General features: G+C 55.1%; 51 protein-coding genes and 2 tRNA genes. 22 read left to right on the top strand and 31 right to left on the bottom strand.

The genetic code is table 11. The features are described from left to right. Nucleotides 1–205: 205 nt before the first annotated feature. The 5 genes from DFP90_RS19290 (at nucleotide 206) to DFP90_RS19305 (ending at nucleotide 7,204) form a co-directional block, all read left to right on the top strand. Complete coding sequence (locus DFP90_RS19290; RefSeq protein ID WP_181905462.1) at nucleotides 206–1,888, top strand: DEAD/DEAH box helicase family protein; 1,683 nt, start codon at nucleotides 206–208, stop codon at nucleotides 1,886–1,888. A gap of 575 nt (nucleotides 1,889–2,463) precedes the next feature. Continuing rightward, the gene (locus DFP90_RS22970; protein WP_181905463.1) at nucleotides 2,464–2,637 is read left to right on the top strand and encodes a hypothetical protein; all 174 of its coding nucleotides are present in this window, start codon (nucleotides 2,464–2,466) and stop codon (nucleotides 2,635–2,637) included. Between the two features lie 159 nt (nucleotides 2,638–2,796). Beyond that, nucleotides 2,797–4,434, top strand: coding sequence for a DEAD/DEAH box helicase (locus DFP90_RS19295; protein ID WP_218044746.1), 1,638 nt, complete (start codon nucleotides 2,797–2,799; stop codon nucleotides 4,432–4,434). Beyond that, nucleotides 4,421–6,250: an ATP-binding protein gene (locus tag DFP90_RS19300; protein WP_115938498.1), complete on the top strand. Its 1,830-nt coding sequence runs from the start codon at nucleotides 4,421–4,423 to the stop codon at nucleotides 6,248–6,250. The genes DFP90_RS19295 and DFP90_RS19300 overlap by 14 nt, the downstream gene beginning before the upstream one ends. A 3-nt stretch (nucleotides 6,251–6,253) precedes the next feature. Then, entirely contained in the window at nucleotides 6,254–7,204 is a 951-nt protein-coding gene (locus DFP90_RS19305) for a phospholipase D family protein (protein WP_115938500.1), read from the top strand. Nucleotides 7,205–7,328: 124 nt separating this feature from the next. Here the strand turns inward: DFP90_RS19305 and DFP90_RS19310 are convergent, their stop codons facing one another. The 3 genes from DFP90_RS19310 to DFP90_RS19320 are packed head-to-tail and all read right to left on the bottom strand — an operon-like array spanning nucleotide 7,329 to nucleotide 12,513. Next, nucleotides 7,329–8,168, bottom strand: a complete 840-nt coding sequence (locus DFP90_RS19310) for a phosphoadenosine phosphosulfate reductase family protein (RefSeq protein WP_218044747.1) — start codon at nucleotides 8,166–8,168, stop codon at nucleotides 7,329–7,331. Further along, nucleotides 8,165–11,554: a P-loop NTPase family protein gene (locus DFP90_RS19315; protein WP_115938502.1), complete on the bottom strand. Its 3,390-nt coding sequence runs from the start codon at nucleotides 11,552–11,554 to the stop codon at nucleotides 8,165–8,167. Before DFP90_RS19315 ends, DFP90_RS19310 begins: the two co-directional genes overlap by 4 nt. Next, complete coding sequence (locus tag DFP90_RS19320; RefSeq protein ID WP_115938504.1) at nucleotides 11,554–12,513, bottom strand: DUF4007 family protein; 960 nt, start codon at nucleotides 12,511–12,513, stop codon at nucleotides 11,554–11,556. The genes DFP90_RS19315 and DFP90_RS19320 overlap by 1 nt, the downstream gene beginning before the upstream one ends. Before the next feature lie 154 nt (nucleotides 12,514–12,667). Here DFP90_RS19320 and DFP90_RS19325 point away from each other — a divergent pair, with 154 nt between their 5' ends. Next, nucleotides 12,668–13,858, top strand: coding sequence for a cysteine desulfurase family protein (locus tag DFP90_RS19325; protein WP_115938506.1), 1,191 nt, complete (start codon nucleotides 12,668–12,670; stop codon nucleotides 13,856–13,858). 127 nt (nucleotides 13,859–13,985) lie between these two features. Here the strand turns inward: DFP90_RS19325 and DFP90_RS19330 are convergent, their stop codons facing one another. From DFP90_RS19330 to DFP90_RS19345, 4 genes are read right to left on the bottom strand one after another with little or no spacing between them, the layout of a single operon-like run. Next, entirely contained in the window at nucleotides 13,986–14,864 is an 879-nt protein-coding gene (locus DFP90_RS19330; RefSeq protein ID WP_115938508.1) for a TniB family NTP-binding protein, read from the bottom strand. Beyond that, on the bottom strand, nucleotides 14,864–16,777 hold the full coding sequence (locus DFP90_RS19335) for a Mu transposase C-terminal domain-containing protein (RefSeq protein WP_115938510.1): 1,914 nt from the start codon (nucleotides 16,775–16,777) through the stop codon (nucleotides 14,864–14,866). Before DFP90_RS19335 ends, DFP90_RS19330 begins: the two co-directional genes overlap by 1 nt. Further along, nucleotides 16,771–17,451 (bottom strand): TnsA endonuclease N-terminal domain-containing protein, encoded by a 681-nt coding sequence (locus tag DFP90_RS19340; RefSeq protein WP_115938512.1) that lies wholly within the window; start codon nucleotides 17,449–17,451, stop codon nucleotides 16,771–16,773. Before DFP90_RS19340 ends, DFP90_RS19335 begins: the two co-directional genes overlap by 7 nt. 32 nt (nucleotides 17,452–17,483) lie before the next feature. Further along, on the bottom strand, nucleotides 17,484–18,743 hold the full coding sequence (locus DFP90_RS19345; RefSeq protein WP_115938514.1) for a TniQ family protein: 1,260 nt from the start codon (nucleotides 18,741–18,743) through the stop codon (nucleotides 17,484–17,486). Between the two features lie 255 nt (nucleotides 18,744–18,998). Between DFP90_RS19345 and DFP90_RS19350 the strand changes: the two genes are divergently transcribed. Then, nucleotides 18,999–19,754 (top strand): metallophosphoesterase, encoded by a 756-nt coding sequence (locus DFP90_RS19350; protein ID WP_115938516.1) that lies wholly within the window; start codon nucleotides 18,999–19,001, stop codon nucleotides 19,752–19,754. A gap of 211 nt (nucleotides 19,755–19,965) precedes the next feature. Here DFP90_RS19350 and DFP90_RS19355 read toward each other — a convergent pair whose 3' ends face one another. Together DFP90_RS19355 and DFP90_RS19360 are read right to left on the bottom strand one after the other, a co-directional pair. Then, nucleotides 19,966–20,379, bottom strand: coding sequence for a hypothetical protein (locus DFP90_RS19355; RefSeq protein ID WP_115938518.1), 414 nt, complete (start codon nucleotides 20,377–20,379; stop codon nucleotides 19,966–19,968). Between the two features lie 243 nt (nucleotides 20,380–20,622). Next, nucleotides 20,623–20,710 (bottom strand) — tRNA-Ser (locus DFP90_RS19360). Between the two features lie 189 nt (nucleotides 20,711–20,899). On the opposite strand from DFP90_RS19360, the gene DFP90_RS19365 reads away from it, so the two are divergent. Then, complete coding sequence (locus tag DFP90_RS19365; RefSeq protein WP_115938520.1) at nucleotides 20,900–21,241, top strand: hypothetical protein; 342 nt, start codon at nucleotides 20,900–20,902, stop codon at nucleotides 21,239–21,241. 74 nt (nucleotides 21,242–21,315) lie between these two features. Here DFP90_RS19365 and lepA read toward each other — a convergent pair whose 3' ends face one another. Then, on the bottom strand, nucleotides 21,316–23,118 hold the full coding sequence (gene lepA, locus DFP90_RS19370) for a translation elongation factor 4 (RefSeq protein WP_115938522.1): 1,803 nt from the start codon (nucleotides 23,116–23,118) through the stop codon (nucleotides 21,316–21,318). Nucleotides 23,119–23,214: 96 nt separating this feature from the next. Continuing rightward, nucleotides 23,215–23,913, bottom strand: coding sequence for a pyrimidine 5'-nucleotidase (locus DFP90_RS19375; protein WP_245957124.1), 699 nt, complete (start codon nucleotides 23,911–23,913; stop codon nucleotides 23,215–23,217). 185 nt (nucleotides 23,914–24,098) lie between these two features. Here DFP90_RS19375 and DFP90_RS19380 point away from each other — a divergent pair, with 185 nt between their 5' ends. Next, the gene (locus DFP90_RS19380) at nucleotides 24,099–25,451 is read left to right on the top strand and encodes a DUF2336 domain-containing protein (protein WP_181905464.1); all 1,353 of its coding nucleotides are present in this window, start codon (nucleotides 24,099–24,101) and stop codon (nucleotides 25,449–25,451) included. Nucleotides 25,452–25,475: 24 nt separating this feature from the next. Here DFP90_RS19380 and argB read toward each other — a convergent pair whose 3' ends face one another. The 5 genes from argB to rpmH form a co-directional block, all read right to left on the bottom strand. Further along, nucleotides 25,476–26,384: an acetylglutamate kinase gene (gene argB / locus DFP90_RS19385; protein WP_115938527.1), complete on the bottom strand. Its 909-nt coding sequence runs from the start codon at nucleotides 26,382–26,384 to the stop codon at nucleotides 25,476–25,478. A gap of 90 nt (nucleotides 26,385–26,474) precedes the next feature. Beyond that, entirely contained in the window at nucleotides 26,475–27,125 is a 651-nt protein-coding gene (gene yihA / locus DFP90_RS19390) for a ribosome biogenesis GTP-binding protein YihA/YsxC (RefSeq protein WP_115938529.1), read from the bottom strand. A 67-nt stretch (nucleotides 27,126–27,192) separates the two neighbouring features. Next, nucleotides 27,193–28,929, bottom strand: a complete 1,737-nt coding sequence (yidC, locus tag DFP90_RS19395) for a membrane protein insertase YidC (RefSeq protein ID WP_115938531.1) — start codon at nucleotides 28,927–28,929, stop codon at nucleotides 27,193–27,195. A 91-nt stretch (nucleotides 28,930–29,020) separates the two neighbouring features. Then, nucleotides 29,021–29,401 (bottom strand): ribonuclease P protein component, encoded by a 381-nt coding sequence (gene rnpA, locus DFP90_RS19400; RefSeq protein WP_115938533.1) that lies wholly within the window; start codon nucleotides 29,399–29,401, stop codon nucleotides 29,021–29,023. 6 nt (nucleotides 29,402–29,407) lie between these two features. Next, nucleotides 29,408–29,542, bottom strand: coding sequence for a 50S ribosomal protein L34 (gene rpmH, locus DFP90_RS19405; protein ID WP_115938535.1), 135 nt, complete (start codon nucleotides 29,540–29,542; stop codon nucleotides 29,408–29,410). A 275-nt stretch (nucleotides 29,543–29,817) separates the two neighbouring features. On the opposite strand from rpmH, the gene DFP90_RS19410 reads away from it, so the two are divergent. The 6 genes from DFP90_RS19410 (at nucleotide 29,818) to DFP90_RS19435 (ending at nucleotide 35,520) form a co-directional block, all read left to right on the top strand. After that, the gene (locus DFP90_RS19410) at nucleotides 29,818–30,555 is read left to right on the top strand and encodes a TVP38/TMEM64 family protein (RefSeq protein WP_218044748.1); all 738 of its coding nucleotides are present in this window, start codon (nucleotides 29,818–29,820) and stop codon (nucleotides 30,553–30,555) included. A 71-nt stretch (nucleotides 30,556–30,626) separates the two neighbouring features. Beyond that, nucleotides 30,627–32,042, top strand: a complete 1,416-nt coding sequence (locus DFP90_RS19415; protein ID WP_115938537.1) for a sensor histidine kinase — start codon at nucleotides 30,627–30,629, stop codon at nucleotides 32,040–32,042. A 279-nt stretch (nucleotides 32,043–32,321) separates the two neighbouring features. Further along, nucleotides 32,322–33,083 (top strand): Crp/Fnr family transcriptional regulator, encoded by a 762-nt coding sequence (locus tag DFP90_RS19420; protein ID WP_245957125.1) that lies wholly within the window; start codon nucleotides 32,322–32,324, stop codon nucleotides 33,081–33,083. A gap of 25 nt (nucleotides 33,084–33,108) precedes the next feature. Then, nucleotides 33,109–33,591: a GNAT family N-acetyltransferase gene (locus DFP90_RS19425; RefSeq protein ID WP_115938539.1), complete on the top strand. Its 483-nt coding sequence runs from the start codon at nucleotides 33,109–33,111 to the stop codon at nucleotides 33,589–33,591. Nucleotides 33,592–33,662: 71 nt separating this feature from the next. After that, nucleotides 33,663–34,667, top strand: a complete 1,005-nt coding sequence (locus tag DFP90_RS19430; RefSeq protein ID WP_115938541.1) for a P1 family peptidase — start codon at nucleotides 33,663–33,665, stop codon at nucleotides 34,665–34,667. 58 nt (nucleotides 34,668–34,725) lie between these two features. Next, nucleotides 34,726–35,520, top strand: a complete 795-nt coding sequence (locus DFP90_RS19435; RefSeq protein WP_115938543.1) for a substrate-binding periplasmic protein — start codon at nucleotides 34,726–34,728, stop codon at nucleotides 35,518–35,520. Nucleotides 35,521–35,526: 6 nt separating this feature from the next. On the opposite strand, the gene DFP90_RS19440 is transcribed toward DFP90_RS19435, so the two are convergent. From DFP90_RS19440 to DFP90_RS19450, 3 genes are all read right to left on the bottom strand, one after another. Then, the gene (locus tag DFP90_RS19440; RefSeq protein ID WP_115938545.1) at nucleotides 35,527–36,450 is read right to left on the bottom strand and encodes a LysR family transcriptional regulator; all 924 of its coding nucleotides are present in this window, start codon (nucleotides 36,448–36,450) and stop codon (nucleotides 35,527–35,529) included. Between the two features lie 48 nt (nucleotides 36,451–36,498). After that, on the bottom strand, nucleotides 36,499–36,960 hold the full coding sequence (gpt, locus tag DFP90_RS19445) for a xanthine phosphoribosyltransferase (protein ID WP_115938547.1): 462 nt from the start codon (nucleotides 36,958–36,960) through the stop codon (nucleotides 36,499–36,501). A gap of 163 nt (nucleotides 36,961–37,123) precedes the next feature. Next, nucleotides 37,124–38,272, bottom strand: coding sequence for a hypothetical protein (locus DFP90_RS19450; RefSeq protein WP_115938549.1), 1,149 nt, complete (start codon nucleotides 38,270–38,272; stop codon nucleotides 37,124–37,126). Between the two features lie 418 nt (nucleotides 38,273–38,690). Between DFP90_RS19450 and DFP90_RS19455 the strand changes: the two genes are divergently transcribed. Beyond that, a tRNA-Arg gene (locus tag DFP90_RS19455) sits at nucleotides 38,691–38,767 on the top strand. A gap of 67 nt (nucleotides 38,768–38,834) precedes the next feature. Here the strand turns inward: DFP90_RS19455 and DFP90_RS19460 are convergent. Beyond that, nucleotides 38,835–39,281 carry a hypothetical protein gene (locus tag DFP90_RS19460; protein WP_115938551.1) on the bottom strand — a complete coding sequence of 149 codons (447 nt, stop codon included), beginning with the start codon at nucleotides 39,279–39,281 and terminating at the stop codon, nucleotides 38,835–38,837. A gap of 152 nt (nucleotides 39,282–39,433) precedes the next feature. Between DFP90_RS19460 and DFP90_RS19465 the strand changes: the two genes are divergently transcribed. Then, nucleotides 39,434–39,961 carry a PAS domain-containing protein gene (locus DFP90_RS19465; protein ID WP_181905465.1) on the top strand — a complete coding sequence of 176 codons (528 nt, stop codon included), beginning with the start codon at nucleotides 39,434–39,436 and terminating at the stop codon, nucleotides 39,959–39,961. Between the two features lie 30 nt (nucleotides 39,962–39,991). On the opposite strand, the gene DFP90_RS19470 is transcribed toward DFP90_RS19465, so the two are convergent. Then, nucleotides 39,992–41,332 carry a DUF3422 family protein gene (locus DFP90_RS19470; protein WP_115938555.1) on the bottom strand — a complete coding sequence of 447 codons (1,341 nt, stop codon included), beginning with the start codon at nucleotides 41,330–41,332 and terminating at the stop codon, nucleotides 39,992–39,994. A 209-nt stretch (nucleotides 41,333–41,541) separates the two neighbouring features. On the opposite strand from DFP90_RS19470, the gene tldD reads away from it, so the two are divergent. From tldD to DFP90_RS19485, 3 genes are all read left to right on the top strand, one after another. Further along, on the top strand, nucleotides 41,542–42,975 hold the full coding sequence (gene tldD / locus DFP90_RS19475) for a metalloprotease TldD (RefSeq protein WP_115938557.1): 1,434 nt from the start codon (nucleotides 41,542–41,544) through the stop codon (nucleotides 42,973–42,975). Continuing rightward, a complete protein-coding gene (locus DFP90_RS19480; protein WP_115938559.1) occupies nucleotides 42,972–43,358 on the top strand; it encodes a hypothetical protein in 387 nt (128 codons plus the stop codon). The genes tldD and DFP90_RS19480 overlap by 4 nt, the downstream gene beginning before the upstream one ends. A 124-nt stretch (nucleotides 43,359–43,482) precedes the next feature. Continuing rightward, a complete protein-coding gene (locus tag DFP90_RS19485; RefSeq protein ID WP_115938561.1) occupies nucleotides 43,483–43,923 on the top strand; it encodes a GNAT family N-acetyltransferase in 441 nt (146 codons plus the stop codon). Here DFP90_RS19485 and DFP90_RS19490 read toward each other — a convergent pair whose 3' ends face one another. Further along, nucleotides 43,924–44,427, bottom strand: coding sequence for a GNAT family N-acetyltransferase (locus DFP90_RS19490; protein ID WP_115938563.1), 504 nt, complete (start codon nucleotides 44,425–44,427; stop codon nucleotides 43,924–43,926). It lies immediately after the preceding gene. A 26-nt stretch (nucleotides 44,428–44,453) separates the two neighbouring features. After that, nucleotides 44,454–44,762 carry a chorismate mutase gene (locus DFP90_RS19495; RefSeq protein WP_218044750.1) on the bottom strand — a complete coding sequence of 103 codons (309 nt, stop codon included), beginning with the start codon at nucleotides 44,760–44,762 and terminating at the stop codon, nucleotides 44,454–44,456. Between the two features lie 174 nt (nucleotides 44,763–44,936). On the opposite strand from DFP90_RS19495, the gene DFP90_RS19500 reads away from it, so the two are divergent. Further along, nucleotides 44,937–45,398 carry a hypothetical protein gene (locus DFP90_RS19500; protein WP_115938567.1) on the top strand — a complete coding sequence of 154 codons (462 nt, stop codon included), beginning with the start codon at nucleotides 44,937–44,939 and terminating at the stop codon, nucleotides 45,396–45,398. Between the two features lie 50 nt (nucleotides 45,399–45,448). Here the strand turns inward: DFP90_RS19500 and DFP90_RS19505 are convergent, their stop codons facing one another. The 6 genes from DFP90_RS19505 to ftsE all read right to left on the bottom strand — a co-directional run bounded on the left by DFP90_RS19505 (nucleotide 45,449) and on the right by ftsE (nucleotide 52,536). After that, nucleotides 45,449–46,666: an aminopeptidase P family protein gene (locus DFP90_RS19505; protein ID WP_245957126.1), complete on the bottom strand. Its 1,218-nt coding sequence runs from the start codon at nucleotides 46,664–46,666 to the stop codon at nucleotides 45,449–45,451. A 182-nt stretch (nucleotides 46,667–46,848) separates the two neighbouring features. Continuing rightward, nucleotides 46,849–49,155, bottom strand: coding sequence for an adenosylcobalamin-dependent ribonucleoside-diphosphate reductase (locus tag DFP90_RS19510; RefSeq protein WP_115938571.1), 2,307 nt, complete (start codon nucleotides 49,153–49,155; stop codon nucleotides 46,849–46,851). Between the two features lie 274 nt (nucleotides 49,156–49,429). Continuing rightward, nucleotides 49,430–50,197, bottom strand: a complete 768-nt coding sequence (locus tag DFP90_RS19515; protein WP_115938573.1) for a lysophospholipid acyltransferase family protein — start codon at nucleotides 50,195–50,197, stop codon at nucleotides 49,430–49,432. 104 nt (nucleotides 50,198–50,301) lie between these two features. Continuing rightward, on the bottom strand, nucleotides 50,302–50,910 hold the full coding sequence (locus DFP90_RS19520) for a YdcF family protein (RefSeq protein ID WP_115938575.1): 609 nt from the start codon (nucleotides 50,908–50,910) through the stop codon (nucleotides 50,302–50,304). A 4-nt stretch (nucleotides 50,911–50,914) separates the two neighbouring features. Then, nucleotides 50,915–51,805 carry a cell division protein FtsX gene (locus DFP90_RS19525; RefSeq protein WP_115938577.1) on the bottom strand — a complete coding sequence of 297 codons (891 nt, stop codon included), beginning with the start codon at nucleotides 51,803–51,805 and terminating at the stop codon, nucleotides 50,915–50,917. Next, nucleotides 51,802–52,536, bottom strand: coding sequence for a cell division ATP-binding protein FtsE (gene ftsE, locus DFP90_RS19530; protein WP_115938579.1), 735 nt, complete (start codon nucleotides 52,534–52,536; stop codon nucleotides 51,802–51,804). The genes DFP90_RS19525 and ftsE overlap by 4 nt, the downstream gene beginning before the upstream one ends. Nucleotides 52,537–52,815: 279 nt before the next feature. Here ftsE and DFP90_RS19535 point away from each other — a divergent pair, with 279 nt between their 5' ends. Continuing rightward, nucleotides 52,816–53,784 carry an MJ0042-type zinc finger domain-containing protein gene (locus DFP90_RS19535; protein ID WP_181905466.1) on the top strand — a complete coding sequence of 323 codons (969 nt, stop codon included), beginning with the start codon at nucleotides 52,816–52,818 and terminating at the stop codon, nucleotides 53,782–53,784. 62 nt (nucleotides 53,785–53,846) lie between these two features. Here DFP90_RS19535 and DFP90_RS19540 read toward each other — a convergent pair whose 3' ends face one another. Further along, nucleotides 53,847–56,339, bottom strand: coding sequence for a TIGR02302 family protein (locus DFP90_RS19540; RefSeq protein WP_115938583.1), 2,493 nt, complete (start codon nucleotides 56,337–56,339; stop codon nucleotides 53,847–53,849). Nucleotides 56,340–56,387: 48 nt separating this feature from the next. Further along, a complete protein-coding gene (gene lysA / locus DFP90_RS19545; protein ID WP_115938585.1) occupies nucleotides 56,388–57,662 on the bottom strand; it encodes a diaminopimelate decarboxylase in 1,275 nt (424 codons plus the stop codon). Nucleotides 57,663–57,671 lie beyond the last annotated feature (9 nt).

Consider the following 57,671-nt stretch of genomic DNA (forward strand, 5'->3'; position numbering starts at 1 on the left):
CCGCGATACCGCCATTCTGGAAAGGAGAAAACAGATCAAACTGACCACCATGAAAAACCGGCGCTTGAATCACTTCAAGCAAGCTGCTTAAACATCAACAAATGATGAGCCAGATCCTCCACTAAATCAGACGCTCAACTGACCCATTTGTTTTGACGACGGACACCACAGACCATCTGAACATATGTGGTCGGCACTGGAAGATGTGGCTGACATCTTGGAACAGATGGCAGAGGGAACCTGTCTTCCCCGATATTATCTGGCCAGCCTTGATCCCGGTGTGGGCAAGACCAAGACCATGATCCACTTCATCCGGACGCTCCTGGCTTCTGAAGACCATGAAAGGGTGTCAGTTCTGATCTGCGTCTCCAGGCTGGATGAGATCCGGAATCTGGTGGAGGAAATGGGTCTGTCCCGTTCGCAATTCTCGGTCCTGACCAGTGACACCGACCTGAATGGATTGGGGTCTGATGATCGGGACCAAGCCCGCATCCTGTTCACAACCCAACAGATGATAGAAAGCCGCTGCCAAGGAGAGCAGTTCAAGCATGTTTCGGCCTTCCATTATCAGGGACAGGCCAGGGATGTCAGAATCTGGGATGAAGCGATCCTTCCGGGACAGCCTTTGACATTGAAGCGGGATGACCTTGGTCACCTGTTCGGGCCGATCCGCCTCCGTCATCCCGCCCTGGCCAAGGATATCGAAGACCTGTTCATCCAGATCAAGGAGGCGTCATGCGGTTCTCGTGTTGAGATACCGGACTACTCGGAAAAGCATGGCGTGGATCTGAATACAGTGATCGGATGCCTGTCTGAGTCACCCAAGCAGCATATCGACGCAGTCACCACTCTCTGGCTCCTGTCCGGGAAGCTGGTCACGGTGAAGCAGGACGGGGCTTCCGGTAACACCCTGCTGGACTATCGGGACACCCTGCCGGATGACTTCGCACCGCTCCTGATCCTGGATGCTTCCGGGCGTGTCAGGGCGACCTATGACCAATGGGAACGCAAGCGAGGCAACCTGATCCGCCTAAGCAAAGCCGAGAAGTCCTATCGGAACCTGACCGTCAACGTCTGGCAAACGGGAGGCGGCAAACATGCCTTTAGAACCAACGGCGAGCAACTGATTGACGGCATCGTCTCCACCATCAACAACAAGCCTAAAGAGGAATGGCTGGTGGTTCATCATAAAACCAAAGGAGGCATAGATGTGCCGAGCGGTGTCAAAGCCCTCATGGATGGTAATCCGGGTCGGGTTCACTTCACCCACTGGGGTGACCATCACGGAACTAACGCCTATGCTCATGTTTCCAATGTCATCCTGGCTGGGACATTGTTCCTACCCGCTTCTCAATATGAGGCACTGGGGCGTCTCGGGGCGGGACTGTCTTCCGCTCAAAGCCTTGATCCCCAAGACTTCCAGCAGATCAGGATCGGGGAATACCGCCACCTGATTCTCCAAGCCCTGTGTCGCGGGTCGGTGCGGCGTTGTGACGGTGCCGTCTGCGCCCCCTGCGACGCTTACATCATTGCCTCAGCTCAAAGCGGCATTGCGGAAACCCTGCCCGAGATCTTCCCTGACTGCCGTGTCAAGCGCTGGCAACCGGTGAAGAAGGTCCTGAAGGGCAAGATTGCCGAAGCGCTCAAGGTCATCCAGGATTACTTCAGTTCCCACCCCAGGGAGCTACTGCCTTTCCGGGAGGTGGCAGATGCGGTCCAAATGACGGACTTGAAGAATTTCAGGCGGAGCATCCGCAAACATCCTGACTTTGTTGAGGCCCTGGCAGAAGCTGGTGTCATGGAATTTGGACCGGGCAGGAACCCGACCGGCTTTCGCATGGCTGTTTCGGTCTTCGGCTTTGATGGGATCGATGACGGAGACTTCTAAGGCCCGGATTATTTCGGTCCAAATTTGTGAGAGCCTATTAACGTAAGTGAGATGCGAGACTTCCCCCCATAGCCCCCTAGCCGTCAGCGGTGGTTGCGGAGGGCGGTCTCGTATTCTTGCGCGTCTGCCTCTGCCTATCTGTTTTTGCGCTATGAGGGATTCACAGATGCTACACAAGTTGCTACACTCCGAACCTGCTACGGGTGGATCTTCGACGGTCTGACTGTGCGTGAGCGGAACAGAGGAACCCAGGGTTTCCATATGTCAGATCCCACACCAGATTTGGCAGGTCAAAATTAGAGTGGTGATTTTCCGGCTATTTCCCCCTAAAAATACCCACTCTATTTTTGAAAAAGTTGCAAAATCACTAAACTAGATTTGTCTAGATTCTTGAGGAAAAGGCTGCGTACCACCCTTTTTCAGATTTCTGGTATCTCTTCGTAAACAGGTTCATCCCCTTTTGAGTATATTTTCATTAACTTAAACCAAAATATGTGGGTTGCTAATTTTGAAGCGCTCTGCAATTCTTCAACTCGCTAAACTAGAAATTTTGTGGGGAAGGGGGCTGCTGGTTGGTGAGTGAAGAAGAAATTCAAAATTTCAAGGATGGTCCAATTGTTCGTGAAATAATTGAATTAGAAAGAAGTTATTTCTTCGAAAAGCGTAATGTGAAGACCGAACGCCAGAGAAAGCTACGCGATCTTATTGAGCGTCACACCAGGCCCGGAGATCATTCAAATGATTCTTGATGAGATCAGGCTTACCGACTTTCGGTGTTTTTACGGAAAAACACGTATTCGCTTCTCCGAAGATCCCGACAAAAATGTCACTCTCATTTATGCGGAAAGTGGTTTCGATGATCGCTCATTGATCATTTCGCCGCTATTTTTCTCTGTAACGGAGAACAAATGACGTCTCCTGGCATATCGATCGAACATGTCATCAATGGCATGAAACGCGCAAGTCTTTGCCGACTTCTCGGCGACGAGCTCGTCGAGACGTTGCGGCAGCTCTTAGCTTCAACGCCTACAGATGACGCTCTTCGGAATGTCGCAAATGTCCTTTACGCCGACAATAACCCGACAAGCATCCAAGACGCCGCGGTGCGGAATATCATCATCGATAGCTTGAGCTTGGAAAAGGCGCGGGAACTAGCCGACAAACTAAGATTGAAGACGAAGGGTAATTTCTACACCTCCCTAAAGGCATTCGATCCAGCGAAAAATCCGGACCACACAGGCGCTCTCTTTTCCTTCTTCGGCATCACGGAAGACCCGAGCGCACAAATGGTGCGCAAGCCGGCAATAAACGAAGTCACCCCAGAATACGGCCTATTCCCCCATCAGCGAGACGTAGCACGGCGCGCTCAAATGGCGCTTGAAGTGCACCCCAATAAGGTTGTCGTGCATATGCCAACCGGCGCAGGTAAGACGCGCACCGCGATGCACATCATTGCACGGCATCTAATTGATCACGGACCGACTGTCGTCTGCTGGCTGGCGAACAGCGGCGAATTATTGGAACAGGCAGCAGAAGATTTTGAAAAATGCTGGCGCGTGTTGGGGGATCAACCCGTGATGGTCTATCGATTTTGGGGAGATCGAAACATAGACCTAAGTGAGGTACGAAACGGGATTCTCGTAGCTGGATTCGCGAAGATGCACGCGGCCTATTCACGTAATCAGAACGCCCTGATAGCACTCGGGGACAGAGCCAGCCTTACAGTTGTAGATGAAGCTCATCAAGCGATTGCCCGGACCTATAGATCTGTGATTGAGGCTCTTTATACCAAGCAGCCCGAGAATCAGTTGCTCGGCCTGACAGCAACACCGGGCCGCACATGGAACGACGCAGGAGCTGACGCCGAACTGTCAGAATTCTTTGCCAATAGTAAGGTTACGCTAGACGTGCCCGGCTACAGCGATCCGGTCGATTTTCTGATATCAGAGGGCTATCTGGCGAAACCAACATTTACCTCTGTTCGGTTCGACGGCGACCTTGGCTTATCCGATAAAGAAGTCAAAGCGGCCGAAGCTGGCGTGGATATTTCCGACGAGTCTCTACGGACAATTTCGGATAGTGGCGCGCGCAATTTCATAATCATTCGAGCAATCGAGGACCTTTTACAAAGGCACAACCGAATCATCGTTTTCGGGGCTTCTGTGCGGCACGCCCACTTAATTACAGGACTGCTTGTCGCGCGTGGACACGACGGAAAGCTTGTTACCGGCGAAACACCTATCGCCCGACGAGAGCGCATTATTCGGCAGTTCAAGAGTGACGCCCCTCGGGCAATGGTTTTGTGCAATTTTGGAGTTCTAACGACGGGCTTCGATGCACCGCGGACGAGCGCCGCTGTTATAGCACGCCCTACAAAGTCGCTGGTCTTGTACAGCCAAATGGTCGGACGCGCGACGAGAGGTCCGCGTGCTGGAGGCAACGAAACATCAGAAATTGTGACAGTCGTCGATACGAACTTACCCGGTTTCGGCAGCGTCGCAGAGGCATTTACGAATTGGGAGGACGTATGGCATGAGCACGAGTAATGCGGAAGATATCATTGAAAATGCATTTGATGGTGAAGTAATCCCCCCATCGCTGGCGCTCAAGGCCATGCGCGACAGCGGGTATAAAAACACAGCCTACGCCCTCGCTGAACTCATCGACAATTCGGTCCAAGCCAATGCGAGCTTCGTCGAAATCTTTTGCATCGAAAAGCGCGTCCTGGTTAAGGAACGAGAACGCCGCCGAATTGCTGAGATAGCCGTACTAGATAATGGGTCCGGAATGGACATGACGGTACTTCGTCTTGCGTTACAATTCGGCAACGGCACGCATTTGAATGACCGAAGTGGCATAGGAAGGTTCGGCATGGGCCTTCCGAATGCCTCAATATCTCAATGCCGACGGCTGGATGTGTGGACGTGGCAAGCTGGGCCTGACAACGCCCTACATTCGTACCTCGACCTAGACGACGTAGAATCTGGGAAAACCCGTCATGTCCCAGTTCCCGAAGCAAAAAATGTACCGAATGAATGGCTTAGCAGGTCAGAGGGAATTGGTACGACCGGGACGCTTATCGTGTGGAGCAACTTCGAGGACCACCGTCTTACATGGAGAAGCGGTCGTGCAACGTTGGAAAACACGGAGGCCCTCGTCGGCAGGATGTATCGAAAGTTTATCCATGAGGGGAAAACAGATATTCGGCTTGCCGCATTGGAGGACGACACATCCACTTTTGATATGCGGGCACGAGCAAACGATCCAATGTATCTCACGGTGCCCTCTTCGACGCCTGCGCCGTTCGATAAACGGCCAATGTTTAAAGTCTGGGGAGAACAACACCGCGAGTTTCCTGTCGAATATGAGGGGGAAACACACAGCGTTCATGTTCGTATGTCATGGGCAAGTTCGGAAACGATCCCTGACGATGGCACGGACCGAGGCCGAACGCCCTACGGCAAGCATGCGGCTAAGAACATTGGAGTCTCAATCGTCAGGGCTGGCCGAGAGCTCGAACTAGACAGCACTTGGGCCCTTGGCTACGACCCAAGAGAGCGTTGGTGGGGGGTAGAAGTGGAATTTCCTCCCGCGTTGGATGAAGTCTTTGGCGTCACAAATAACAAGCAAGCTGCCACAGTCTTTTCGCATATGTCCCAGTTTGAGTGGGAAAACGAAGCTGAGCCAGGTGAGAAGTATATGGACTTCAAGTCTCGGCTCGAAGAGGAAGGCGATACTCGCCATCTCGTCATTGATATTGTGGTCTACGTCCGCGAGCAGCTTGCTCAAATCCGCAACCGCATTCAAGATCAAACGAAAGGCATTCGAGGTGGCGGAAAGCGTCACGATGACGTGTCAATTGAAGACAAGGCTACGACAAAGTGGAAAGATCGCGCAAACAAAGGCTACAAAACCGACATCGATGATGAAGATTATGACGATAAAGCTCGGGATGATCTAACAAACGATCTTATCAAGAACAAAAATTATAGCGAAGAGGTCGCCAAAGAAATTGCTCAAGCGGTAAAGACAAGAGGTAGAAAACTAATTTTCGTTACCGCTGAAACTGATTCACAAGCATTTTTCAACGTAGATATTCGCCCCGGCGGCATAACAGAAATCGTCTTCAATACGCGCCATCCTGTATACGAAAAGCTTGTGCGCGCACTAGATACAGATGTTACGGAAACATCTTCCAGCGAACTTGTTACTCGAATCGAAAATGCCTCGGATACCTTAAAGTTACTCCTTGCAGCTTGGGCTCGTTACGAAGAGGAAGATTACCCTGCACGGGATAGAATTCGTGATATCCGCCACGAGTGGGGTAAAATGGCCAAAAACTTCATCGGCGATGAGGATTGATCTATGCTCTTGCCAGGACCGGAGCTCATTGATCTTTGCCGAAACGGCAAGAAGGAAGTAATCCTCATCGCGCCATTCATGAAGTGTGATGCGGTGCAGATGGCGTTTGATGCGATTCCTCGAAGCGTGACTTCGGTAAAGTGCGTAACACGTTGGAAAGCTGAAGAGGTACTGGCTGGCGTCAGCGATCTCGAAGTTTTCGATCTGATCAAAGAACGAAACGGCGCATCACTTCATGTGCAGCCTGTTCTTCACGCGAAATATTATCGTGCGGATGATGCATGCCTCATCGGCTCCGCCAATCTGACTAAGAGGGGCATGGGATGGGCAATGCCCTCAAATTTAGAACTCTTAGTGCATCTGGAGGCCAAATTAGACCGCCTGAGAGCTTTCGAAGCGCTCGTATTTTCCACTGCCATAGAGGCTACGGACGAGCTGCGAAGTGAAGTCGCGCATACAGTTCAAGAATTGGAAGACGAAGGAAATGTCTACATAGCCGAGGAAACGCCAACGGACGACAGTACGTCATCGATCCCGCCGGAGTATTGGCTGCCATTATGCCTTCGTCCGGAGCTTCTCTTTCCGATTTTCACTGAGACTCAAACTGATCGCATAGTCGGATGGACCCTCGAAGCGGGAAGACGCGATATCGGGGCGCTACGCATACCAAAGCACCTCTCGGCAGTTTATTTTCGAAAATACGTCGCTGCTCTTTTGAGGCAATCACCTGTAGTGCAAGCTCTAAACAAGATTGCCCATAAACCGATTACCCCTGCCGAAGGACGAGAATTTATTGCTGAGCACGTTCCCGAAGATTACCGCGCCTATGGCAATGACCAGCACTGGGAAACAATGCGAAACTGGCTTCTGCACTTTCTCTCAAACGAATACCGCCAACCCACCGGCTCTTTCGACCTCCAGAGAGGAACAGAAATCGCGCGTTATTCTCGCTAACCAGAAACTTTTGGAATTGTAATAGTAGTGAACTGCGAACATCGGCGCAGGCCCAGATTTTCCGCGATGAACAAGGAGATGCAGCCTCCTGGGCGGTGCATTTGATCTGATAAGTCTGCACTTGCTATTTGTGACAAGCGAGACAGGCTTTGGCCTGGCCATAGAGTTCGTCAATATCGAAAGTCTCGTCATCATCCCGTAGTGGATTCTGCCGGCGCTTTGCCTTCATCCGTTCGAGCCGCTTCTCGTAGTCCTTCTTGATCTGCCTGACCCGCTCCGGCTGGATCATCTCATCTAGGGATTCTCCTTGAGACCAGGTAAAGGGCGAGCCATGGGCAACGGCGTCTTTCTCGTAGGATTTGGCCTCTTCAAAGGCTTCGGGGTGTTGCTCTTTGAGACGTACCCATTCAATTTTCTGCTGATAGAAGCAGAAAGTACAGCCGCTGCGGGAACGCCAATCATAGTAGCGTGGCAAGCCAAGTCCGGACGCGTCGAGAATGTCGTGTACTCCGGGCTTGTCGATTCCGGCCTCTTTGAACGGCAAAACAATTTTCAGCCTGTCATGCTTGGAACTGTAACCCTCCCGGTACTCTTCGTCCGCGCGTATCGCAACGTAACTATAGACCGTGCTACCCTCTTCTAAGATGGGACGAAGCCATTGTTCAAATGGCCGAAGCTTGAGCTGCCTCGTGCACCACCGTGTTTGCGGCGAAGGCAAGAAGCTATTGTATTGCTTGAGCCAAAAATCAAAGTCACGGTCTGGATTGAGCCGCAGGATAGCCTTTCCGAGAAACCCCTCAAGACGGCCCAAAAATTCATAAACTTCAGGAAGCTCTTTTCCCGTGTCGGTAAAGAAATACTCGATATCGAGTTCAGGATGGTGCTGCCGCATGTAGACCGCAAGGGCGGCACTGTCTTTACCACCGGAGAGGCCCAACACATGCTTTTCCGACACGACGCTCACGATGCGACCTTCTCAGTTTCATTGTCACCGTTCTCCTCCGACTGCGTCATGTAGCGTGAACTCAGTTCAGCAAGGGCGGCCAGCACGAGCCGCCGCTGTGTTTTATCTGCAGCATCTATGACGCTTTCGAGGCGCGCAATGATCTCGTCGATTCCGGAACGCTCATTATCGGTGACTTCAAACTCCGCATGTAGAGGTGACGGACGGCCATTTACGCCAACGACAACAGCCATAGCATGACGTTTATCGACCCGCCCTTTCACACGCGCGAAGTTTTCGGCCCGGATGAACTTCTGGGCCAGGTCCGTCATCTCTACCGCTGCTCTATCAAGATCGGGATCGGTCCAGTCTCTCGGCGGTTTGTTAGCGGCTAGACTGGCGATACCCTCAATGTCCTGTTCGGTACCCTCAATTTTAGCAAGCCGTCCGATAAAAGCATCAAGCCGGAAGTCCCCCCCGATCTTCTTAATATTCTCGGCGCGCGCCCGAAGCTCAGCAAGCGCCTGCGAAGAATTGTTCGGAACTTGCAGTTCGGCGAGCATAAGATCGTTTAGACGTCGTAGCATAGAGGGGTATGATTCAACGAGTTCTTCGAGACCGTCCCGCACATCGTCAACGATACCTTTCAGCGCGGCATCATCATTGAGCGCACCGCGCCCGCCGAACGCCCCTGGGATGTCATCGAACAGAAACTTGTTTGGATCGTTCGCATGCTTAAAGATGTCGCGGACGCGAATGGCATTGGCCGAAAGCTGGGTCGTGCGCTTTGTCCAAGATTGCAGACGGTCAAAGATCGCAATCAGGCCGCGCGCCACATCAATCGGCGCCAAATGTGTAAGCCGGTTGCCAGCATCCAGATCGTGCACAACTTCCACCATGCTTGATAGTAGACGCCGTGACAATGCTGACAAATCCATCCAGCGTAACTGAATCTCGCTGGCATTCTTCGCCAATATTTCAACATCAATGTCTTTGAAACGCGCTTGGAAAACTCCTTCCCTGTATAGCGCAACTTTCTCACGGCGCGAAAGAATGAAAGCAACAGCCAGCACGGGCATCACCCCGTCCTTCAAGCCAAACGGCGGTTCTGACCAAAGACGATAGATTTCAGCGACACTAACGGTTCGATCTTCGGCCTTTTTTAAAAGCTCGGCTGTGGCCTCCCAAAGTGGTGATAGATTAAATGGATCGCCATCCTCTGCCGGTGTGCAGAAACACCAACCATGGTCGGTTTGGGCATAAAGGCCGGTTGCCTCCAATAGCGAGTCAAACAAACCGCCTTCGGCCGGATAGCCGTTGATCCCAAGACGTGGCTCCCCCTCATTCGACACCATAGCCCGTAAAAGCGCGTTTTGAGCCGCAACCGCGTTGCTCGACGGCTTTATCCTGTTGAGCAGTTCGTTATTGAGTCGCGGCGAGAGCGGATAGCGTCGCGCCGCGAGTTCCGAAGCGACGTTATTAAGCTCGGCCTGAAACCATTGCTGGGGCTTGTGGCTCTTGAGATACCAGGTCGCATTGTCGAAGGCGCGGCGGATTTCCTCTTCGAGTTGTCCTTGCAGAACTGTATGCCTCGCCTGCACTTCCCGCTGTGCCACAGGGTCTCCGGCAAGGTCAGGATGTTCGTCCTGCACTTCGGTCAACGCAATTAGCTCACGGGCAAGGTCAGTGATCACCCAAGCCCGTTGAGACAAACCAGCGACAACATCCCAATCCCTAGACTCACGCGTGGCCTCCCGGCAAATCCTCTGCGCTTGCTCAGCCGTCTCCCCGTCTGTCGGAACCGCAAGCAGAAACTCTCCAATCGTACCCACATGAGGCTTATATGCCTGCGCACGATCTATAAGAGTACTCAGCGGAGCAACCTCTACATCAAACCATCGGAGAGCGCCGGTCTCATGGTAATGCCGCTTCGCCAGTATGGGCTGCAAACCAGCAAGCTGCTGTAGTAGAGTAAAATCGACTTCCCGTACATGCTGCAACGTTTCCTGCACGGCTCGATCGATGTCGAAGTCACTTCCTGCATAAATCGCATAGGCATCAGCGAACTTACGGTAGATGACAAGTGACCACTTTTTGAGTTGTTGAAGAGCGACTTCAGTTTCCTCCTTGGAAGCTGCACCGGCGCATGCCCCCAAAAGTTCGTCCGTCGGTATTAGTCCGGAACGTTCCTTGAACAGATCAATCAGCGCAATCGCTTTCAAAAGCCGGGTATGAAGCGCATCACCGCCAAGCGATTCACAACGTTCAATTGCCTCAGCCGCCGTCGCCCAACGGTGCCCGTCCGGTGATGCGAGGATGGAGGGTTCAAGGTTAACTCGCAAATAGTTCCAAAGCCGATCCGGCTCATAGAAAATCTCTTCGGTCTGGTGGCGAATGAAATCCTGAAATCCGTACGGTTCTGCAGAATTCAGGAAGCCAAAGATACTACGCTGGTTCTGCCCGAAGCGCCGCCGCGAAATAGGACCCAGCAAACAGGCAACGACGGGATGGAGCGGCCAGCATCCTTCTAGAGTCTCCGGTAAATAGCGCGAAGCGGCCGGGCGCTGGCGTTTAATTTCGGATGCAATCAGAGATGCAAGTTTCCCCGGCTTAACAGCCGACCGGCCATTCTCGATAGCGCGGGAGATCAATTCGATCTGCTCCTCACCCGCCGCGTTCACGGAGAGATCGATATACCGGCCCTGGATTTTCGACCATTCATCGCGCATCTCCCGCGACAACCGGTTCGCATATTCCTCAAAGGCCTGATGAAGAATGCCTATAATTATCAAGCGACCACCACTGCGCGATGCTGCTTCCGCAAGAAGCTGAAACAGATAGACATCAGCACCTTCTTGCGCAGCAGCTTCAAGGAATTTACCCATCTCATCAATGAATAGGACCAGGCCGCCTTCGCTGCGTGGGTGCCTATTGGAAAGTTCAACGAGCGCGTCCACAACGGCAGCGTCAGTCCAACCTTTCTTCTGTGTGGCACTAACGAGTCCTCGCCCAACAAGAGCCTCACCAATGACAAGCGCCGCATTGTCCCGACGCCCTACGACAGGCAGCGCAAGCCAGCCTTTCGATTTTGGCGGTAGATCGTTAAGCACGCCCTTAGCTGTGCCCCTTCCGATGGCAGATACTGCTTTATCCCTGAGCGCTGCGTTACCACTAAGCAAAGCACTCAGTGCGACGACAAGGCTCGATTTGCCGCTGCCGTAAGGCCCGGTCCAGGTGAAGGCACCATGACCGGTTTCCGCCACATGATGACCGACCGCTGCGAGAACGTCTGCTGAAGATTTTGGGCAGATGAAACCCTCAAGGGCCTGAGCATCATTGTGATCCGTGTCGATTCTAATCGAACGCTGAAATCGCCTTGCAATATAGACGTTATCGGCGAGCACCATTACGCCGCCTCCTTATTCTTTATTCGCTCATAGTCACGGGCGACATATTCAAGTGCAGCATCCAGATCGAGCGCCGCATCGCGCAAAACCTGTTTCAATCCCGCAGTCTCCGACCAGCGGAATGCGCCGTCTGTGAATTCTTCAAGGCCGAGCAAGCGGTCTGCGACATCGTTTTCGTCCAGCAAAAATACACGCCCCGGAGAGCCCGGCTCATGCGCAATCGCCTCAAAAGACAAGGTTTGCGCCGATGTGTAATCCTTCCAAAAATCAATCAGCGCATATAAAAAGATGCCACTGCGCAAGGTCGATTTCGGGCCGCGCACAAACCGGAATCCATCGCGCTTACCAACTGCTTTTATCAAACCAAGTTCAGCAAGCGGCGATTCAAGTGTATCTTCCGGCGACGCACTCGCCGACGACTGCCGCGCAACATATGTGCGGAGAAAACACTCAACATCACGCCGGATCGTTGTCGCCGATACGCGCGGCCAAGCACAGTCCTTCGCAACCTTTTCAAGCCCCTTCACAAGCCGTTCACGTTCGAATGTCGCGCCGGGGAAGTTATTGAAACTCCAATACCATGTTGTTTTATCCGGTCGTCCCGCAAGCTTCCAATGAATCATCCAAAGGCTCGCCGGATGCTCCATATACGGATCGAACCCCTCCGCCCCAAAGAGCCTGTCGCCAAGCGCTGTCGTTACAAGCGCATTCGCGGCTTCCCCATCCATAATAATATCGGATGCTGTCGCCCAATGCCGCATTGACGAAACCATGTTCTTTCCCACGCCGAAGCGGGCGATAGCATCATCCCGCGTAAAAACCGTCTTGCTATCGGAGACGCCCTTCCGCTCATTCACGGCATCGTATGCCTTCTTGAGCCACCCGTAGCGTAACGGAAACGTCTCGTGCCCAGAGAATTGTGGCTTGTAGCTGTCTAGGTAGATAGGTCCTCGTGGCATTATTTGTCTTCCTGGAGGTTTGATCCAGCTCGACACTAAACTATAAGACGTGGTAGGGTCAAACTCATTCCTGGAGATATCATCCAGAAAGGAAGCTAGGCTTTTGGTTGGAAAATTTGCAGCGCAGAATCCTTAATAACTCATTGGAGATAAAATGAAAACTGGGAAAGCGCTATATTTTGATTATCAGGCGACCACCCCCCTCGATCCACAGGTTTTTGAGGTGATGCGCCCATTTTTCGCTGAATCTTTTGGTAATCCTCATGCATCGGATCACGTGGTTGGATGGGATGCGGCCGAAGCCATTGATCATGCGGCTACAAATGTGGCCGCAATTGTCGGTGGCGATGCAGATGAGATTATTTTTACCTCAGGGGCCACTGAGGCAAATAACTTGGCTTTGCTGGGTGTCGGGAGGCGAGCTGCTGGAGGCAACAGGAGACGAATTCTTCTTGGTGCTACTGAGCATAAGTGCGTCCTTGAAAGCGGCAGAGTACTCAGCAATGAACATGGATATGAGGTCACACACATACCTGTTGATGCTGATGGCCGGCTAGATTTGGACGTTTTGGAGGCGGAATTAGATTGTGATGTCTTGCTCGTCTCGGTGATGGCTGCGAATAACGAAATTGGAACACTGCAAGACATCCCAAAAATATCGCAGCTTGTCTCTCAATATGGTTGCCTGCTTCATTGCGATTGCGCTCAAGCTCCCTGTGCCATGGATATATCTTCCTTTTCCCAATATGTAGACCTTATTAGTTTATCTGGGCACAAAATGTATGGCCCTGTGGGGATCGGTGCGCTTTATGCTCGAAGAGATATACAAGGAAATGTCGAACCGATTATTCATGGAGGAGGGCAGCAAAATGGATTGCGATCCGGTACATTGCCGACTGCTTTATGTGTCGGGTTTGGAGAGGCTGCTCGAATAATCGTTGGCGATAAGTACGCTGAGGAACGTGCAACTCTCGCTAAACGTCGCGACAAATTTGTGGAATATTTGGATAAGTTACCCTGCAGAACTTGGGTAAATGGTCCGACGGATTCATTCCTGCGCCACCCAGGGAATATTAACATAGGCTTCGAAGGAATCGCGGCTGCTGATTTGATTACAGTGCTTCAGCCGCATCTTGCCGCTTCAACAGGGTCAGCTTGCACGAGTGGCCTACCCGAACCTTCCCATGTTCTAAGAGCAATCGGCCTGAGCAAGCAAGAAGCTGCCTCTTCAATTAGATTTAGTATTGGGAGGTATACATCCGACGAAGAAATTGAGGAGGCTTCAAAACTCATCAAGTCTTCTATCGAAACCCTCATAAAAAATAGTATGCAGATGACTGCCTAAATATTTCCCTAATCCATAGCCAGAGAATATCACACAACAGAACTTAGAAACGATTAAGCAGTGGTAATGAGAGGCGAACTGCCTAGGTTAAGCTAGTTCACCTCAAATCTGTTCAAAACCAACTTAATTAACACGCTCCATACCGCTCACTTGGCAGCATCCATTCCGTCTCGGTCAGTACCTCTGCTGGAATATGATCCAACCCCGATCTGATGGAATTCTTGGCGGCCCGAACAATCAAGTCCTTGGTCTCCCCGGTCAGGCCTTCGGTACGCTCATGCACCAGCGATATGAACCGGCCTTTCTTATTGTCGTCACATACCTTGAGATTACAGCCCATGATGAGCTGCAAGACGAATGCGGCATATTCCTTATCCGCACGTTCCCATGGCGACAGGTTGAAAGGAAAAATGCGGCTGGCCAGTTGTGGATCCAGTTGGATCATATGACGAGCATGGTGGGTTCCCACTGCGACGATCCGCAAATCCAACTTATTACTGAGATAACGGATTGAGTTCAGGAAGGCTGCGCGTTCATCAGTATGCGCATTCATGATGTTATGAATTTCATCCAGAATGAGAATACGGACATTATATTTGCCCACGAGGATTTCAATCTGTGCCAGCAGGCTGTCTGCATTATGTGAGGTGCGGATCGGTGCATTCATCGATTTCAGAATTTCAATGAACAGGGATTTCGGATTCGCACGATGCCCCGGCGTTTCAACAAGAAGGACCGGGCATTGCTTCGCGTCCATGGATTTCTCCCGAAGCTGGTCCCGCACATCCAACCGGAATTTGCTGACCAACATGCTTTTACCGCTATTTGGCTCCCCATATATCAACAGTCCCTGGGATCGCACAGAGGGACCTTCGTGAAAAAGCGACCAGAGTTCGTACATGCACTCCTCCCCCTTCCGATAGGGGATCCATTTGTCCTGGTACAAGGCTTCGTGCACGGACTTTTCAAAAGGCAGTTTATCAATGCGATGTTCAATCTGATGCATCAGAGGGTTCTCCTGAGGATCGTGAAATTGGGTTTAAGCTGGTCTTCGTCAAAATCGATGAAATCGTCCTCCTCAGGTGGATCTGGGCTTTTTACTTCCACGGGTTGCACGGTTTTCAATTCAGGCTTTCGGACAGGTGGTTTCGGTGTTTCCCTCGCTCCGGCGGGCATCCGGTCCGCATCCTGTTTCCGGCGCCTGGATTTCTCTTTTTTCTTCCTGACACTGCGGGTTTCTTTTTTTGCGGCATCAATGGCCTTCAGATTCTCCTCAACAGCCCGGAAAATAAGATCTTCATCCACTGTCTTGAGGCCACGGTCCTTTATCCGCTTGCGGGCAGCCTTGTATTCCCAAAGGGAGATCGGCCGTCGATAGGTATTTCGATAAGGAACCTGGACATATTCATTAAAAACCGGATGGAATAAGTATATCTTACTGATATCTCTGGGATCTCTCCGAATAATCAGCTGGTTTTTATTGTACTTTTTCCTGTTTTCCAGGAGGATCTTCAGTTCAGGTGAGTTGTAGTGGATTTTATCCCATACAATGCCATCCCTCTGGATTGTCCTTTTCGACAACGGCAACAAATCGAGACGCAGTTTCTTTTCATCAGAAATCCTGTCCGGCAGACCAATTCCATTCTTCCCGGTGAGGCCGTCATTCCATTTTGAAATCGGTGAGCATTCCAGTTGGCGATGCACTTTCTGGTGATAGACATTCACAACATGGTTGAAGAGATATTTTTCCAATTCGTCCAAGGTCATGACAGCATATTGATCCGGGTCATATTCCACCCTGTCTTTTGGCCCCCGGAATGTTGTGCCTGGAATACTGTCCAGTTCAGTTTTCAGGGTTCCATTAAGGCGCTCAATATGACCGCCCCATTCGGCAAAGCCAGGCGGGCGAAACTGGGTATCCACGGACCATTCCTCAGAAAAGATCTGGACCATCTCGCCCTTGAAATCCTTGCCGTTGTCCATGTGCAGGATCTTCATCAGACCCCATACCGGCCAATCACCTTCAACGCCAATATCACGGAGAAACTTGTCCTTTTCCAATATGCTCTGACAAAGACACATGCCGACACTGTCAGCACTGGGCTTGTCCAATGAGAGAAACATGCCGGTGATCATTCGGCTGTAGACATCAATTGCCACCGTGATCCAGGGCCTGTCGATAGGTTCCCGATCTTCTGAATCCACGACCATTATGTTCAGCTGGGTATGATCAATCTGAACAACATCCAGGGGCCGTTTGGCCTCACCATATTCGCTGTTGATGGCTTTGTACTGTTCCTTGGCCTGCTTAGGCCCCCGGCGCTTTCGTTTTCTTTCTTCCTCAGAAAGCAGGGCAATCCTCCGGTCGACGGTATTATATGATGGGGGAGTTAGCTTGGCTGTCCTGCAAGCAAGCACAATGAGTTCGTGGAGTTTCTTCTTCTTGTATCTCTGCTTGGTCAGATATTTGGTCTGAATATGATGCTCGATGATCAACTCTACATTATCATCAAGCCGCCGCTGCCCTCTCTGGGAGTTCTTGCGATCGGAAACAAGCGCAGACAAAACCGGATTGTCTTTGTATTTTCGCAACCAATTGCGAATGGTTTGACCGGAAAGTCCGGTTTCCTCCGCGATTTGCTCAACCTTCTTATGGATCGATCCAGATATAGAGATTAAAGGTTCAATTATCTGAAAACGCTTTCGGGCAATTTCGAGATCATCCGCCGTAAAGGAACAGTGTGGTTTGATTTTCAGCTTGGTGGATGGGGCACAAACGTCTTCCCGGGCCACCACCTGTTTTTCACCAACGGTACGATTGAGTATGAGAATATTGTTGGCATCCACTATCCGAAGAATTTCGCACTGGTCACCATTCACCTCGACCGCAGCTCCGGCTTCGAATTTGAGAACTACCATGATTTATCTCCGGCCAATCCAACTGGAGTTTTCTGATCAATCAGGTTTTCAAAATCCGTTGTGAAGATTCCGTGTGCCAGTAGGCCCAGGACGACCCTATACACCCGTGATGCCGGTTCATCTCTGAGGCCCGATAGGTGAACCAGTTCTTCAGTTGAAACCATGCATCCTGTGGATATGGATTTGATGATGCGCGCAGAAAGGCCTGGATCCGGCTTATTCCTTTGCAGAGGCAACAACAGCTTAGCATTTTCCAGGCGGCTATTTCGTATTTCATGTTCGGTTTGAACGGAAAAATTCCAGTAGTTGAGAGCCGAGTATTCTTCAGCCGCCTGAAACCGCGGCATCAACAATTTGCGCTTCTTCTTCAGTTCATCCTGATACTTAATTTCCACCAGATCAGACGACCGCCCATCGCTGTATATCACCAGGAAATCAGGTGTATATTTCCGGGATTTTCCCTCTCCATCTTCAAACTGGATACAGCACGGTTGCGGGATAATATCCTCGACCTGGTGATCCAAAGACTTCAGATAAATGAAATCCCTCTCTAGGCCCGATTCAAACTGAACCGATTGTTTGAACCTATGCACATTTACAGCGCCAGTCAGGCTTCGGCGCCCAGGCGGAATTTTCCGTACTGCTCCAGAATGCACGTTTGTCTCCCCATTCATTCTCTTTTCCCCAACTGGAGATAGTTATGAAATCATCGGGCAAGTTTTTCTTCAGCCTTCAACCTTCGCTTGATCGTTTCCTCAACCCAGCTAGCAATATTCTCCCCCTCCAGGCGTGCTGCAGACTTGGCTGCCTCTTTGACTTCAGGGGATACACCATCAAGTTTCCAATATCGGGAAATCTTTTTATTCGGCAATGGTTTGGCACGAATTCGATGGCCAACAAGATTGACAATATTCGGAGTTGTTGGGTCAATCGCATGCGAGGACAGTGTTTTTGCTGCTTCGCCGATCTGACTTTGCCTGAAACGAATACATGGTTCCGCAAAGTAGCGATCAATGACATCTTGCAGGATGTACGGAAGCGGCTCCCGCCTGCGCATGAAACGCCAGCGTTCAAATTCCACTATCCGTCCGGAGCTCACAAACCGGCCAGGCCAGAACTTCAGCAACCATTCCGCTCCAAGAAGCAATTCCCTTCGGCATCGTGGATTATACTGTTCTATTTCGTGCAACTTTGGGATCAGTCCGGAGCGAAACAATCCAGCCCGCAGTTTTAGATGCTCCTGCAGGGCCCGGGCATAAAATGAGCAGCCCAGGAGACGAACCAATACCATCAACAGCTGGAAATAGATGATACTATGCAGCCAATAGCCACCGACAGCCTCATTTCCTCGGCACAGTATCATCAAATGTTTCTGCTGCAGGTCGAGTGCTGCCTTGGATACCAATGGGACTCTCGCCATACGGCTCAGTTCATTTCCACAAACGCTACAACAAGAAATCACCGAGCCGGCGGGTGTGCGCAGAGGCTCTATCGGTTTGCCGCACTGCTTGCACCGGTCAATCAGCTCACAACCATGTTTCGGACATATCGTGATGAATGAAAACCGCCAAAGGTGCTTGAAGTAGGGGGTCGCCTTCTTATCCAGACATATAGGACAATACTGCTGCCCATAGCTTTTGAATCCGGCTCCGGCCGGAGGGAACCAATCCATCCGGGATTTCTTCAATCGCTTAATAAGAAGGGAATTCTCATAACGTCGAATTCCCATATTCATGAGAAACAGGGGATCTATACCCGTATGCTCAGCTAAAACTGAACAGAAAGATTTGGTGGCATTTCTATCCAGATCAAACCGATAGAGACGGCCACCAGGCTCACAAATCGGATATAAATCCTTGGGTGCCAGACCATTACTCAACGCAATCCGTGTGAACCAGGATGACAATAATTCATCATGGTAAGGACGCGGCCGACCGAGCCAGAGCGAATGCCATTGATCAAACATGCGACTTATTCCGAAAGCGAAACAAATCAATCACGCATAACTCCAGTTCAAGGGGGAGAATGCTTGATTACACATTATTATTAGCATACTATTTATTATTGCGGTAGCGGAATGTAATTCAGCTGTATGAAGCTACTTCGCTTCTGTCTCTGCCGATTCAGAAGCATTCCCGTTTCCGAGTGTTCTGGATATCGCCGATCTCACAGCTTAACCTTGACCGGAAAACATTAAATAAACTGAGAAGGAAAACCTTCCGTGAAAATCGCCGTCATGTCCGATCTCCATATCGAGTTTGAACCCTATAGGCCTGATCTGCCTTCAGACATAGATGTTGTAATCCTGGCCGGAGACATTGCCTTGGGTACCGATGGCATGGAATGGGCGAAAGAAAATCTGACTAATCATCAGGTGATCTATGTGGCCGGCAATCATGAGTTTTATCGGCATGACCTTCACCCCACGCTGGAAGCCTTAAAAGCGGCTTCCAACGATCACGTCCACTTCCTTGAAAATGAACAGATCGAAATTGATGGCGTGCGATTTCTCGGCTGCACCTATTGGACCGACTGCGCTTCAAACGGCACGCCTGAGATATCGGCCGGGAATGTTGCAGGTGCACTGAACGATTTTCATGGAGCCATCATGAATGGAGAACGGAAGTTCACCATTGGAGATGCCTTGGACCTTCATAGGCAAAGCCGCACCTGGCTGGAAGCTGAACTCGCAAAAGACTATCCCGGGAAGACTGTTGTTGTAACCCATCACGCACCGGTCATACATGCAGGCGCACCGATGTTTCATGGCGGCCCCATCTCGCCCGGTTTCGAAAATGCCCACGAAGATCTGGTCGCAAAATCAGGCGCCAGACTTTGGTGTTTTGGCCACACCCACTATGACTATGACAGGATCGTCGGAAACGACTGTAGAGTGGTCTCCAGTCAACGGTGCTACCCCAAAGAGAGGGCCCGGATGGGGTTGCCAGCTTTCGAGCCCAAAATAGTGGAAGTCTAGTAATTAGGGGCAGGCTTATACATTTCGGCGATAGCCGATATGACTCCCAAGTACCCGCGGATACCCAAAGCCAGAAAAAGCTGTGCAGTGCCTGCCTGAGATTACAAACTCTTTTCAAGGAATGCCTTTGCCCACCATAAGGCATCGGCTTCCGCTCTATGGTCAGGTTCCTTTGAGTTTTTATTGCTTAAAATGTCCTGCCAACTTTCGGCTACTCCAGGGATGTTGGCCGCGATAATCTGAATGGAATGCAGAACCGGTTTATTATCAACGCCGGCTGTCTGATCCATCCCTGATCATATGCAGGCGCATCGGAAACCAGAAGTGTCTCAGCTATCTCCGCTTCAAAATGCTCGACAACTTTTTGGGCCGCGATCCCCTGGTCCAGTAAAAGTTCCTTTGAAATCCCATGAATGGTTTCGGATTCCAGTGACCAGCCTGTCCAATAGTCCCAATCCTCAACCCAGTCCTGATCCGGATAGATCAACCAGGCGCCGGACTGGATAGTACCGTCGTCAAATAGATGGGCAAAACCCAGTTCGATCGGCCAGCCGCCGTAAAGGCTGGAGGCCTCCAAGTCAACGAAGGTTATCTTTCCGAGATTGTCTGGAAAGCTGATTTTCAAGCTGAAATCCGGAATTGCAAAGCTTCAGGGAAACAGAAACCTCATTATACAAGCCATTTCAAGCAATTGTATCTGATCTGCTAAGTACATTCCTTCAAAAATAGATCTGATATTTCCAACTTAGTCTGCAGGTATTCCAAATTAGAGTGACGATTCCAAACTGGTTTGAAGTCTGACAGAACCCAGGGTTTCCATAAGAAAAACCCCCGGAAACCTTAGGGTCTCAACGGGGGTTTTTATATCTGGCGGAGTGAGGGGGATTCGAACCCCCGAGGGGTTGCCCCCAACACGCTTTCCAGGCGTGCGCCTTAAGCCGCTCGGCCATCACTCCAGTGATCTTGGCGTCCCTTAGAACACGGGTATGTCCCTCAGGCGCCGGGAAACTAGCGGATGAGGCCGGGTGGTGCAAGAGGGGTTTTAACCAAAATGCCATTTTTTTGCCGCCCTTGCGCTTTTTTCCCCACATGGTAACGTGCGCTAGCGTTCACAATTGCACCTAACCGTCGGAAATCGCATCAAAATGCTGCTTCTGCGCCTGATTGGTAGATTATTTCTGATCCTGGCTCTGGCCCTGCTCGGCCTGGGGCTTTACCTATGGCTGGGCGGTGAGGATATCATGCTGCCGGCGGGCAAGCTGTGGTTCGATCTTCATGTGGACAGCCTGCAATATGTCCAGGTCATCATCGAGCGCCATTTGGGCCTCACCGGCATCTGGCAGAACTGGATCCAGAACGGGCTCTTGCAGCTGCAGGCCTGGGACGCGCTGGTGCGCCTCTTCATCTGGCTGCTGGTGCTGGCCGGGATCTTCATGATCCTGGGGCGTGACCGCTCACGACCGCGCTATACCTTCCGGAAGAAATAACCGCGCCTGAAAGAGAAAAGCCGCCCCCGGCATACGGGAACGGCTCTTGATCTTCTATTCCTTCAGCGCAACACCTAGTTATCGCCCATTTTGAGCGCCTCCAGGAAGGCGGATTGCGGAATCTCCACCTTGCCGAACTGGCGCATGCGCTTCTTGCCCTCTTTCTGCTTTTCCAACAGTTTCCGTTTTCGGGTGATGTCACCGCCATAACATTTCGCGGTCACATCCTTGCGCAAGGCACCAACAGTTTCACGGGCAATCACCTTGCCGCCAATGGCCGCCTGCAATGCCACCTTGAACAGCTGACGCGGTATCAGGTCCTTGAGGCGGGCACAGATCTGGCGGCCACGATATTCCGCCTGGGAACGGTGCACGATCATGGCCAGCGCATCCACCGGGTCACTGTTGATCAGGATCTGTACCTTGACCAAATCGCCTTCGCGATAGCCGACAATCTCATAATCAAAAGAAGCATAGCCTTTGGAGATGGATTTCAAACGGTCATAGAAATCAAACACCACTTCATTGAGCGGCAGGTTATAGACGACCATCGCGCGGTTGCCCACATAGGTCAGATCCACCTGCTCTCCCCGGCGCTCGGTGCAAAGGGTCAGGACCGGCCCCAAAAATTCGTCCGGCACCATGATGGTGGCCTTGATCCAGGGCTCCTCGATCCATTTGATCTTGGTGACATCCGGGTAATCGACCGGATTGTGCAATTCCTGCTCGGTCCCGTCGGTCATGCCCATACGGTAGACAACGGAAGGCGCGGTCGAAATCAGGTCCAGGTCAAATTCGCGGTTCAGCCGTTCCTGGATAATCTCCAGATGCAAAAGGCCCAGGAAACCACAGCGGAAACCAAAGCCCAGGGCCGCACTGCTTTCGGTATCATATTTGAAGCTGGCGTCATTGAGCGCAAGCTTGCCCAGGCTTTCGCGCAGATATTCAAAATCACTGGCATCCACCGGGAAGAGGCCGCAGAACACCACCGGCACGGAGGGTTTGAACCCCGGCAGCGCCGCATCCGCCGGATCCTTCTCATAGGTGATGGTGTCACCGACCTTACAATCATGAACGGATTTGATCGAGGCGGTGATGAAGCCCATCTCGCCCGGGCCCAATTCATTGACCATCACATGTTTGGGCGTGAAGACACCGACCCGGTCCACATCATGGGTGCGACCGGTGGACATCATCCGCACCTTCGCCCCCTTTTTCAAAGTGCCCTCAACCACGCGCACCAGGATGATCACGCCCAAATATGGATCATACCAGCTGTCAACCAGCATGGCCTGCAACTTGGCATTGGGATCGCCAACAGGGGCCGGCAGGTCGGTCACGACCGCTTCCAGCACATCCTGGATGCCGATACCGGTCTTGGCGGAGATTTCCAGGGCACCGGATGCATCGATACCGATCACATCTTCGATCTGAGTGCGCACCCGCTCGGGTTCCGCCGCCGGCAGATCAATCTTGTTCAGGACCGGCAACAGCTCCAGATCGCCATCCAAAGCCAGATAGACGTTGGCCAGAGTCTGCGCCTCGACCCCCTGGGAAGCATCCACCACGAGAAGCGCGCCCTCGCAGGCCGCCAGCGAGCGGGAAACCTCATAGGCGAAATCCACATGGCCCGGAGTATCCATCAGGTTCAGGATATAGGTCTCACCATCCTTGGCCTTATATTCCAGGCGCACGGTCTGGGCCTTGATGGTGATGCCGCGCTCACGCTCCAGCTCCATATTGTCCAGGACCTGCTCCTTCATCTCACGATCGGTCAGGCCACCGCAGACCTGGATCATGCGATCGGCCAACGTGGATTTCCCATGATCAATATGGGCAATGATGGAGAAATTGCGGATTTTGGATAAGTCGGTCATGGACGTTCCGGTTCAAATAACAGTCAAGCGCGCGCAAAATAGGCGTGAAACGCCCGGTTTGCAACGGTTTTAAGCAGACCCGCCCGGGCCGCCGGGTCAGAGGCTATATTCGCCGCGCACCAAGGCGTGCAGCCAATCGGTCAGATCATCGGTGATATGCTGCACATGGCCGCCTTCCGATCCAAAAGACGACCATTCCGCCTTGGTTTTCACCCAGACCGTCTTCATACCCATCTCCGCCGGCACCTTGAGGTTTTTGGCCATATCCTCGACAAAAACCGCCTTAGCCGGATCAACGTCAAATGCCGCCACCATCTTGTGATAGGGCTCGGCATTGGGCTTGGGCTGGTAATCCGCCGCGACGATATCAAAGGTCCCGTCAAAATGATGGGCGATACCGATCCGGTCCAGCACCGCATCCGCATGGGCGACCGTGCCGTTAGTGAAAATCAGTTTGCGGCCCGGCAATGCCTCAAGGGCCGTGTTCAGCCGGTCATCCCTCAAGACCGGCGAATAATCAATGTCATGGACAAAATGCAGGAATTTCGCCGGGTCCATGCCATGGTGATGCATTAATCCATTGAGGGTCGTGCCATGTTCCAGGAAATAGCGTTTCTGGATGGTTTTGGCTTCGGTGTGGTCAACGCCCAGGAAATCCGTGATAAAGGCCCCCATCTGTTTGTCGATTTGGGCAAACAGGTTACAGCGTTCGGGATAAAGGGTGTTATCCAGATCAAAGATCCAGGTTTCCGACGCCAACAGGCCCTGGGCAGCATTCATATCATCGTCATCCATATTGAGGTTCCATTTCCCGTCTCAACCTTCTAAACGGGGTGCCGGGCCTTTCTACACGTTTCCGCGCCAGTCTCAAAGCCTGCAAACGTATAACTTAATGACGCATATTAACTTGTCGCTCATCCTTTTACCGCTATCATGCTGGCAAGAGTAATCATTTTCCGAGAATGTTTCAGACAGCCCGAATGACGGACCAAGAATTCATCCCTTCCCACCCGCGGGTTCCGGCCCGGCTGACCTATGAGCAGGCCCGCGACCTTGCCGCGGAGGATGATCCGAAGATCAGGAAGGCGCTTGCCGAACATCCGGCAACGCCGCCGGAGATTCTCTATTTCCTGGCCAAGGATACGGATATCGACATCCGCCGGGCGGTTGCCTGTAACCCCAATACGCCACGCCAGGCGGACCTGTTGCTGACCAGCGATGAATCGCCCGAAGTCCGGCATGACCTGGTGAACAAGATCAACCGCATCACCCCCGATCTCACCGAAGACAAGCGTAAGGCGGTCTATGAAGTGACCGTGCAGATGCTGGAATTGCTGGCGGTCGATCAGGTTGTCCGGGTACGCCAGATCCTGGCCGATGCGATCAAGGATCTGCCGGAGGTGCCAAAATCCCTGGTCCACCAACTGGCCACCGATGCCGAACTGATCGTGGCGGAGCCGGTCTTGCAATTCTCACCGGTTTTCAACGATGCCGATCTGGCCGACATCATCCACCAGAAACCGGTGCAAGGTGCCATCTCGGCCATATCCAGGCGCGCGCAATTGTCAGCCGACCTGAGCGAGGCCATTGTGGATAGCGGCGACCGGGATGCCATCGGCCATCTGCTGGAGAACCCAAGGGCCGAGATCAATGAAGGCACCATGAATACCATCCTGGACCAGGCCCCCTGCGTCCCCGCATGGCACGGCCCGCTGGTCTCACGGCCGAAGCTTTCCTCCAACGCGGCCCAGCGCCTGGCCTCCTTTGTCGCCATGAACCTGTTGGACCAGCTGCAGCAGCGCAACGACCTGGATGATGACACCTTGGTGGCGCTGACCATGGCGGTTGAAAAACGCCTGGCCGATGAGGCCAAGGCGGCCCGGGAGGAAGAGAAGCAAAAAACCTGGGAAGAAGAGGAAGCCGAGCGCGAAGCCGCTGAGGAGGAGGACGAGGCGGAAAACGGAGCAGAAGACGAATGGAGCACCGATGACGAGGAGTTCCAGCATGTCCAGACCCTGCATCAGGTGGGCGGCCTGGATGCAGACGCGATCGACGAAGCCTTTGACGAGGATCGCAAGAAATTTGTGATCGCCGCTGTCGCCATCCTGGCCGACCTGCCCTACGGATTAATCGGCAAAACATTTGGCCGCCCGCAGGCGCGTGAGATCACCGCCATTTGCTGGAAAGCGGGACTGAGCCCGCATTTTGCACGGCGGGTCCAGATGCAATATGCCCGGATCGATCAAAAAGGCCTGGTGTCACCGAAACCGGACGGCAGCTACAGTCTGACGGAGCCGGCGATGAAAAAGATTCTCTTTGGATTGCAGGGCTGAACGGTCAAGCGGCAAAAGGCGGGATCACCCCGCCTTGATCAGGGTACCCGCCCCCATTTCAGTGAAAATCTCCAACAGCACCGCATGGGCATGACGCCCATCCAGGATCACGGCCGCGTCGGCCCCTTCTTCGATCGCCTTGATGCAGGTTTCCACCTTCGGGATCATGCCGCCCGACAAGGTGCCATCCTCCATCAGCTCGCGCGCGCGGCTGACATTCATTTCCCGGATCAGTTTACCCTCTTTATCCAGCACACCGGCCACATCGGTCAGCATCAGCAGACGCCGTGAGTTGGTCGCGCTGGCAATGGCACCAGCGGCAGTATCCGCATTGATATTGTATGTATGCTCATCCTCGCCCCAGCCAATCGGCGCGATCACCGGAATAAATTCCGCCGCCATCAGATTGACCAGCAACGACGGGTTGACCGCCACCGGTTCCCCGACAAAGCCCAGATCCAGAACCTTTTCGATGTTGGAATCCGGATCCTTCTTGGTCCGCGTGATCTTGCGGGCCGTGATCAGGCCGCCATCCTTGCCGGACAGGCCGACCGCATTGCCCCCTGCGGACTGGATCGCCGCCACAATGCTTTTGTTGAGCGATCCGGACAGTACCATTTCGGCAATCGCCACGGTTTCCTCATCCGTCACACGCAGCCCGTCGACAAACTCGCTTTCCTTCTCCAGCTTCTTGAGCATGGCGCCAATCTGCGGGCCACCGCCATGCACCACCACCGGGTTGATGCCAACCTGTTTCAACAGCACGATATCACTGGCGAATTTCTTGGCCAAAGTGGCGTCACCCATGGCATGGCCGCCATATTTGACCGTGATCGACTTACCGGAATAGCGGCGCATATTGGGCAGTGCCTCGGTCAGGATGCCCGCTTTTTCAAGCCATTCGAGACGACGCTGGTTTTTTTCTGTGCTCATATCAACCCCGTTCGGTTCCGGCCCGCAACCAGGCCGTTCATTTTCATTTACATTAACGCGCCCACTCCCTCTGTCCAGAGGGCTGGCAGATCAGCCCCGCGCGATCGGCGTAGGTGACGCCACCCCGTTCAACAGGGCCCGCAGTTCCGGCACGCCCCAGCCTTTGTGTGAGCTGGTCACCATGACTTCCGGGAACGCTGCGGCGCGCTTTTTGATCGCCGCCTGGACACCGGCCAAGGTCTTGTCGCGCTGCTGGGTCTTGACCTTATCAACCTTGGTCAGGATCAACTGGTAGGCGACACCCGCCTCATCCATCATATCCATCAATTCTTCGTCCGTATCCTTCAGGCCATGCCGGGCATCCACCAGCAGGCACAGTTTCTTCAAGGATTGACGACCGCGCAGATAATCCCGCACCAGTTTGGTCCAGCCATGGACCTCGGTCTTGGAAACACGTGCATAACCATGGCCCGGCAAATCAACCATCATCAGACGGTCGCCCAGATTGAAGAAATTCAATTCCCGCGTCCGGCCAGGCGTATTAGAGGTGCGCGCCAGCGTCTTCCTGCCGGTCAGAGCGTTGACCAGGCTGGATTTGCCCACATTGGAGCGGCCGGCAAAAGCGATCTCCGGCAGAACATCACCCGGCAGCTGTTTCAGATTGGCGACACCAAGCAGGAACTGGCAGGATTGCGCAAAGAGCAGGCGGCCCTGCTCAATCTCTTCATCGGTGAATTGCATTCTTTCTTCCCGTCATCAAAAGGCCCCGTACGATGACGGGGCCTTGAAGTGTAGCATAATTTCCGGATCAGGAAGCCTTGGCCGCGCCGCCGCCGACGGCAACACCCATTTTCTTCATAATCAGATATTGCTGCGCAATGGACAGCGTGTTGTTCCAGGCCCAATAGATCACCAGGCCCGCCGGGAAAGTGCCCAGCATGAAAGTGAAGATGATCGGCATGAAGGTGAAGATCTTCTGCTGGATCGGATCGGCGGGGGCCGGATTGAGTTTCTGCTGCAGCCACATGGTCAGCCCCATGATCAGCGGCCAGATCCCGACGTTGAAAAATGCCAACATCGCCGGCACCTGCCATTCAATCAGACCAAAACCGGTCAGCAGCCCCAACGGATCGGGCGCGGACAGATCCTGAATCCAGCCGAAGAAGGGCGCATGGCGCATTTCAATATTGATGAAGAGAACCTTATAGAGCGCAAAGAAGATCGGGATCTGCACCAGGATCGGCAGACAACCGGCCAACGGATTGACCTTTTCCTTCTTGTAGAGCTCCATCATTGCCATATTCAGCTTCTGACGGTCATCCCCGTGCTTTTCCTTCAACTCCTGCATTTTCGGCTGCAAAAGTTTCATGCGGCTCATGGAGACATAGGATTTATGCGCCAGCGGCAGCAGGATGATCTTGATGCCTAGCGTCAGAGCCAGGATCGCCAGGCCAAAATTGCCCAGGAATTCGTTCAGCCAATGGATGATGTAATACATCGGCCGGGTCAGGAAATGGAAATAACCAAAATCTACAGATCGGTCGAACAGCGGCAGTTCCAGCTGCTCTTTGTATTCATCAATCAAGATGGCTTTTTTCGCCCCGGCAAAGATGTGGTCCTTGCTTTCGAAAGCGGCACCAGGTGCGAGAACCGTGCTCTGCTCATTGATGAAATTGGCGGTATAATTGAAATCGTTTCCGCTCGCCTTGGCCAGATACTGGGCTTTGATCTTCTTGCCCTGATCCGGCAGCAGAGCTGTCTGCCAGTATTTGTCGGTGATCGCGACCCAACCACCTTCGCTCTCAAAGCTCACGGTGCCTTTTTCCGCATCCTGAACGTTTTCGTAGCTCTCTTCCTTCAGGCTTTCATCCAAAACACCAGTGAAACCCTCATGCAGGATATAAAAACCTTCGGTCTGCGGCGTGCCAAGGCGACGGATTGTGCCATAAGGCGCCACCTGGATTTCATCGGCGCTGTTATTGATGACCTTCTGCTCAATCGTAAACAGATAATGTTCATCCAGGCTGTAGACCTGTTGGAACACGACACCCGCTGGGTTGGTCCAAGACAGGGTCACGGAATTGCCCGGTGTCAGGATTTCCCGATCCGCCGACCATACGGTATCGGCCTTCGGTGCCTCGACGCCTTTTGACGCCCACATCCCCATGCTGGCGAAAAACGCGCCTTTCGTGCCTTCTGGGCGCAGCAGAACGATATTCTTGCTGTCTTCATCCAGCGTCTCTTTGAATTCCGGCAAAACCAGATCGTCAAGGCGGGCACCACGAAGATTGATCGAGCCTGTAAGAACAGGCGATTCAATTTTAACACGCGGGCTTTCAGCCAGCACTTCCGCTTTGTCGCGGATCGTCTCCAATGTCGGCGTTTCCAGAGCGGTTGGCGCACTGCTGCCCGGTTGCGGCGTGGCAACGCCGTCAGCCGTTTGTTCCTGCGGCGCGACCGGCTGCGGGGCCGGGGCGAAATATTGGAATCCCCCCCACACCAAAATGGAAAGGATGATGGCTAGAAAGGCGTTCTTCTGTTCCATGAAAACCCCGGTTCGCGCAAACCTGCCGGTTGGATCACCGGGCTTGCGGCCTGCTCAAGTCAACTCGCTCTGTTTCAATTGGCGAGGGGGTTTAAGAAGCTTCCGCCCCCACCTCTTCTTCCTTGTCACGCCGAAGCTTCAAGCGTTTCAAGGCCTTCTTGAGATCACGGATAAGGGCTGGATAAGGCCGGTCTACCGTGCCGGCCCGTGCGATCAGGACATAATCATGCCCCGGAAGCGCAAAAAGTGGCAGGATTTCCCGTGCCACTGCCTTTAACCGCCGACGGGCCCGGTTTCGGACCACCGCCTTGCCGACCTTGCGGCTGGCAGTGAACCCGACCCGGATCGTCGCTTCCTGCATGTTGGATTCCCGTGCCTGGAGAACCAGACCGGGCATCGCGGCGCTTCGCCGAGCACCTGCTACACGCAGGTATTCAGACCGCCGCGTCAATCTTTCAACGGCGGGTAACATCGGGTCTTAAGCGGACAGACGCTTGCGACCTTTGGCCCGGCGATTGGCCAGAATGGTACGACCAGCTTTGGTAGCCATGCGTGCACGGAATCCGTGGCGACGCTTGCGAACGAGCCGGCTCGGCTGATAGGTGCGTTTCACGTTTCTTCTCCTAGAGTTGGGCATAGGCCCGGAAATTCGAACGCCGCTGTATAGTGTGCATGGCCGTGCAAGTCAACGGATGAGTCGCCGCAAACGACTCTATCCGGGCCGAAGGGGCAAAAACTCACCTATTAACAAACCGCTCGCGCGTCTCTCACGGAGCGTTTACTGGCACGTCAGAGCCGCACAGGCTACAACGCATTCGTGGGGCAATAACAATTAGCTGTGGGCTTTATATCCCGCCTGCAGATAAAATCAAACACAGGTTTTAAGCGATGACGGAAGTTGAATTGGAAATGCAGGAAAAAAAGTCGATCCATAAACGTCTATTACCCGTTTATCTGTTGATCGCCGTTTTCATTCTTTTCATCGCCACCGGCCTGCACGAACATTTCACCCCGGAATCCCTAAAGGAAAACCACGCAACCCTGACCAGCTTCGTCCAGGAAAATGCCCTTTTGGCCGCCCTGGCCTTCATTATTCTATATGCACTCTGCACCCTGTTTTCCCTGCCGATCGCGACCGTGATCACCCTGGCCGGCGGCTTCATGTTCGGCGCGGTTCTCGGCACCGCCTATACGGTTATGGGCGCGACCATCGGGGCAACAGCCCTGTTTCTGGTCGCCAAAACTTCCCTTGGCGAATTGCTGCATGAAAAAGCCGGCCCCTGGCTGGACAAGCTGGAGAAGGGGTTTCACGAAAACGAGCTCAGCTATCTTTTTTTCCTGCGCCTCGTGCCGCTTTTCCCCTTTGTCGCGGTCAATCTGGCCCCGGCTTTTCTCGGCGTGTCCGTGCGCAACTATGTGATTGCTACCTTCTTCGGCATCATTCCCGGCAGCGCCGCCTATAACTATGTCGGTGCTGGCCTGGGCTCGATCCTGGAACAGGGCGGCGAGATTTCGCTGGAAGGGGTTTTAACCCCGGAAATCCTGACCGGGATTATCCTTTTGTGCGGGATTGCACTGCTGCCGGTGGTCTATAAAAAGATCAAGGGCACGCAAGCCGAAGACTGAAATCCGCCACCCCACGCCCCCACCGGGGGGTTTGGTTTTGATTAACCTTCTGACAATGTTATAGTTTTCCCATGACGGGACCCATTGATCCAAAATCCGCCACCAACGGCGAAACCATGTGGCATGCGCTGGTCCACAGCCTGTCCGCGCGCCTGCTGATCCTGACCATCAGCTTTGTCATGCTCACTGAGGTCTTTGTCTTCTTGCCGTCCGTCGCGAATTTCCGGATGAACTGGCTGAATGAAAAGCTTGGCGCGGGCCACCTGGCGATCCTGGCATTGGATGCCACACCCGATGGCATGGTCTCGGAACAATTGCAGATGGAATTGTTGAAACATGTGGGCGCGCGTTCCATCGCCGTCCGGCGGATCGGGGTCAAGGTCGCCCTGATCAACGATATGCCACCTGCTGTGGATGTTACTTATGATCTGCGTGGTGCCATGGCCCCGGAATTGATCATGGATGCACTTGAAACCCTGACCGGGGGTGAAAACCGCGTGATGCGGATCGTCGGCCTGTCGCCCAAGGATGAAGCCGCGGAAATTGACCTGATTCTGGATGAAGGCCCCCTGCAAGAGGCAATGGTCTCTTTTGCTGGGCGGATCTTCCTGCTGTCGCTCGCCATTTCCCTGGTGACAGCGGGCCTGGTTTATCTGTCACTGCAATGGTTCCTGGTCCGGCCCATGCGCCGCTTCACCGCCAATATGGTCGGCTTCGCCGAAAATCCCGAGGATGAAAGCCGGATCATGACCCCCGGCCGCCGCCGGGACGAGGTTGGCCGCGCCCAGCGCCAGCTGGCCGGATTGCAGCGCAGCCTTCACGGCATGCTCCGGCAAAAGGCGCATCTTGCGGCCCTTGGTACCGCCGTTGCCAAAATCAATCACGATCTCAAGGGAATTTTGTCGACCGCCCTGGTGGTTTCCGACGCCCTGGAAGCATCCGAGGACCCCAAGGTCCGCAAAATCGCACCAACCCTGATTTCCTCCATTGACCGTGCGGTGGCGCTGTGTGGACAGACATTGAATTATGTCGGTCAGGACCGGCCGCCGCTCAACAGAAGCTGTTTCCCGCTCGACCGGCTGCTGTTGGAGGTGGGGGAAGGCCTGCCTAACGGGGCCACCTTAAGCTTCGGTCGGGATTGCGCCCTGGAACTGAATGCCGATCGGGATCAAATGTTCCGCATCCTGCAGAATCTCGCCCGTAATGCGGCCCAGGCAGGGGCCCGACAGATCCGGGTGACCTGCCCCTCCCAGACGGATGACAGGAAAACCCTGGCCCTCGAGATCTCTGATGATGGGCCGGGTCTGCCGCCGCGGGCCCAAAAGAACATGTTCCAGGCCTTTGAAGGATCTGGACGGTCCGGCGGCACCGGCCTCGGGCTGGCCATCGCACGAGAGTTGGCGCGCGGCCATGGCGGGGATCTGTCCCTGCAATCCACCAGCGCGGAAGGCACCATCTTCCGGCTGGAACTGCCCTGGGTGAAATAAAACAACCCGATCCGGATGCTATGGGAATGGACCAATTTGTCGCAGATCCGTCAATTGACACAACCCTGCCCCGGCAGTATCCCTAGCGCCGGATTAGGTGCTGTCACATACAGCCAATGTCTTCCTGACGCCAACGGCGTAGCGGGATACGCAGTCAAAATGGTTCCTATTTTCAAGGACATGTTCTAGACTGTCGCCCATGGATTGGATGCCCCGGACAAAGGGGCCCAAAAAGATTAAAACGATGGGCAATTCGGGATTTAAGAAAGGCCAGAGCACGTGAGCTCTTCCAAACAAGATGCGGCAGCACCGCTTATAAATGCAGCCCCCCAGCCAAAGCCGGACCCGCTGGCTGGCACTCCTTGCGCCGCCTGTTCCGTTCGGGATCTTTCTCTTTGCAATGTGCTGCGCGAAGATGAGATGGAGATCCTGTCCCAGATCGTCACCACGGTTGATGTTGCCCCCCGGGAACCCATCATTGATGAAGGCGAAGTTGCCGGGTCGTTGTTCAATGTAACCGGCGGCGCGGTGAAACTTTACAAACTGATGCCCGATGGCCGGCGCCAGATCACCGGCTTTCTGTTCGCAGGCGACTTCCTCGGGATCGCTTTGAACGATATTTATGCCTATTCCGCCGAGGCGGTAAATCAGGTTAAGTTATGCCGCTTTCCCAGCACCAAACTTGAGGATCTGCTGAGTCAGTTTCCGCATATGGAAAAACGGCTTTTGGGCATGGCATCAAACGAACTGGTTCAGGCCCAGGAACATATGCTGCTGTTGGGCCGAAAGAGCGCCAAAGAGAAGGTCTGTTCCTTCCTGCTATCCTTGTCACGACGCGCCGAGAAGCGCGGGGAACAACCCAGCCCCATCTCCGTCCCGATGAGCCGGGCCGACATTGGGGATTATCTGGGCCTGACCACGGAAACCGTCAGCCGGACCTTTACCAACCTCAAGCGCGACGGCTTCATCCGGCTTCTGGAAGGCGGTATCGTGGATATTCCCGACATGGAAAAACTGGAAGAACTGGCTGACGGTTTTTAAATCCGCCTGCGAATAGAAAACCTCAATGGCCAAGCCCCCAGTCATTCATCTGCTGCCCATGACCCCGTCCTATTACGCGAACTGGCTGGATCATGCCATTCAGTCCTTTGCCGATGACAAGCAACGCACACATGGTTATGCCCCGGACCAGGCCCGGAAGCTGGCCAACGACAGCATAACAGGCCTGCTGCCTGACGGTCCGGAGACCAAAGACCAGCATCTGTACATGGTCCAGGAAGAAACAGGCACCCCGATCGGTCACGCTTGGCTGGCGATGAAAGATGATTACGGCCTGCGCCGCGGATTTATTTATGAGATTGAAATCCTTGATAATTTCCAGGGGAACGGTTTTGGACGTGCCACCATGCAGGCCCTCGAAGAGACAGCCCGGGCATTGGGAGCAGAAGCCCTCGGCCTCCATGTATTCAGCTTCAACCAACCGGCTCAAAACCTGTATCGATCACTAGGTTTCGATGTTACCGGTCTCTCCATGGAAAAAGCCCTGTAAAATCAGTTAACAAAACCCTTGGCTCCCTTTAACATCCCTATGTTAAAGGAAATTCCTACAGGAAACCGATCATGCTGCTTCATCCAGGACCGAAAAATCTCATCACCGATGTTCCCGGCATCAAGGTCGGCAATGCGGAGGATACAGAAGCCCTGACCGGCACAACCGTCGTCCTGGCTGACCGCCCCGCCATCGCCGCCGTTGATGTGCGCGGTGGCGCGCCCGGCACCCGTGAAACCGACATGCTGGCGTCCGAAAGCACTGTAGAGCGTGTTGATGCCATCACCTTGTCCGGTGGCTCCGCCTTCGGATTGGATGCCGCTGGCGGCGTGATGCAATGGCTGGCCCAACAGGGGCGCGGCTTTTCCGTGGGCGAGGCGCGCATTCCCATAGTGCCCGCCGCCATCCTGTTCGACCTGCTCAACGGCGGCAACAAAGGCTGGGACGGAACACCGCCCTACCGGAGCCTTGGCATCGAAGCCTGTGAGATGGCCGGAACGGATTTCGCGCTCGGCAACGCCGGTGCAGGCCTAGGCGCCCAAGCAGGCGATCTGAAAGGCGGGCTTGGCAGCTGCTCTCTGGTCGATGAACAACTGGGCTATACCATTGGGGCCCTGGCGGCCGTCAATGCCGTCGGTTCCGCCGTCATGCCGGACCAGACGACCCTTTGGGCCTGGCCATTTGAACGGGACGGTGAATTGGGCCGGCAGCAGCCGCCGGGCAAACAAGAGCCACCGGTGCCGGACATGCCGCAAAAGAGGCCGCTGCGCACCGCCACCACCCTGGTCACCGTGGCCACCGACGCGCCGCTTTCCCAGCCACAGGCCAAGCGGGTCGCCGTAATGGCCCAGGACGGTTTTGCCCGTGCCCTACATCCGGTGCACAGCCCCCTGGATGGTGATATTGTTTTTGTTCTGTCCACCGCGCGGGAAGAGGACCACAGCGAATTACTGGATCCCTGGGATCTGAGCCGCCTGGGGGCCGGTGCGGCCGATTGCGTAGCACGTGCCATAGCCCGTGGCGTGTATGAAGCAGAGGGCTTGGGAGGCGTGCCCGCCTACAAGGACATCCGCTAACGGTAGGCAGGTCGGGATTCATTTGCTATGATCCCTACTCCCGGGGTGGGCGGCATGAATGACGACGGGGCAGCTCCGAATGCGCACGATCACGTTATGTTTCATCACCGCGATTACTATCCTGGCCGGCATATTGCCCGCTGGAGCCGCCGAGCGTGTACGGCTGACCAATGGGGAATGGCCCCCCTTTCAATCGGAAAACCTACCGCATTACGGCCCCTATTCCCATATCGCCAAACTGGCCTTTGCAGAAGTGGGAATCGACGTGGAATTCGGGTTCTTCCCATGGAACAGGGCGGTCAAACTGGTGCAGGACGGGCATTGGGACGGCACATTTTTCTGGGTCGCCACACCTGAGCGCGAACAGGAATTCCGTCTGAGCGATACCGTGATCACCTTCCGCGAGGTGATCTTTTACTCAAAAGACAACCCATTAAAGGTTCAGACAATCGAAGATTTTGCCGGGCTCACCATGGGGCGGATCCAATCCAGCGCCTTTGGTCATCAATTTGGCAATCTGATTCAACAAGGCCGGGTCCATGTAACCGAAGTGCCGACCAACGAAAACCTGTTTCAAATGCTGGCGTCGGGCCGGGTGGATTTCGTGCCCGAGCTCTATCATAGCGGCCAGGAAGCCATTCAGGCGCTTGCCGGACGGATCGATCGCACAAGGATCGATTTTGACCCACGCTTTGGCCAGGATTGGAACTACCATATGATGATTTCCCGCAAGACGGAAAATGGCGCGGAGATCCTGGCGAAATTCAACCAAGGACTGGCGAAGCTGAAGCAAAAAGGCCTGATCGAGGAAATCATGGCCCCGATCACCAATCCCGCCATACCTTCAGAATAATACCGGTCAGCAGGCGATCTTGCTTTGCATGCCTTCTACACAATGCCAGAGCCTACGCACCTGCGTGCGGTTTTTATCCGCCGCACGGAAAAGATTGATCCCAAGCTCGGTTCGGTAGTTGTCATCGCCGATTTCGATCAGCCGCCCATCGGCCAGCTCCTGAAGAACCGCGCTTTCCGGTAGCCAGGCCACGCCCTGCCCCGCCAGAGCCATGGCTTTCAGGGCTTCCGCCATCGGATTTTCATAAACAGGCCGGAATCGTTTGGAAATCCCGGGCCGGGCCAGAATATGATCCTGGACGCGGCCGAAAAAGCAATCCGGCGAATAGGCCAGTAACGGAATACCGTCATCTGCACCGCCCAGGCGCAGATCCCAGATCGGTCGCCCCTTATGATTGGCCGGCCCCACCAGGATCAACTTTTCCTCCGCCAGGCAAATGCCCGGAAATTTTTGCGGATCCAGCAGAAGCGGTGTCGCATCATGGGTGAAGCAAAGCAGGAAATCACAATTACCGTTTACCAGGGAAGAGACCACATCGTGCAAGTTTCCCGGCATCAGGCTCGTCATCAACCGTTCGCCCAATTCCCCCTCTATCGCGCGCAGCCACTGCGGAAAGAAGTTGAGCGAAATGGCATGCAAGGCGGAAAACCGCAAGGTGGCGCGACCGCGGCTTTCCTGATTGGAAAATTCGGAGCGCGCCTCATGCATGATACGCAACACTTCTTCCGCCGTGTCCCGGAACTGCCGCCCCGCATCGGTTAATGTGGTGGGGTAGGTACTGCGATCTACAAGGGAGGTGCCGAGCCAGTTTTCAAGCGCCTTGATCCGGCGAGAGAAGGCCGGCTGGGTGACATAGCGCATCTTGGCCGCACGCGAAAAACTGCGCTGATTGGCCAACATGACAAAATCTTCGAGCCACTTGAGCTCCATAACACCACTACCTTACTTTGACACAACCCTGATCGGCGCGGTTAGCGGTTAGCGCATTTCCTTGATCGGCTTGGCGTAAACGGGCGCCACATCCCAGGGGAACAGGATCCAGGTGTCCTGGGACACTTCAGTGATGAAGGTATCCACCAGCGGCCGCCCCGCGGGCTTGGCATAGACGGTGGCAAAATGCGCCTTTGGCAGCATGTTGCGCACCACCCTGGCCGTTGTGCCGGTATCCACCAGATCATCGATGATCAGCCAGCCTTCGCCTTCACCGGCCCCTTCAACCCCTTTCAGGATGCTGGGGTCACCCATGTCTTTCTTATCATAGGTGGCCACACAGGCCGTATCGATCAGACGGATCTCCAGCTCGCGCGCCACAATGGCGGCCGGCACCAAGCCACCGCGGGTGATGGCAACAATCCCTTCAAACGGCCCCAACTCAGACAGACGCCAAGCCAGTGCGCGGGCATTGCGGTGCAATTCGTCCCAGGAAACCGGAAAATCCATGCGGTAAGTATCGCTCACGGAAGAAATCCTTCAATATCAGATCAATAGCAAAAGCCGCCTATTCAGGCGGGAGGCGGGCCGTTTCCGGCCCTGTTTAGCGAGAACCCGGCCTTCCTGTGGGAAGGCCGGGTTCGGCAGTATCATGTTGGCAATGTGACCAAACTTAGCGGACGTAAAGCCGCACTTCGTTATTGGTCGCATTCGGGTCCCCGGTCGCCAGCAATTGCACCCGACTGCCGGGCACACCCATATCGGTCAAGGTGCGCAACACATCTTCCGCATTGCGTTTGGCGGCAGCACTGTTCAGGGCAATTTGAGCCGAGGTGCCGCGTTGCGGGCTAATCGCCACCAGATCAAAGGTCGCGGTCGGCTTGCGGGACAGCGCCAGGCTCACCGCATTATAAAGCGCCTGCTGATAATTCACATTCGGGCGGTCGAAGCGGATGATCACCAGCGGACGGTCACCCGGATGCGGCTGTTCGGACCGGCTGGCCGCGCGGGCCAGGTTTTCGGTCTGGGTAAAGGCCCGAGTTGCCAGGCTGGCACCATAAAGCTCGCCATTTTTGATCGCCAGGGACAGGGTCGTCATATTCTGGCGTTCGTTATTCACATAAACATTCTGGCGGTTGATGTCCTGGGAAAGGTCGGTCATCAGGCGATCCACCTGAACCAGTTCCTGATGCACCCGGTCTTCCAAAGACTGCAGGCGCTCATGGTCCGCATCGACCGCACCGCTGAGGCCATAGGTGGCCTGCACTGCGCTCAACAGATACTGGCCAAAGGCCGCCTGTTCCGCCGCTTCGTTGGACAGCTTGGTCATGCGCGGAATGGTTTCCGCCACCTGTTCGAGCTGGACCTGGGCCTGGTTCCACTGATCCACCAGGATCGGGTTACCCGGCGTCGTACCGCGCTGCAGACGCGCCGTGATCAAGCCGAGCAGGCTGTGATACTGGTCTGATCCGACCTGGGCCTCGCGCTGGATCTGTTCCACTCGGCTACCAATGGCATTGACGCCTTGTTGAAGTTTGGCCAGGTCGCCATCCATATTGCTGACCTTATTGCCGACGAAGGTGCCGGTATTTTCATCCGGCAATGTGCGGGCCTGCGGCACCGGATTGGTGGCCACCGGTTGCACTTCGGTTTCGGCAACCGGCGCAGTGTTGTTCACAGGTTGCACAGTCGCAGGAGCCGAAGAACTGCTGCCACCGGACGGATCTGATGCTTCCAGGGAAGGCCAGAGCGAATCTCCGCATCCGGCCAACAGAAAACTAGCTGCACTCAACGTAACGGCAAATTTCTTAGAAAAACCCATGCCCCAATTCAGCCTTTTTAAATCTTTTACCGTCGGCGCGCGGACCGGTTCAAAACCCCTAAACCAAGGACGCAACATCCAGACGAAAACAACATTAACCCGCAGTTTAAATCAAAACCCCTGCGATCAACAACCTGTTCAACAATAAAAGGGAATCAACCCCTTCCATTCTTGGTTCGGGCGATACTACTTGACTGTACGAAAAGCCACAAGCGCATATATGTCTATGCTCCCCGACAAGGATTGCCAAATTTTCCGACAGTTGTAATTAGGTCACAGCCTGCGGCCCAAACAGGAATTTTAACGAATAATAGATATTTTTTTGCAAAATTGTGATTCCGGGGTTGCCAAAGCCCCAACCGGGGATTATACCCCACGCCGTCGGGCAGGAAGCCTGGCAGACGGAAAACATGGTTATGCGCCCGTAGCTCAGCTGGATAGAGTACTTGACTACGAATCAAGGGGTCGGGAGTTCGAATCTTCCCGGGCGCGCCATTCCTCAGAATTGACCAGGACTTGGACCGATCGGCCAGGTCCTTTTTTATTGCGTGAATTCCCCCGCCTAAAATCCCGTTTCCGTCCCCAGGCGCTTCAACTGACGCCAGCCGATGAAACCGTTCAATGCCAAAACCAGGAACAGGACTGGGAAAACAAGCGCGATAACGATGCCTGCCGTGCCATTGAACCATCCCTTAAATGTCACTATCAAGATGACTGCCGCCAGATTGAGCAATAGCAGCAGCACCATCAATCCAAGTGCCACAGGCGACCATCCCGCACGCCCGGCCCGCATCCTGAAGGCCATGAGCACAAACAGTAAGCCGATCACGCTATAGCCCATCACCCAGGGCCAACTCAATTCCGGACTTACAGCGCTGAGCAGCCCAGCCAGCAAGGAATAAAACCCCAAGGCCAGTACCGGCAGCCCCGCCATCCGCACCGCGGCAAAAGCGCTTTCCTGATCAATAACGGGAATCCAATAGCCATTCCCATCCGGTCTTTTGCCCATTACGCGGCCTCCCATAACGAATGTTACAACGCTGTTCTCCAAGACTAAGTTGTCCAGCATCTTTGGCAACAGAAAAGACCGGATCTATTGACCAATCAGCGCAGGGCTTCCTATTATCCTATGGTGGATTAAAAAGGCTGGACGATCTAGATATGCGCGAACCCATCGAAGGCGATAAGGTGCGATTTGGCGATTATCACGCCGAACGGCAGGATAATTTCCAAATGATCTACCGCTATCCGGTTTTTGACCGGGAAGTTTTCCACACTGATGTGGTGCGACATCTCTATGACTGGTGGTCCTCTTTTGCGCCACAGCCGCCGCAATGGGATGATTTCGATATTGTCCAGCATGCCAAATTCACCTCCAATATCTATTTGATCAAAGTGCTGGATCAGGATTGGTATGAATATCGCCTGAACGGGGACAAGGTCGCCTATCTGGTCGGGGAAACCATGCAGGGCGTGAAATTCACCCTGGATGATGCGGTGCCCAGCCGCCGGACCCTGGCCGCCTATTGCCATGAAATCTGTGAAAGCAAGGTGCCGCGCCGCTGTGACGGCATGCTCTATCTGCCCAACGGCCAGGAAGTGAATTTTGAATCACTAGACTGCCCCCTTTTTAATGAACAGGGCGAGGTCAGCCACACCATCGGGGCCATTGCCGCCATACATGATTAATCCCGGATCATCCGGACGGCCAGAGGAACACTATCTTTCCTGACCATCATCTTTCATGATGGCGCGGCGCACCCGCCGCATCCCCAGCCAGACCAGCCCGCCGATCACGGGAATGGAAATCCCCGTGACCAGGGATACATCCACCGGCAGGCCCGCCGTCTTCGCCGCCTTCGCGCCATAACCCATCAGGCCGACGGCATAATAGGTAATCGCCGCGACCGAGAGGCCTTCAACCGTTTCCTGCAGGCGCAGTTGCAATTGCGAGCGGCGCGCCACCGCCTTCAACTGATGCTGGTTTTGCTCCTGCACCGCGAAATCCACCCTGGTGCGCAGCAAATTCGCCGCCCTTGTTGCCCGCCGGGATAAATCCGCCAGCCGATCAGCGGCGGATTCCACCGTCCGCATGGCCGGTGCCAGCCGCCGGTCCAGAAACTCGCTTAAACGCTGATAGCCGGGAATGCGCTCTTCCTCTAATTCCGCCAGACGGGATTGCACCAGTGCATAATAGGCCCGGGTCGCACTGAACCGGTAAGTCGCCGCCGCCGCCAGACGTTCAATCCGGGCCGACAGCCCTGAAAGCTCGTGCAGCATCTCGCCATCATCCTCGGCGGAAGTGTTTTCGCCAGGTTCCGCCATGCGGCTGGTCAGGCCGGCAAGCGCGGTATCGATATGGGCGGTTTTTGGCCCCGTTGATCGGGCCAGCGGCAGGGAGAGCAGCGCCATGTTGCGATAGGTTTCGATCTCCAACAAACGCTGGATCATCCTGCCTGCTTTCGCCGGATGCATGCCCTGATCGCGGATCAGGATGCGGCTATGGCCATCGGAATGGATGCGCATATCGGTCCAGAACTGCGCCAGCCCCGCCGCCATCTGGCTGCCCAGCAGACTTTCATCGACAAACCAATGATGCAGGTCATCCTCATCCGGCTCCTTAGAATCCGATGGCAGGAAACAAAGGTGCGCACCGACCATCCGGTCGCCGGGCAGGCTTTCCAGCCATTCCGGCGGCACGAAATCGACCGGGTTTTCCTGGAACGGCTCGCCATGGTTGGCCTGGCGCATGAAGGTATAGGTGGTGAATTCCGTATGCCGTTCCCAGCGCAGCCGGAAGGCCCCGAAATCGGCACGGAAATAGCTGGCATTTTCCGCCGGCGGGTTAACCCCCAGCCGCTCGCACAAAAGCCGCAGATGTTTCAGGTCCTTGCCCACGTTCCCCTCGCCCGTGGTCATGGAATAATAGCTGATCTGCATCGGCGGGCTGAGCTTCTCAAACGGCCGGGCATGCATTTCATTGCTGAGATCATAGCGCAGCGGGTGATCGCGGATTTCCGGCGGCAGGGAAGTGCGCAAGGTTTTCTTCTGATCGTTCATAACGTCTCCAGCTTTTTCCCACCGACGCCCCAACGGGCGGCCCGGATCTTCACCGCTTGAGATTTTGCGGTCTTTCCCATTGGCGACCGGCTGTATATCCTAGGCGATAGTTATTGCAATCATGCGGCAACAGCGCCACATAGTCATTAACGATATCCGACGCTTTTACCGCCGATACCGACCAGATTCCAGTGATTCAGGAGCAAACCATGTCCAATATCGCCCGCACCGACCAGATTTTCTTCGAAAATACAGGTCTGGACCAATCCCGGGTGGAAAAACTGGTGAGCGACACCCTGCGGGGGGCCGATGACGGCGAATTGTTCCTGGAATACTGCCAGTCGGAAAGCCTGTTTCTCGATGATGGCAAAATCCGGGCGGCCAATTTCGACACCACACAGGGTTTCGGCCTGCGCTCGATCGCGGGCGAGGTTTCCGGCTACGCCCATTCGTCCGAACTGTCCGAAGCAGCTCTGAAACGCGCGGCTAATACGGTACAGGCGGTTCATTCCGGCCATTCGGGAACCTTTGCCGACGCGCCCAACGGCACCAACAATATTCTCTACACGGACGAAAACCCGCTGGGTGATTTCAGCTTCGAACAAAAGGTCAAGCTGCTGGGCGAGATTGATGCCTATGCCCGCGCCAAGGACCCGCGTGTCTCCCAGGTCAGCGCCTCCATCGCCGGGGAATGGCAGGCAGTTCAGATCGTGCGCCCCAGCGGCCTTCGTGTGGCCGACATCCGCCCGCTGGTGCGTTTGAACATCTCTGTGGTGGTCACTGACGGCGACCGGATGGAAACCGGCTCCTACGGCACCGGCGGCCGTGTCGGTTTCGGCGAGTTCGTGACCGAAGCCAGCTGGCAGGCCAGTGTGGATGAGGCCCTGCGCCAGGCGCTGGTCAATCTGGATGCGATTCCGGCTCCGGCCGGCGAGATGACCGTGGTGCTGGGTTCCGGCTGGCCAGGCATTTTGCTGCATGAAGCGGTCGGCCACGGGCTGGAAGGGGATTTCAACCGCAAAAAAACCTCGGCTTTCTCAGGCCTGCTGGGCCAGCGCGTTGCCTCTCCGGGCGTCACCGTGATTGATGACGGCACGATCCATGACCGCCGCGGCTCGCTCACCATCGATGATGAGGGCACGCCGACTGCCAAAACCGTGCTGATCGAGGACGGCATCCTGAAAGGCTATATGCAGGACCGGATGAATGCCCGGCTGATGGGCATGACGGCCACCGGCAACGGACGCCGCCAATCCCACGCCCATGCGCCCATGCCGCGCATGACCAATACCTATATGCTGGGCGGCGACAAGGATCCGCAGGAAATCCTGGAAAGCGTCAAGGACGGCATCTATGCGGTCAATTTCGGCGGCGGCCAGGTGGATATCACCAACGGCAAATTCGTCTTTTCCTGCACCGAAGCCTATAAAATTGAAAATGGCAAGCTGGGCGCGCCGCTAAAAGGCGCAACCCTGATCGGCAACGGGCCGGAAAGCATGCAGCGGGTTTCGATGATCGGCAATGACATGGCGCTCGATCCCGGCATTGGCACCTGCGGCAAGGACGGCCAGGGTGTGCCCGTTGGCGTCGGCCAGCCGACCCTGCGCATGGACGGGCTTACTGTTGGCGGCACGGCGGCGTGACATCCAACTACGACGAAGATTATCCATTATTTACAATGGAACTCTTTGGGGAGAAATTCGATCCGGCAGATATACCGGGTTTGAATGATTTGCCGGTCCAGCACAGGATTTCACCCGGCGATCCAAGGGCCTATGGTAAAAAAGCTTCCGAAACCGCAGTCTATGAATACGGGCTTCTATTGATTCATTCGAACTCAATTCGTGGGTTAGCCCAACACTGCCAGACCATCTTTCGTTCCTATGATCGACAAAAAGTTGAATCAGTTAATATTCACGTCACCTATGACGGCGATCCACAAGGCAATTGGGAATTTGACAGGGACGAAATATACTTACTTGCCGAGATTGGGGCCAGCCTCTCCGTCACCTGTGACAGGCCTTAGAGCCGATATAGCCAATCGCTTCCAGATAGTGGCCTCCTCAGTTTTCCCAAATTGGGCCTGTTCCTCCGCGTCAATTTCCCTATTCCTTGGCGGCTGAATAAATCAGTACCCGAGGAAGCACCCCATGTCCGTCACCATCCGCCCGCTTGAACCCGCCGACCGTACGGCCTGGAACCCGCTCTGGCAGGGGTATCTCACTTTTTACGAAACCGATCTGGATGATGCGGTGACCGAAGTGACCTGGGCTCGCCTGATGACCCCTGGCGAAGACCCCAGTGGATTTGCCGCCCTGAATGAGGCGGGCGAGATAATCGGTTTCACCCATTATCTCTATCACCGCTCCACCTGGGCGGAGGGGCCTTATTGTTACCTGGAGGATCTTTATGTATCGGAGGCGGCCCGCGGCACCGGGGCCGGGCGCGCGCTGATTGAGGCGGTTTCGGACAGGGCGGAGAAAGACGGGGCGGAGCGGGTTTATTGGAACACGCAATCCTTTAACGAGACCGCGCGCAAGCTGTACGACAAGCTCGCGACCCTCACCCCCTTCGTGCAATATCGAAAATAATCAACCAAAGGCGGGGTGATAGGAGACCTGGCCGCTGGGCACGGCCGTCCCAAAGGGCAGGATCTGGAAATATTCCGCCGGCACATTAGGCAAAATCATCCGGCCATCGGCATGGAAGCCAAAGCGGGCATAAAAACCAGGTTCGCCCAACAAAACCACACCGGCGGCCCCGCTGGCTTCCAGCTCGGCCAAGCCTTCGCGGATCAGGGCGCTGCCTAGCCCGCGGCCCTGTTCAGATGGCAACACGGAAACGGGGCCAAGCCCGTACCAGCCCCGGTCCTCGCCATTGATGGTCACTTTGGAAAAGGCGATATGGCCGACGATTCTGTCGCCTTCGTCGATCACGAAAGAAAGGCTCAGCGCGCCCTCATCACGCAACCGATCAACAATCAGATGCTCGGTGGGCCGTGCGCCTGGCGCATGATGGGGGTGGTTTTCAAAAGCCCGGAAGATGAGGTCGCGGATCGCGGCGATATCTGATGATTGTTCCGGGCGTATAGTCATCGGCTCTCTTTTCTTGTCTTACGCGCCTAAAACTCTTCCGGCTTGATCCGCTTATATTCCTCCATCTCAAATTCGATGAAGGCATCGACCATGGGCCGCCAGGCGGCTTCGGCGATTTCGGGCTTCAGGCCATGTTCCTTAGCCAGGCGTTTCACATTGGAAACCACTTCCTCAATCCGCTCCGGAATCCGGACAATATTGGGATTGTCCTTGATCCGCGCGGCCTGGGCAACATATTGCGCCCGTTCTGCGAGCAGTGCAATCAGTTCCGCATCCAGGCGGTCCACATTGCGGCGGACATCCTTCATGGTTTCACAATATTCGATCTCTCTCATGGCGGGTTCCATAAGGCTGGGTATGACAGTGACCCGCTTTATACCCACCCCTCACGGTCCAGGCAAACGCATTGTAATAATATTGCGCATGTCTGCTGCGATCCGCCGCAGGCCGGTTTCGGGGCCCGCGATTAATCGGTCGCGATATACCCCGAATCCAGGTATGAAAGAGCCATGAACAATCTCCGCCGCCTTTTTTATCCAACCCTGGCGTGCTATCGGCTTTTGCTGATCGTTGCGGTGCTGGCGCCCCTCTCTGCCTGTGAGGAAGACACGCCCACCGCCACTGAAAAAGCCCTCATCCGGCTTGAGTTGACAGATTTCCAATATCAACAGACCGACGATCGCGACCGGTATTACCATCGGCGGCGCTTCACAGCGCTGAACGGCACCGGCGCAAGGGTGACGAAGGGAAGGGTCTGCGTTGAAAATGGCGCGGTCTGCGCCGAAGCCGTGGTTGATTACCGGATCGAAGGAGACAGCGTTTTCGAGCAGCCGCAATCCTTCTTTGCCACAAGGGCCGAAACGGACCGGATCACGGTGGAATATTGGCTGATCGATGATGCGGGTTTCGAGCATCACCTGACCGCCGAGATACAGGTGGCGGATCAACAGGCAAAATGGGTGGAACAGTAAGCGGGATAACGCCATCCCGGCCGCCTGGCCGGGATGGCGATCCATGATAATTAGAGGATGTTATGTCCCGGCCCATAAGGGAATTTGGTAATATTCTCCGCCCCTTCTTCGCCGACAATCAAAATGTCATGCTCGCGATAGCCACCGGCACCGGGTTCGCCTTCCGGCACCCAGAGCATAGGCTCCATGGAAACCACATGGCCCGGTTCCAGCACAGTATCGATATCCTCGCGCAGCTCCAGGCCTGCTTCCCGGCCATAATAATGGCTGAGCACACCAAAAGAATGGCCATAGCCGAAGCTCCGATATTGCAACAGGCCTTCATCCGCAAAGAACCGGTTCAGCTCGTCACAGATCTCGGCACAGCTTATGCCCGGCTTGATCAGGGAGAGGCCCAATTCATGGGCCGCCACATTGGCCTGCCACAGGCGCAGACTGTCCGCATCCGGCTCACCCAGGAACAAGGTGCGTTCCAGCGCGGTGTAATAGGCTGAAATCATCGGAAAACAGTTGAGCGAGAGGATATCGCCCTGTTCCAGCCGCCTTGTGGTCACCGGGTTATGGGCCCCGTCGGTGTTGAGACCAGACTGGAACCAGACCCAGGTATCGCGCAGTTCACTGTCGGGATGGGCCCGGGCAATCTCACGTTCCATGGCGTCACGCCCGGCCATGGCAACGTCAATTTCACGCGCGCCCTCTGCAATGGCCGCATGGATTGCTTCACCGCCAATATCGGCGATGCGTGCGCCTTCCCGGATCAGAACCATTTCCTCATCCGATTTCAGCATACGGGCCTGCATGGTGGCCGGTGCGATATCCATAATTTCCGGCGCATCCAGCATCGCATCCAATGTCTTCCTGGCCGCCAATGTCAGATGATCCCCTTCGATTCCGATCCGCTTGACCGGCCCGACCAGATCCCGGACCGCACGCCAGTAATTGTCCCGGCGCCAGTCGGTATAGATCACATTATCAGCGACCGAACGGCGCCAGGGCTGGCCACCATCAATATTCGCGGACAGGGTCGTGCATTTATCCTGAGTCACCACACAGCCATAGGGCCGACCGAAACTGCAATAGAGGAAGCCGGAATAATAGGCGATGTTATGCATGGATGTGAGCAGGACAGCCGGAATATCTTGTGCCGCCATGATAGCGCGCAGGCTGGCCAGGCGGCGACCATATTCCGCCTCACTGAAGGGCAGCGGGGCCTTGCCGCCATTATGGCTGATAAAGGTATCCGGGCGATTGGCAATGTTTGACATCATCGTCTCCACGTCTGGCCGGACGGGAGACAGAGCCGCCCGGCATTGTCATCCGGGCGTACAGGACGTGATCATCATGTGATGAAAGGGTGCTTTTGGAGCGACGCCATCGCCCCGGCACGGACCAGACTGTAAGGCCGAAGTGAATTTTCTGTCAATAAAAACCGGTCAGCTGGAAAAACCGATCAGCTGCATTTCGACCAGCCGCAGCTGGGGCAGGTGTCGCAGCCTTCCTGATGGATCAATCCCGGTGACAGGCATCTCGGACATTGCCGTCCGGGTGGCCGATCACCGATCTCGCCCCGCTCCAGGGCAATGCGCTTTTCCGCCTGCTCGGTCAGCATGCTGCCGCCTTCCGCGGTCAGAAAACCAATCTCGATCATATGTTGTTCAATCACCCCGCCGATCGCCGCCAGCAGGCTTGGCACATATTTACCCCCCAGCCAATAGCCGCCGCGAGGATCAAACACCGCCTTCAATTCCTCCACCACGAAGGCCACATCGCCGCCGCGCCGGAACACCGCCGAAATCATCCGGGTCAGCGCCACGGTCCAGGCATAATGTTCCATATTCTTGGAATTGATGAAGACCTCGAACGGTCGCCGCCGCCCGCCCTCGATCAGGTCATTGAGCGTGATATAGATTGCATGGTCGCTCTCCGGCCATTTTAGTTTATAGGTGCGGCCTTCAAGGGCTTCCGGCCGGTCCAGCGGCTGGGTCAGATGCACAATATCGCCACGTTCCTGTTGGGTGATCACCGGCAACAAGCCCGCCTGTTTGACAGGTTCCGGCTTGGTGGACAGCACCGCCCCGGTAACAGGGTTGGGTCGATAGGTGGTACAGCCCTTGCAACCCAACCGATAGGCTTCGCTATAGATATCCTTGAAAGCCGTGAAAGAGGTTTCCTCCGGCAGGTTGATCGTTTTTGAAATCGAGCTGTCGATATAATCCTGGGCCACTGCCTGTATTTTGAGATGATCCTCCGGCGCCAGCGACTGGGCATCGACAAAATAGTCCGGCAGAGCCGTTTCTTCGCCAAATTTTTCCCGGAACAACGCGTAGGCATGGTTTACCACTTCATGTTCTTCCGCCTCGCCGTTCGGCAAAAGGACCCGTCGGTGGTGGCAAAAGGCAAAAACCGGCTCAATGCCGGAAGAGACATTGCCCGCCACAAGCGAAATGGTGCCAGTGGGCGCGATCGAAGTCACCAGAGCATTCCGTATCCCCTTCTTGGCGATCACCTTGCGGACCTTATCCGGCAGGTTTCGAATATTTTCCCCCGCCAAAAATGCCTCTTGGTCAAACAGGGGGAAGGAACCTTTTTCCGCCGCGATATCCGCGGATGCCAGATAGGCCTGATCCCGGATCCGGGTAAACCAGCGTTTCATCAGATCTATCGATTCCGGCGAGCCATACCGCGCACGGCATTGGATGAAGGCATCGGCCAAACCCGTGACCCCCAAACCGATGCGCCGCTTGGCCTTCGCCTCCCTCTCCTGCTCCCGCAGGGGAAAACGGGAGACGTCAATCACATTATCCAGCATGCGCACCACTATCGGCACCAGTTTTTCCAGGGCCGCTTCATCCAACCGGGCTTTGGCCGTAAACGGATCGCGCACCAGGGCAGCCAAGTTGATCGACCCCAAGAGGCAAGCCCCATAGGGCGGCAGGGGCTGTTCGCCGCAGGGGTTGGTTGCCGCGATGGTCTCGCAATAGCTCAGATTGTTGCGCGCATTGATCCGGTCGATGAAGATCACGCCCGGTTCCGCATAATCATAGGTTGCCCGCATGATCTGATCCCAAAGATCCCGCGCGCGCAGGCTCCGATAACTATGCCCCTCAAAAACCAGATCCCAGGGCCGGTCTTCCTCCACCGCCGCCATGAAGGCATCCGTCACTGTGACAGACATATTGAAATTGGTCAGCCGCCCCTTTTGTTGCTTGGCATGAATGAATTCTTCAATATCGGGATGATCACAGCGCAGTGTCGCCATCATCGCCCCGCGTCTTGTACCGGCACTCATGATGGTGGCACACATGGAATCCCAGACATCCATGAAGGAGACCGGACCGCTGGCATCGGCACCAACGCCGCTGACCGGTGCGCCACGCGGACGGATGGTGGAAAAATCATAGCCGATCCCGCCGCCCTGCTGCATGGTGAGCGCCGCTTCGCGCAGATGCTCGAACAATCCGTTGAGATCATCCGGCAGTTGCCCCATGACAAAGCAATTGAACAGAGTCACTGATCGCTGTGTGCCGGCCCCCGCCCAGATCCGGCCGGCTGGCAGAAACCGATAGTCGGCCAGGGCGGCGGCAAATTTCCGGCTCCAGGTCTGACGCACACGTTTGCCGCCCACTTCAACCGCGGACAACGCTTCCGCGATCCGGAACCAGCTGTCTTCAACCGAATTGTCCACAGGCGTGCCGTCGGGCCGCTTCAAGCGGTATTTCATATCCCAGATCAAACGCGCAAAAGCGGTTTCATCCATGCCCGTGCCTCCTCGACATGCACCCACCAGACCTGGAAACCAGGGGCGAGCGGTCAAAACACCAGAAAATCTAGGACTTACAGCCCTATCATGTTAGAGGTGCGCAGTGTGCCAAGTCAACGTATCAGAGGGAATACGGTCTTCACCAAATTGATGAAAGAAATGTTACAAGTTGTTGGAATCCGGAAAAATGTCTGTTTGGATCACGAAAGTGGCTGTAAAACCCACAGAGTTATCCACAAACCGCACCGACCATAACTAGATACCATATAGATCAGGTTTCCGGCCCGTCTTCTGTTACCGGCACATAAGGAATGCGGTATTTCTCAGCCGCCTCGATTTCCAGCGCTTCGGTCGCCGGTTCAATGCTGTCCGCCAGCTGTTTCATGAATTCACGACGGTTCAAACCGGGCTGGATGGCGGGCAGGAATTCGACCGTGATGACACCCTGGTTTTTCATAAAACCATGCCGCCGCCAGAACATGCCGGAATTCAACGCAACCGGCACAACCGGAACCTCAAGGTTGGTGTAGGCCGCCGCAATGCCCGGCAGATAGGGACTGGTCTTATCCCCTGGGGCCATGCGGGTCCCCTGCGGGAAAATCAACACCGACCGATTGTCAGCGATCAGTTTTTTCGCCTGGGCCACCAGATCCTTCAGGGCGGAAGCCCCCGCCGACCGGTCAACCGCGATATTCTGCATCTTGCCCAGATACCAGCCAAATAACGGAATGCGCAGCAATTCCTTTTTCAGCACGAAAGCAACATCCGGCAGGATCACGCCCAGTGAAATGGTTTCCCAGGCGGATTGATGCTTGGCGGCAAAAATCACCGGTCCTGACGGGATATTTTCACGCCCAATCACCCGGTACCGCATCCCGCCAAACAGGGAGGCGATCCCCGTGATGCACCAGCACCAAAAAACAACCATCCTGGCAAAAACAGGACGCGGCAACAGGATGGCTGGAATATAGAGTATGCACAGCGTACTTGTCGTCAGATAGAAAAAGACGGCAAACAGGATCGATCTTATAAGCTTCATTCCACCCATACATCCCGAATCAATCGATATTGCCGGTTTATCAGGCCGCAGCCTAAAAACCAAGAGACCGCGGACATCATGAAAATCGGAATATCACGATGCGTTTAACCGACAAGGTCGATCCAGAGCCAACGCATTGGCATCAAAAGCAGTTTCAGATATTCCCCGACCAGCAACGCAGCCGTGCCCGGCCAGCGGTACCAGCTGTCGGTTTTTACATGATCCGGAAACACCGGATGCGGCTGCACCTCCAGTTCCGGCATGACATGCCTGAGTTCAAGAAGACTGCGCGGCATGTGATAACTGGCTGTCACCAGACGCACCTTCTTAAAACCGTTTTCCCGAACCCAGTTGGCCGTCTCGACCGCATTTCCATGGGTATCACTCGCTTCATAGCCAAGCGCAATACAACAATCCAATTTGCCTGGACTCTGGCGGGAAACCCTCAGCAGCTCCGCCACATCCACCCCGCGATGGACGCCAGAAACGAATAATTTGTCCGCTGCCCCCTTTGATAGAAGATCCAGACCCGTTTCCAACCTCATGGAACCGCCGGTCAAGACCACGATCGCCTCGGACTTGCTGCCGTCATCCGTGACCTTGTCCGGAATGGCCGCCACAAAAAACAGTAATCCGACAATCCAGGATATGGCCGCAAAGATGATCAGGCTGCCGGCGATACTGGTCTTTCTGGGACGTCGTTTGCCAAACATGGATTCAAACCAGCCTACTCAGGGCCTGCATCACCGTAACACGGGCGGTCAGCGCGGTAATCGTGATCCCGAGGATCGGCACCAGGGTCAGGATCAGCCATTGTTGCCAGCCGAAAACAGCCAGGCTGGATGCTGTGTTACCCATGGCATGGGCCATCTGCAAGAGCCCGAAAATGATGCCCGTGCCAAAAAGCGCCCCAACCAAACTCCCCTTAAAGGCAGAGCGGGTTGCATGCAGTTGAAACTGCCGTGCGATATAGCCGTCACGCGCACCGATCAAATGCAGAGTCTCGATCACACGCCGATGGGCGGCGAGGCCACTTCTTGTGGCAAAAACAACCATCACGATCGCGCAGGCCGCCACGACCGCAACCACACTCCAGGCCACAAGCTGGAGCAGTTCAAGGAATCCGACCATGCGTTCACGCCACAATTGATGATCATCCAGGGCGGCCCCCGGAACCGCTGCCGCCAAACGTCGGCGCACATCATCCATGTCCAGATCATCGGCATCATCAATCACCACATCAATCAACCGGGGCAAGGGTAGTGAATCCGGATCCACGCCGCCGCCCAGCCAAGGCTCCAACAGCACCACCATATCCTCTGACGGCAGCAGGTTCACTTCACCCAGACCGCGGGTCCGGCGCAGAACCTCCAGCGCCTGGCGCACCCTCTGCTCAGTTTCCTCATCACTGTCATCAGCAAGCGGCGGCACCTGCACGGTCATGCTGCCCGTGAGGCCTTGCTGCCAGCCTGCTGCCATGCCGGCCAGGGTAACGCCGCCGGCGACCGCCAGGATCGCCAGGAACACCATGAACCCGATGACCCAGGGCACCAGCCGTGTGGAAGGATCCCTTGCCAGGGGGATATCCGTCGCGCGCGCAAAAATCATTGCCCTTCCTCCCGCCCATGCATCATTTCATTGACGAAGAACGGATTTTCTTCCGGTTGCGGCGGCTGGATCGGATCAAGGGCCGTGAGTTCACCATTTTCGAGATGAAAAACCGGATGCTGGAACCGGTCGATCAAACTCTGGTTATGGGTCGCGATCATCACGGTCGTGCCCATCCGGTTCAATTCCTCAAACAAATACAAAAGGCGCACCGCGATTTCATCATCCACATTCCCTGTCGGCTCATCCGCCAGCAGCAGTTTAGGTCGGCTTATAACCGCGCGCGCGATCGAAACCCGCTGCTGCTGGCCACCAGAAAGAGTGGCTGGCTTGGCATTGATCTGATCTTTCAGGCCAACCCAGGCCAACAATTCTGTCACATGTTTTTTCAACCGGTCCTCGGACACCCCTTTGACCCGCAGCGGCAGCGCCACATTGTCAAAGGTGCTCATATGCTCCATCAGGCGGAAATCCTGGAAAACCACGCCGATTTTGCGGCGCAGGGTCGGCAACGCCTTACGATGGATTGTAGAGGTATCCCGATCGAACAGGGTCACCAGACCGCGGCTGGGCCGGTGCGCCAGATACATCAGCTTCAGCAGGGAGGATTTTCCAGCACCACTGGGGCCTGTCAGGAAACTGAAGGAGCCCGGCTCCAGTTGGAAAGTGACGTCACGCAGCACCTCGGGGCCGGCTCCGTAGCGCATTCCAACATTTTCAAATCGAATCATATTCCTGTCCCAAACGGCCCGGTCAGCGGACCTTTACCCTCTGCAATGCCTGCGGTGCTTCCTCTAAATATATGTGTCCGTTGACAAAGAGAACCACAAAATGGCGTAATCACTGTTATGAAAACTAATTGCACGTCATCAGGTGTGCCAATATAAAATATTCATACCCGGTGTCGACCCGGCCCGGCGATGCGACAAGGTGCCATCCGTGACCAGTATGCATACCGAAGCCAAAAGAGAAGACGCAAGCAAAGTGCAAGAACAGGCGTTGAGTGGATCATGATCTTAAGCTGTCCCAACTGCGCGACCAAGTTCAAGGTCAATCCTAATGCCATTCCGCCGGAAGGCCGGTCTGTGAAATGCGCCAAATGCAGCCACAGGTGGCATGCGGATCCCGAGCCGCAAGCAACGGCAGCTCCGGCAGCCGCAGCCCCCCCTGCTGCCCCTGCACCAACGGCCGCAGCCGCACCGCCGCCACCGCCGCCGCCCGTAGCGCCCCCGGAGCCCGAACCGGAACCCGAACCGGCACCGCCGCCACCGCCGCCGCCCGCCGCCGCGCCAGAACCGGAGCCTGAGCCTGAGCCGGAAGCTCCGTCGGCCGAAGATGCGCCTATGGAAGAGGACCTACCACCGCCGCCACCGCCGGAACCGCATCTGGAAATCGGTGATGATCTGCCCCCGATACCACCAGAAGGATTTCAACCGCAAAGGGCTTCGGGAAGGACCGATTCCAAAGGCCCGCTGATTGCCTGGGCCGCCCTTGGTGTGTTTATCGTTGTTTTCGGCATTCTGGGATATTTCCTGCGATTCGGCCTGGTCGAGAGCTATCCGCCCCTGAAAAAGGTCTATACCAGCCTGGGGATCGAGATCTCTATTCTGGGCAATGGCCTGGATCTGCCTCAGCCCACGGTCGACCGGGAAATCACAGGCGAGGAAACAACCTTGGTCATCTCAGGCACGGCCACAAATGTGACGGACGAACCAATCGTCATTCCCAAAATCAAAGGCATCCTGCTGAACACGCAAAATGAAGCCATCCATGTTTGGGTATTCGAGGCGATAAATACCGAGGCACTGCCAGGGGAAAGCGTTGCCTATGAAACCCGAGTGGTGAATCCGCCACGCGGTGCGGTCAATCTCAACGTCACCTTTGTGACGGATGAAGAAGCCCATATGCTGGAAAACGAAAAAATGCCAATGGATGGTGAAGCGTCCATGCCGGAACAGGACGAAAGCAGTTCACAATAAAGCCGACTATTGGCAACAAGCTTCTGCACATTCCTGCTTGACTTCCGGGTCAAGCCAGCCTGTTAAAACGGCTTGAGCAATCGCTCGATATAGTCCAGTTCCACCGGTGGCCTGTCCTGATCACCGGACCGGCGGCGCAATTCGTCCCGGATCTGGCGCGCACGCTCAATATCACCGGCATCCGGGATTTCGGTCTCTCCGGCACCATTGCCCTGATTCCCCGCGTTGGGCACCCGGCCAAACGGGTCACGACCACTGCCTTCGGCTTCCCCCTGCATGACCTGCGGGCTGCTGCCACCATTGCCAAACCGTTCGATAATCGCATCCTGAACCGCCTTTGCGCTTTCCTGCAACTGGTTCAGGGCATTGCCTTGGGATTTTGCAGCCCTGTGGGTGCGCCCCTCGCCCAACGCCTGGGAGGCATCCCCCATGGAATCGCCCGCCTCGCCCATTGAGGGCGGCACATCCCCCAGCATATCCCCGATGCGGTCCCCCAAGGACTGAAGCTGACGGCGTAATTGTTCCTGGCGGGCGGCCTGTTCCTGCGGGCTCATAGAGCCAGGATCGCTTGACCCTTCACCAGGTTGACGCTCGCGCCCCATCGCCTGGTCATGCGTGTCTTCCAGCAGGTTTTGTTGCTGTTCCATAAGGTTATAGAGATCTTTAAGCATGTCCAACGCCTCCTTGCCCTCACCGGAGGCGAAGGGGCTTGGCGCGGCACGCAGATTTTGCATCATTTCCCGCAGTTCCGCGAGCATCTTCTGGGCCTCATCCACCATGCCCATGCGCAAAAGCTCGCGGATCTTATCCATCATTTCCTGGATATTCTGCCCGGTCAGCTGTTGGGCATTGGACACATCGCGGATGCTTTCACCATTTTCTTCCATCTCCTGCTGCATCTGCTGGGCCAGGGCCTCCAGATAGCGCGACATCGCCTGTTCCATCTGGTTCATGAGTTGGTCGATCAGCTCCTGTTCGGCCCCATCCTTCAATGCTTCCAGCAGGGCTTTTTCCGCCGCTTCAAGTTCCTGCGCCGCGAGAGATACCTCACCATCCTCCAAGCGCAGCGCCACCTTCCAGAGTAAAGACAGGACGGATGGGATCTGTGGCTCGACCTTGCGGTGATGCAGCCTGGCCGCCACCACATCCAAGGTTAGAAAAACCGTCATATCGTGATGATAAGCTTCCGCATTCCAGGCAAGGGCATGCAGGTTGCGACCGACGGCAGAAGGCGTTTCCTCACCTGCGGCCAGCAGGCGGCGCTGTTCGATGATCACTCGGGCAACAGGATGGGTGAAGACCCTCTGGGGCAGCAGAATCGCCATAACCGCGCTCTCCCCGGTCTGGCCGCGGTCATCCACCGCCACCAGGGTCGCCAACACCTGAAGCCCGGCCCAAGGATGCGGCGTCAGGTCAAGATAGTGGCTGCTGTCCAGGACAGACCGACTGCCAAAGCCGGCCGGCAGGGGAAATTCTTCAACAGGTCCGTCGGGACGTCCGCTCTGGCGCAGCCTGAGAACCAGATCAGCCACGCCATAATCATCCTGCGCCAGATAAGAAACCAGAATGGAATCCCTCAATGTGATTTGGACTGGTCCCTTGAAGGCCGCGCTTGGCGCCTGATCCGGCAAAACCCGCACGGACCATTGCGCTAGAATGTCGCCATCCACGTCGACCCGATAATCGCCATCCGCATCCAGCGTCGCGCGGAATGCAAACTGCCCCTCTGCCTCTCGGGTGAAGGCCTGCCCAGCATTTTCAGGTGACAGAAAACTCGGCACTTCGCCCGATTGGCTCACCCGGAGAACCATCTCACTGCCCTCCGGCACCACCACCAGATCCGCCTGGCGCTTGGCCAAATCTGATCCGGAACCGGTTTCTTCCTCACCGGCTTGGGCGCGCTTGCGGCCATCGCGGTCCAGCAATATCGGCGGGATACGGGTGTAATCAGGCGGCTCAACCCAAGCGTCCAGAGTGATCATTTCACCGGCCGGCACATTCAGCCCGCCGCCCTTGAATGCCGCACCAAGACGGCTGCCCAATGGCCCTTCGGTCACGGAAAAACCGACAAACAGGATCAACAGCGCAAGAAACCTCAATGCATAGGGATCCCGATTGGACAGCAAAGGGGCTGGAAAATGGAATTCCAGCCGCCCGATGGTGGCCACCAGTTTCTGGATATGGCGATGCCATAAAAGGCGCGAGGTCGGCTCTTCCGTACTAGCGGCATGGTCGGCCAAACCACGCAGAGGCCGATTTGCCAGACCGTTGGTTTCCTCCAAGTGACGCAACACATCTTCACTGCTGGGAGGATGGAACCGCCGCACCCCGAGAACCATGGTCCAAAGGATGGCAGCGGCATTCATCACCAGCCCGATCCAGGCCAGCCAAAAGGCACCGCCCATTTCACCCAGCAGGATCAACCAGCCAGCCAGAAACAACGTTAGGAAAAACGGACGCCATAAAGCCGTGGAGAGGGCCTGGAATAACAAGACAGCCAAGACAAGCAGAAAGCGGTATCGCCCGACCACTGCAATCACTGGCGCATAATCCATGCCTTCTTCTCCATTGCTGCCTTCACAATGGACGATGCGGCAGGAACCTCAGTCGAGCCACTCCGCCATATGGTCCAATGCTAACAGCTCTTCATACGTCTGTCTTGGGCGGATTACAGCAAATTGATCACCCTTGACCAAAACTTCCGGCACCAGAAGCCGGGTATTGTAGGTCGATGCCATCACTGCACCGTAAGCACCCGCCGACCCGAAAGCCACCAGATCACCATGATCGAGCGGCGGGAGCTGACGATTCTTGGCAAAGGTATCCCCGCTTTCACAGACCGGACCGACAACATCGGCAGCCGATTTTTGCGCATTCTCGGCGGGTTCCCGCACCGGCATGATTTCATGATGCCCGTCATATAGCGACGGCCGGATCAAATCGTTCATCGCGGCATCAACGATCACAAAACGCCTGGTTTCACCCACTTTTTCCAGAATAACCTCGGTCACCAGCAGGCCGGAATTCCCAACGATCAGGCGGCCGGGTTCCAACATGATCGGCAGATTAAGATGCCCGACAGACTCGCGGACAACCTTGGCATAGTCGCTGGGCAGGGGCGGCTCGGAATCGCTGGCATCATAGGGAATCCCCAAGCCACCGCCCAGATCCAGCCGCTCAATGCCGATCCCCTGCTTCTGCAGGGTCTCCACAGTTTCCGCCAGTTTGGCGAAGGCCGCCCGATAGGGATCCAAGCTCGTCAGTTGGGACCCGATATGCACGGCGATTGATACCGGCTTGATCCCCGGCAGGTTGGCCGCTCGGGCATAGATTTGCCCGGCATATTCAATGTCGATGCCGAACTTATTTTCTTTTTTGCCGGTGGCGATTTTTTCATGGGTTTTGGCATCCACATCCGGATTGACCCGGATCGCCACATGGGCTTCCCTGCCAAGCCGCTGCGCGGTATCGGACAACATCTCCAATTCCGGCAGGCTTTCCACATTGATCTCAAGGATCCCGGCGTTAAGCGCAAACTCCAGCTCAGAAACGGTTTTGCCGACCCCTGAAAACACAATTTTTTCCGGCGGCACACCGGCCGCCAGGGCCCGTCGCAACTCTCCCTCGGAAACAACATCCGCGCCTGCGCCCAACTGGGCCAGGGTCCGAATCACGGACAGGTTGGAGTTGGCCTTGACCGCATAACAGACCAGGGCATCCAGGCCTTCTTGAGAAAAGGCATCGGCAAAAACCCGGTAATGGCGTTCCAAAGTCGCTGTTGAATAAACATAGAACGGCGTGCCCACCGCCTCGGCAATGGCGGAAATGGCAACATCTTCGGCATGCAGTATGCCGTCGCGATATTCAAAATGGTTCATCGTTCAAAC

The organism is Aestuariispira insulae (assembly GCF_003385955.1).
GTDB lineage: Bacteria > Pseudomonadota > Alphaproteobacteria > UBA8366 > Aestuariispiraceae > Aestuariispira > Aestuariispira insulae.

Bases quoted from the DNA above. Each gene is read 5' to 3' on its own strand.
- DFP90_RS19295 (WP_218044746.1), top strand. From the start codon at position 2,797: ATGACGTCTCCTGGCATATCGATCGAACATGTCATCAATGGCATGAAA.
- DFP90_RS19300 (WP_115938498.1), top strand. From the start codon at position 4,421: ATGAGCACGAGTAATGCGGAAGATATCATTGAAAATGCATTTGATGGT.
- DFP90_RS19305 (WP_115938500.1), top strand. From the start codon at position 6,254: ATGCTCTTGCCAGGACCGGAGCTCATTGATCTTTGCCGAAACGGCAAG.
- DFP90_RS19315 (WP_115938502.1), bottom strand. From the start codon at position 11,554: ATGGTGCTCGCCGATAACGTCTATATTGCAAGGCGATTTCAGCGTTCG.
- DFP90_RS19320 (WP_115938504.1), bottom strand. From the start codon at position 12,513: ATGCCACGAGGACCTATCTACCTAGACAGCTACAAGCCACAATTCTCT.
- DFP90_RS19325 (WP_115938506.1), top strand. From the start codon at position 12,668: ATGAAAACTGGGAAAGCGCTATATTTTGATTATCAGGCGACCACCCCC.
- DFP90_RS19330 (WP_115938508.1), bottom strand. From the start codon at position 14,864: ATGCATCAGATTGAACATCGCATTGATAAACTGCCTTTTGAAAAGTCC.
- DFP90_RS19335 (WP_115938510.1), bottom strand. From the start codon at position 16,777: ATGGTAGTTCTCAAATTCGAAGCCGGAGCTGCGGTCGAGGTGAATGGT.
- DFP90_RS19340 (WP_115938512.1), bottom strand. From the start codon at position 17,451: ATGAATGGGGAGACAAACGTGCATTCTGGAGCAGTACGGAAAATTCCG.
- DFP90_RS19345 (WP_115938514.1), bottom strand. From the start codon at position 18,743: ATGTTTGATCAATGGCATTCGCTCTGGCTCGGTCGGCCGCGTCCTTAC.
- DFP90_RS19365 (WP_115938520.1), top strand. From the start codon at position 20,900: ATGCTGCTTCTGCGCCTGATTGGTAGATTATTTCTGATCCTGGCTCTG.
- lepA (WP_115938522.1), bottom strand. From the start codon at position 23,118: ATGACCGACTTATCCAAAATCCGCAATTTCTCCATCATTGCCCATATT.
- DFP90_RS19375 (WP_245957124.1), bottom strand. From the start codon at position 23,913: ATGGATGACGATGATATGAATGCTGCCCAGGGCCTGTTGGCGTCGGAA.
- DFP90_RS19380 (WP_181905464.1), top strand. From the start codon at position 24,099: ATGACGGACCAAGAATTCATCCCTTCCCACCCGCGGGTTCCGGCCCGG.
- argB (WP_115938527.1), bottom strand. From the start codon at position 26,384: ATGAGCACAGAAAAAAACCAGCGTCGTCTCGAATGGCTTGAAAAAGCG.
- yihA (WP_115938529.1), bottom strand. From the start codon at position 27,125: ATGCAATTCACCGATGAAGAGATTGAGCAGGGCCGCCTGCTCTTTGCG.
- yidC (WP_115938531.1), bottom strand. From the start codon at position 28,929: ATGGAACAGAAGAACGCCTTTCTAGCCATCATCCTTTCCATTTTGGTG.
- rnpA (WP_115938533.1), bottom strand. From the start codon at position 29,401: ATGTTACCCGCCGTTGAAAGATTGACGCGGCGGTCTGAATACCTGCGT.
- DFP90_RS19410 (WP_218044748.1), top strand. From the start codon at position 29,818: ATGACGGAAGTTGAATTGGAAATGCAGGAAAAAAAGTCGATCCATAAA.
- DFP90_RS19415 (WP_115938537.1), top strand. From the start codon at position 30,627: ATGACGGGACCCATTGATCCAAAATCCGCCACCAACGGCGAAACCATG.
- DFP90_RS19425 (WP_115938539.1), top strand. From the start codon at position 33,109: ATGGCCAAGCCCCCAGTCATTCATCTGCTGCCCATGACCCCGTCCTAT.
- DFP90_RS19430 (WP_115938541.1), top strand. From the start codon at position 33,663: ATGCTGCTTCATCCAGGACCGAAAAATCTCATCACCGATGTTCCCGGC.
- DFP90_RS19435 (WP_115938543.1), top strand. From the start codon at position 34,726: ATGACGACGGGGCAGCTCCGAATGCGCACGATCACGTTATGTTTCATC.
- DFP90_RS19440 (WP_115938545.1), bottom strand. From the start codon at position 36,450: ATGGAGCTCAAGTGGCTCGAAGATTTTGTCATGTTGGCCAATCAGCGC.
- gpt (WP_115938547.1), bottom strand. From the start codon at position 36,960: ATGGATTTTCCGGTTTCCTGGGACGAATTGCACCGCAATGCCCGCGCA.
- DFP90_RS19450 (WP_115938549.1), bottom strand. From the start codon at position 38,272: ATGGGTTTTTCTAAGAAATTTGCCGTTACGTTGAGTGCAGCTAGTTTT.
- DFP90_RS19460 (WP_115938551.1), bottom strand. From the start codon at position 39,281: ATGGGCAAAAGACCGGATGGGAATGGCTATTGGATTCCCGTTATTGAT.
- DFP90_RS19465 (WP_181905465.1), top strand. From the start codon at position 39,434: ATGCGCGAACCCATCGAAGGCGATAAGGTGCGATTTGGCGATTATCAC.
- DFP90_RS19470 (WP_115938555.1), bottom strand. From the start codon at position 41,332: ATGAACGATCAGAAGAAAACCTTGCGCACTTCCCTGCCGCCGGAAATC.
- tldD (WP_115938557.1), top strand. From the start codon at position 41,542: ATGTCCAATATCGCCCGCACCGACCAGATTTTCTTCGAAAATACAGGT.
- DFP90_RS19485 (WP_115938561.1), top strand. From the start codon at position 43,483: ATGTCCGTCACCATCCGCCCGCTTGAACCCGCCGACCGTACGGCCTGG.
- DFP90_RS19490 (WP_115938563.1), bottom strand. From the start codon at position 44,427: ATGACTATACGCCCGGAACAATCATCAGATATCGCCGCGATCCGCGAC.
- DFP90_RS19495 (WP_218044750.1), bottom strand. From the start codon at position 44,762: ATGAGAGAGATCGAATATTGTGAAACCATGAAGGATGTCCGCCGCAAT.
- DFP90_RS19500 (WP_115938567.1), top strand. From the start codon at position 44,937: ATGAACAATCTCCGCCGCCTTTTTTATCCAACCCTGGCGTGCTATCGG.
- DFP90_RS19505 (WP_245957126.1), bottom strand. From the start codon at position 46,666: ATGATGTCAAACATTGCCAATCGCCCGGATACCTTTATCAGCCATAAT.
- DFP90_RS19510 (WP_115938571.1), bottom strand. From the start codon at position 49,155: ATGGATGAAACCGCTTTTGCGCGTTTGATCTGGGATATGAAATACCGC.
- DFP90_RS19515 (WP_115938573.1), bottom strand. From the start codon at position 50,197: ATGAAGCTTATAAGATCGATCCTGTTTGCCGTCTTTTTCTATCTGACG.
- DFP90_RS19520 (WP_115938575.1), bottom strand. From the start codon at position 50,910: ATGTTTGGCAAACGACGTCCCAGAAAGACCAGTATCGCCGGCAGCCTG.
- DFP90_RS19525 (WP_115938577.1), bottom strand. From the start codon at position 51,805: ATGATTTTTGCGCGCGCGACGGATATCCCCCTGGCAAGGGATCCTTCC.
- ftsE (WP_115938579.1), bottom strand. From the start codon at position 52,536: ATGATTCGATTTGAAAATGTTGGAATGCGCTACGGAGCCGGCCCCGAG.
- DFP90_RS19535 (WP_181905466.1), top strand. From the start codon at position 52,816: ATGATCTTAAGCTGTCCCAACTGCGCGACCAAGTTCAAGGTCAATCCT.
- DFP90_RS19540 (WP_115938583.1), bottom strand. From the start codon at position 56,339: ATGGATTATGCGCCAGTGATTGCAGTGGTCGGGCGATACCGCTTTCTG.
- lysA (WP_115938585.1), bottom strand. From the start codon at position 57,662: ATGAACCATTTTGAATATCGCGACGGCATACTGCATGCCGAAGATGTT.